At 34.5% G+C, this 57,671-nt stretch carries 47 protein-coding genes and 1 tRNA gene (2 of these 48 cut by a window edge); 23 read left to right on the top strand and 25 right to left on the bottom strand.

Annotated features, from left to right (window positions below):
* Positions 1-2,713: the 3' portion of a putative LPS assembly protein LptD gene (locus ACFOWM_RS00510; protein WP_379705513.1), read on the top strand. It extends 14 nt beyond the left edge of the window; the window shows 2,713 of its 2,727 coding nt (coding positions 15-2,727); the start codon falls outside the window, past its left edge; it ends in the stop codon at positions 2,711-2,713.
* 16 nt (positions 2,714-2,729) lie between these two features.
* On the opposite strand, the gene ACFOWM_RS00515 is transcribed toward ACFOWM_RS00510, so the two are convergent.
* From ACFOWM_RS00515 to ACFOWM_RS00525, 3 genes are all read right to left on the bottom strand, one after another.
* A complete protein-coding gene (locus tag ACFOWM_RS00515; RefSeq protein ID WP_379705516.1) occupies positions 2,730-3,458 on the bottom strand; it encodes a lysophospholipid acyltransferase family protein in 729 nt (242 codons plus the stop codon).
* 9 nt (positions 3,459-3,467) lie between these two features.
* Positions 3,468-4,157 (bottom strand): uracil-DNA glycosylase, encoded by a 690-nt coding sequence (gene ung, locus ACFOWM_RS00520; RefSeq protein ID WP_379705519.1) that lies wholly within the window; start codon positions 4,155-4,157, stop codon positions 3,468-3,470.
* Between the two features lie 80 nt (positions 4,158-4,237).
* A tRNA-Arg gene (locus ACFOWM_RS00525) sits at positions 4,238-4,311 on the bottom strand.
* 253 nt (positions 4,312-4,564) lie between these two features.
* Between ACFOWM_RS00525 and ACFOWM_RS00530 the strand changes: the two genes are divergently transcribed.
* The gene (locus ACFOWM_RS00530) at positions 4,565-5,911 is read left to right on the top strand and encodes an OmpA family protein (protein ID WP_379705522.1); all 1,347 of its coding nucleotides are present in this window, start codon (positions 4,565-4,567) and stop codon (positions 5,909-5,911) included.
* 125 nt (positions 5,912-6,036) lie between these two features.
* Here ACFOWM_RS00530 and mqnE read toward each other — a convergent pair whose 3' ends face one another.
* Positions 6,037-7,161, bottom strand: coding sequence for an aminofutalosine synthase MqnE (gene mqnE, locus ACFOWM_RS00535; RefSeq protein ID WP_379705525.1), 1,125 nt, complete (start codon positions 7,159-7,161; stop codon positions 6,037-6,039).
* A gap of 177 nt (positions 7,162-7,338) precedes the next feature.
* Here mqnE and ACFOWM_RS00540 point away from each other — a divergent pair, with 177 nt between their 5' ends.
* Positions 7,339-7,644 (top strand): hypothetical protein, encoded by a 306-nt coding sequence (locus tag ACFOWM_RS00540; RefSeq protein WP_379705528.1) that lies wholly within the window; start codon positions 7,339-7,341, stop codon positions 7,642-7,644.
* Positions 7,645-7,735: 91 nt separating this feature from the next.
* Positions 7,736-9,004, top strand: a complete 1,269-nt coding sequence (locus ACFOWM_RS00545; RefSeq protein WP_379705531.1) for a nucleoside permease — start codon at positions 7,736-7,738, stop codon at positions 9,002-9,004.
* A gap of 80 nt (positions 9,005-9,084) precedes the next feature.
* Here the strand turns inward: ACFOWM_RS00545 and trxA are convergent, their stop codons facing one another.
* Together trxA and dnaE are read right to left on the bottom strand one after the other, a co-directional pair.
* The gene (gene trxA / locus ACFOWM_RS00550; RefSeq protein WP_379705534.1) at positions 9,085-9,402 is read right to left on the bottom strand and encodes a thioredoxin; all 318 of its coding nucleotides are present in this window, start codon (positions 9,400-9,402) and stop codon (positions 9,085-9,087) included.
* A gap of 134 nt (positions 9,403-9,536) precedes the next feature.
* On the bottom strand, positions 9,537-13,160 hold the full coding sequence (dnaE, locus tag ACFOWM_RS00555) for a DNA polymerase III subunit alpha (protein WP_379705537.1): 3,624 nt from the start codon (positions 13,158-13,160) through the stop codon (positions 9,537-9,539).
* Positions 13,161-13,568: 408 nt separating this feature from the next.
* On the opposite strand from dnaE, the gene ACFOWM_RS00560 reads away from it, so the two are divergent.
* Positions 13,569-14,255, top strand: a complete 687-nt coding sequence (locus tag ACFOWM_RS00560; protein WP_379705540.1) for a C40 family peptidase — start codon at positions 13,569-13,571, stop codon at positions 14,253-14,255.
* 74 nt (positions 14,256-14,329) lie between these two features.
* On the opposite strand, the gene ACFOWM_RS00565 is transcribed toward ACFOWM_RS00560, so the two are convergent.
* Positions 14,330-16,003 carry a M1 family metallopeptidase gene (locus tag ACFOWM_RS00565; protein ID WP_379705543.1) on the bottom strand — a complete coding sequence of 558 codons (1,674 nt, stop codon included), beginning with the start codon at positions 16,001-16,003 and terminating at the stop codon, positions 14,330-14,332.
* 116 nt (positions 16,004-16,119) lie between these two features.
* Between ACFOWM_RS00565 and ACFOWM_RS00570 the strand changes: the two genes are divergently transcribed.
* The gene (locus ACFOWM_RS00570) at positions 16,120-17,754 is read left to right on the top strand and encodes an ABC transporter substrate-binding protein (protein ID WP_379705546.1); all 1,635 of its coding nucleotides are present in this window, start codon (positions 16,120-16,122) and stop codon (positions 17,752-17,754) included.
* A 46-nt stretch (positions 17,755-17,800) separates the two neighbouring features.
* Here ACFOWM_RS00570 and ACFOWM_RS00575 read toward each other — a convergent pair whose 3' ends face one another.
* From ACFOWM_RS00575 to ACFOWM_RS00630, 12 genes are all read right to left on the bottom strand, one after another.
* Entirely contained in the window at positions 17,801-20,443 is a 2,643-nt protein-coding gene (locus ACFOWM_RS00575) for a T9SS type A sorting domain-containing protein (protein WP_379705549.1), read from the bottom strand.
* Between the two features lie 369 nt (positions 20,444-20,812).
* Positions 20,813-21,346 carry a peptide-methionine (S)-S-oxide reductase MsrA gene (msrA, locus tag ACFOWM_RS00580; protein ID WP_379705552.1) on the bottom strand — a complete coding sequence of 178 codons (534 nt, stop codon included), beginning with the start codon at positions 21,344-21,346 and terminating at the stop codon, positions 20,813-20,815.
* Positions 21,347-21,384: 38 nt separating this feature from the next.
* Complete coding sequence (locus ACFOWM_RS00585) at positions 21,385-22,323, bottom strand: hypothetical protein (RefSeq protein WP_379705555.1); 939 nt, start codon at positions 22,321-22,323, stop codon at positions 21,385-21,387.
* Positions 22,324-22,394: 71 nt separating this feature from the next.
* On the bottom strand, positions 22,395-23,642 hold the full coding sequence (locus tag ACFOWM_RS00590) for an HAD-IIIA family hydrolase (protein ID WP_379705558.1): 1,248 nt from the start codon (positions 23,640-23,642) through the stop codon (positions 22,395-22,397).
* Positions 23,643-23,645: 3 nt separating this feature from the next.
* Positions 23,646-24,221 carry a D-sedoheptulose 7-phosphate isomerase gene (gmhA, locus tag ACFOWM_RS00595; RefSeq protein WP_379705561.1) on the bottom strand — a complete coding sequence of 192 codons (576 nt, stop codon included), beginning with the start codon at positions 24,219-24,221 and terminating at the stop codon, positions 23,646-23,648.
* A 152-nt stretch (positions 24,222-24,373) separates the two neighbouring features.
* Positions 24,374-25,405 carry a GHMP family kinase ATP-binding protein gene (locus ACFOWM_RS00600; protein WP_379705564.1) on the bottom strand — a complete coding sequence of 344 codons (1,032 nt, stop codon included), beginning with the start codon at positions 25,403-25,405 and terminating at the stop codon, positions 24,374-24,376.
* A 2-nt stretch (positions 25,406-25,407) separates the two neighbouring features.
* Entirely contained in the window at positions 25,408-26,559 is a 1,152-nt protein-coding gene (locus ACFOWM_RS00605) for a glycosyltransferase (protein WP_379705567.1), read from the bottom strand.
* A 1-nt stretch (position 26,560) separates the two neighbouring features.
* Positions 26,561-27,502, bottom strand: a complete 942-nt coding sequence (locus ACFOWM_RS00610) for a glycosyltransferase family 2 protein (RefSeq protein WP_379705569.1) — start codon at positions 27,500-27,502, stop codon at positions 26,561-26,563.
* A gap of 49 nt (positions 27,503-27,551) precedes the next feature.
* Entirely contained in the window at positions 27,552-28,040 is a 489-nt protein-coding gene (locus ACFOWM_RS00615; protein WP_379705572.1) for a DUF4199 domain-containing protein, read from the bottom strand.
* Positions 28,041-28,056: 16 nt separating this feature from the next.
* Positions 28,057-29,319: a dihydroorotase gene (locus tag ACFOWM_RS00620; protein ID WP_379705574.1), complete on the bottom strand. Its 1,263-nt coding sequence runs from the start codon at positions 29,317-29,319 to the stop codon at positions 28,057-28,059.
* Positions 29,320-29,452: 133 nt separating this feature from the next.
* Positions 29,453-31,240 carry an ATP-binding protein gene (locus tag ACFOWM_RS00625; protein ID WP_379705577.1) on the bottom strand — a complete coding sequence of 596 codons (1,788 nt, stop codon included), beginning with the start codon at positions 31,238-31,240 and terminating at the stop codon, positions 29,453-29,455.
* A gap of 22 nt (positions 31,241-31,262) precedes the next feature.
* On the bottom strand, positions 31,263-31,967 hold the full coding sequence (locus ACFOWM_RS00630; RefSeq protein WP_379705580.1) for a LytR/AlgR family response regulator transcription factor: 705 nt from the start codon (positions 31,965-31,967) through the stop codon (positions 31,263-31,265).
* Between the two features lie 207 nt (positions 31,968-32,174).
* On the opposite strand from ACFOWM_RS00630, the gene ACFOWM_RS00635 reads away from it, so the two are divergent.
* From ACFOWM_RS00635 to ACFOWM_RS00660, 6 genes are all read left to right on the top strand, one after another.
* The gene (locus ACFOWM_RS00635) at positions 32,175-33,362 is read left to right on the top strand and encodes a hypothetical protein (RefSeq protein WP_379705583.1); all 1,188 of its coding nucleotides are present in this window, start codon (positions 32,175-32,177) and stop codon (positions 33,360-33,362) included.
* A 4-nt stretch (positions 33,363-33,366) separates the two neighbouring features.
* A complete protein-coding gene (locus ACFOWM_RS00640; protein ID WP_379705586.1) occupies positions 33,367-34,803 on the top strand; it encodes a hypothetical protein in 1,437 nt (478 codons plus the stop codon).
* A gap of 464 nt (positions 34,804-35,267) precedes the next feature.
* Entirely contained in the window at positions 35,268-35,768 is a 501-nt protein-coding gene (locus ACFOWM_RS00645) for a hypothetical protein (RefSeq protein WP_379705589.1), read from the top strand.
* A 14-nt stretch (positions 35,769-35,782) separates the two neighbouring features.
* Entirely contained in the window at positions 35,783-36,442 is a 660-nt protein-coding gene (locus tag ACFOWM_RS00650; protein ID WP_379705592.1) for a hypothetical protein, read from the top strand.
* A gap of 98 nt (positions 36,443-36,540) precedes the next feature.
* The gene (locus ACFOWM_RS00655) at positions 36,541-37,191 is read left to right on the top strand and encodes a sensor histidine kinase (RefSeq protein WP_379705595.1); all 651 of its coding nucleotides are present in this window, start codon (positions 36,541-36,543) and stop codon (positions 37,189-37,191) included.
* The gene (locus ACFOWM_RS00660; protein WP_379705598.1) at positions 37,184-37,816 is read left to right on the top strand and encodes a response regulator; all 633 of its coding nucleotides are present in this window, start codon (positions 37,184-37,186) and stop codon (positions 37,814-37,816) included. The genes ACFOWM_RS00655 and ACFOWM_RS00660 overlap by 8 nt, the downstream gene beginning before the upstream one ends.
* A gap of 53 nt (positions 37,817-37,869) precedes the next feature.
* On the opposite strand, the gene ACFOWM_RS00665 is transcribed toward ACFOWM_RS00660, so the two are convergent.
* Both ACFOWM_RS00665 and ACFOWM_RS00670 read right to left on the bottom strand, forming a co-directional pair.
* The gene (locus ACFOWM_RS00665) at positions 37,870-39,501 is read right to left on the bottom strand and encodes a T9SS type A sorting domain-containing protein (RefSeq protein WP_379705601.1); all 1,632 of its coding nucleotides are present in this window, start codon (positions 39,499-39,501) and stop codon (positions 37,870-37,872) included.
* Between the two features lie 121 nt (positions 39,502-39,622).
* The gene (locus ACFOWM_RS00670) at positions 39,623-40,756 is read right to left on the bottom strand and encodes a hypothetical protein (protein WP_379705604.1); all 1,134 of its coding nucleotides are present in this window, start codon (positions 40,754-40,756) and stop codon (positions 39,623-39,625) included.
* Between the two features lie 123 nt (positions 40,757-40,879).
* On the opposite strand from ACFOWM_RS00670, the gene thrS reads away from it, so the two are divergent.
* The 7 genes from thrS to ACFOWM_RS00705 all read left to right on the top strand — a co-directional run bounded on the left by thrS (position 40,880) and on the right by ACFOWM_RS00705 (position 48,444).
* On the top strand, positions 40,880-42,817 hold the full coding sequence (thrS, locus tag ACFOWM_RS00675) for a threonine--tRNA ligase (RefSeq protein ID WP_379705606.1): 1,938 nt from the start codon (positions 40,880-40,882) through the stop codon (positions 42,815-42,817).
* 102 nt (positions 42,818-42,919) lie between these two features.
* Positions 42,920-43,576 carry a translation initiation factor IF-3 gene (infC, locus tag ACFOWM_RS00680; RefSeq protein ID WP_379705609.1) on the top strand — a complete coding sequence of 219 codons (657 nt, stop codon included), beginning with the start codon at positions 42,920-42,922 and terminating at the stop codon, positions 43,574-43,576.
* Positions 43,577-43,649: 73 nt separating this feature from the next.
* A complete protein-coding gene (gene rluF, locus ACFOWM_RS00685) occupies positions 43,650-44,384 on the top strand; it encodes a 23S rRNA pseudouridine(2604) synthase RluF (protein ID WP_379705612.1) in 735 nt (244 codons plus the stop codon).
* Positions 44,385-44,528: 144 nt separating this feature from the next.
* The gene (rpmI, locus tag ACFOWM_RS00690; RefSeq protein ID WP_379705615.1) at positions 44,529-44,726 is read left to right on the top strand and encodes a 50S ribosomal protein L35; all 198 of its coding nucleotides are present in this window, start codon (positions 44,529-44,531) and stop codon (positions 44,724-44,726) included.
* Between the two features lie 61 nt (positions 44,727-44,787).
* Positions 44,788-45,132, top strand: coding sequence for a 50S ribosomal protein L20 (rplT, locus tag ACFOWM_RS00695; RefSeq protein ID WP_379705618.1), 345 nt, complete (start codon positions 44,788-44,790; stop codon positions 45,130-45,132).
* 286 nt (positions 45,133-45,418) lie between these two features.
* Positions 45,419-46,849 carry an arginine decarboxylase gene (locus ACFOWM_RS00700; RefSeq protein ID WP_379705621.1) on the top strand — a complete coding sequence of 477 codons (1,431 nt, stop codon included), beginning with the start codon at positions 45,419-45,421 and terminating at the stop codon, positions 46,847-46,849.
* 44 nt (positions 46,850-46,893) lie between these two features.
* A complete protein-coding gene (locus tag ACFOWM_RS00705; protein ID WP_379705623.1) occupies positions 46,894-48,444 on the top strand; it encodes a cryptochrome/deoxyribodipyrimidine photo-lyase family protein in 1,551 nt (516 codons plus the stop codon).
* A 1-nt stretch (position 48,445) separates the two neighbouring features.
* Here ACFOWM_RS00705 and ACFOWM_RS00710 read toward each other — a convergent pair whose 3' ends face one another.
* Positions 48,446-50,107 (bottom strand): DUF6029 family protein, encoded by a 1,662-nt coding sequence (locus tag ACFOWM_RS00710; protein WP_379705626.1) that lies wholly within the window; start codon positions 50,105-50,107, stop codon positions 48,446-48,448.
* A 1-nt stretch (position 50,108) separates the two neighbouring features.
* Positions 50,109-50,594 carry a TlpA family protein disulfide reductase gene (locus tag ACFOWM_RS00715; protein WP_379705629.1) on the bottom strand — a complete coding sequence of 162 codons (486 nt, stop codon included), beginning with the start codon at positions 50,592-50,594 and terminating at the stop codon, positions 50,109-50,111.
* 159 nt (positions 50,595-50,753) lie between these two features.
* Between ACFOWM_RS00715 and ACFOWM_RS00720 the strand changes: the two genes are divergently transcribed.
* Positions 50,754-51,842, top strand: coding sequence for an Omp28-related outer membrane protein (locus tag ACFOWM_RS00720; RefSeq protein ID WP_379705632.1), 1,089 nt, complete (start codon positions 50,754-50,756; stop codon positions 51,840-51,842).
* A 76-nt stretch (positions 51,843-51,918) separates the two neighbouring features.
* On the opposite strand, the gene ychF is transcribed toward ACFOWM_RS00720, so the two are convergent.
* Complete coding sequence (gene ychF / locus ACFOWM_RS00725) at positions 51,919-53,016, bottom strand: redox-regulated ATPase YchF (protein ID WP_379705635.1); 1,098 nt, start codon at positions 53,014-53,016, stop codon at positions 51,919-51,921.
* A 235-nt stretch (positions 53,017-53,251) separates the two neighbouring features.
* Here ychF and ACFOWM_RS00730 point away from each other — a divergent pair, with 235 nt between their 5' ends.
* Positions 53,252-54,655 (top strand): nucleoside recognition domain-containing protein, encoded by a 1,404-nt coding sequence (locus ACFOWM_RS00730; RefSeq protein WP_379705638.1) that lies wholly within the window; start codon positions 53,252-53,254, stop codon positions 54,653-54,655.
* Here ACFOWM_RS00730 and ACFOWM_RS00735 read toward each other — a convergent pair.
* Entirely contained in the window at positions 54,637-55,896 is a 1,260-nt protein-coding gene (locus ACFOWM_RS00735; protein WP_379705640.1) for a serine hydrolase domain-containing protein, read from the bottom strand. The genes ACFOWM_RS00730 and ACFOWM_RS00735 overlap by 19 nt on opposite strands.
* Before the next feature lie 91 nt (positions 55,897-55,987).
* Between ACFOWM_RS00735 and serA the strand changes: the two genes are divergently transcribed.
* Together serA and ACFOWM_RS00745 are read left to right on the top strand one after the other, a co-directional pair.
* On the top strand, positions 55,988-57,229 hold the full coding sequence (serA, locus tag ACFOWM_RS00740) for a phosphoglycerate dehydrogenase (RefSeq protein ID WP_379705643.1): 1,242 nt from the start codon (positions 55,988-55,990) through the stop codon (positions 57,227-57,229).
* Between the two features lie 63 nt (positions 57,230-57,292).
* Positions 57,293-57,671, top strand: the 5' end (the start) of a protein-coding gene (locus ACFOWM_RS00745; RefSeq protein ID WP_379705646.1) for an NAD(P)/FAD-dependent oxidoreductase. Its footprint extends 899 nt past the window's final position; only the first 379 of its 1,278 coding nucleotides appear in the window; its start codon is at positions 57,293-57,295; the stop codon falls past the right edge of the window.

The raw sequence follows: 57,671 nt of genomic DNA on the forward strand, positions 1-57,671 counted from the left end.
CAAAGGTAAGGCAAAAAACATTTTGGCTTGGGGGTCTATAGTACTGTTGGTATTATTAACGTATCATTTACAAGCATTTACTGGGTTTAATAGCAATACTTATTTTTTTACGCATGCTATTGTTGACTCACCACCCATCAAAATCAACAAAGCTGATACAACCATATTACAAAAAGATGATACTTTACGTACGCCAAGGCTGAGTGAAGAAAAAAAACCGGTTGTTGATAGTAGTAAAATTCCGTTTGCTGATACATTTAATATACGATTATCGAAAGATTCATTATTAGCGCCTGTTGTGTACCATGCTGATGATTCGATGGTGATTGATGTGCCTAATGAAAAAATGTATTTGTATGGCAAGGTATCATCCGTTAAATATGATGAAAACGATTTATCGGCACCAGTAATTGAGTTTGATCAAAAAACGAGTACCGTAGGGGCGTACCTTAAAAAAGATAGCACTGGTAAAGTATTGGCCTATCCTTACTTTAAACAAAGTGATTTTGAATCAGTAAGTGATACCATTCGTTTTAATATGAAAACGGGCAAGGGCTTAACCAAAGGTACTTACACCAAACAAGGTGAAATGTTTGTGTATGGTGAAAAAATTAAAAAGGCTGATACATCTGTTTTTTATGCACTTAATGGCAGGTTCACTACTTGTAATTTAGATACGCCCCATTTTGCCTTTATTGCCAAAAAAATAAAATTCGTTAATAAAAAATGGGCCTATACAGGCCCGGTGCACCCAGAGTTTGAAGGGGTGCCATTACCTATTACTTTACCATTCGGTATTTTTCCACTTACACAAGGTAGGCATAGCGGTTTGTTAGCGCCTAGTTTCATTGCAGATGAACAACGTGGGTTGGCATTGCAAAACTTAGGGTATTATAAAATCATTACGCAAAATTTAGATGTTATTACTCGAGGCTCATTGTACTCTTATGGTAGTTATAATGTAACAGTGAATCCACGGTATTTTAAACGCTACCGTTACCAAGGCAATGTAAATGTTTCATATCAAAATTTTCAGCCATTAGATGCAGGTAAAACAAAATCTATCAATTTTCAATGGGTGCATAATGCTGATAATAAGGCAAGGCCAGGTGTAACTTTTATGGCCAATGTAAATGCAGGTAGTACCAAGTACAACAGCCAAGTACCTAACAATGCACAATTAAATTTTAATAACCAATTAGCATCTACCATTAGTTACTCAAAAGTTTGGAAAAATAAACCTTACAACATTTCAATTAATGCCAACCATAACCAAAACTCTACTACAGGTATCACCAATATATTTTTTCCTGATGCATCTTTTAATGTGAACACCTTGTATCCATTTAGACGAAAAGAACCAATAGGAGATTATAAATGGTATGAAAATATTGGCATTGCATATAATGGTAATACAAAGGCTCAAAGTAATTTTTATGATACTGCAGGCCGTATCATCAATCAAATTAATGATAATTTAAAGTATGGTGCAATCCATAGAGTACCTATTACATTAGCTTTACCATCACTAGGGGTATTGCAATTAGCACCATCAGTGTCGTACGAAGAAACTTGGTATCAAAGCAAAGTTACTAAGCAATACAACCCAGCAAGTAAAAAAATAGATACGGTTGATATTAAGAAAGGCTTATACACCGCAAGGCAAATGACGTTTGGGTTGACAGCCTCTACAAGGGTATTTGGTTTGTTTGGCTTTGGAGAAAAAAGTAGCATAAAGGCTATACGCCATGAAATTAGGCCTTCAATTACGGCTAACTATATCCCCAACTTCAACAATAAAAATTATTATAAAAGTGTAATTGATTCAGCAGGTAATTCCAGAAATGCCTCTTATTTTGAAGATAACAATTATGCAGCATACAATAATGTAGCTTTTGGTGGTATTAATTTTAGTATTGATAACAATATCACTGCAAAATTTCGAAACAAAAAAGATACATCAGCAAAAGCCGATAAGAAAGTGAGCTTGTTAGATGGTTTATCTATTTCTGGCTCTTATAATTTTTTAATTGATTCATTTCAATTCTCTTTTATTAGTGTAAGTGCAAGAACAAACCTCTATGATAAAATAAATGTTACAGCTACCGCATCATTTGATCCTTATCAAATAGATAAAACAACGGGTAGGCGCATCAATAAAACCGTTTGGGCTAAAAAGCCGTTAACCTTAGGAAATTTAACAAGTGCCACAGTTGCTTTGCAAACCAGTTTTAAAGGTGGTGATCAAAGTAAAAAAACGCCAACAGAAACTTTAAATTCAAATAGAAATAGTACTACTTTAAACAATGATGAATATGATAGGGATGCCGCTTATATACAAGCAAACCCTGGTGAATTTGCTGACTTTACTATTCCTTGGAGTATTGATTTATCATATTCATTAACCGTTTCGAAGTCATTTGATATAACAAAAGCAGGGTACACGTCAATACTAGCACAAGGTATTACCTTCAATGCTTCTACCAACCTTACGAGTAAATGGAAACTAGGTGCTCAAGGCACATTTGACGTAACATCGCAAAAGTTAGGTTACTTAAGTGGTTACTTATCGAGAGATTTACATTGTTGGCAAATGAACATAAGTGTGTCGCCAGTGGGTAGGTCACGTTATTTTAGCATCAGCATCAGCCCTAAATCAACCATACTTCGTGATTTAAAAGTAAATAGAACCAGATCGTTTACTGATTTTTAAATAAGTTGGTACACATTTAATTGTGTTGTAACCATTTGTTTTTCATAATGTCGTACACCTTATTATTCAACGATTTTGTATCAATATTTACAGGTGATACGGGTTCTAAATAATACATTTCTAATTTGTGTGGCAACAAGTAAAATGTTTTGTTAATAGGCATGGCTTTATTAGTACCAATCATAACACATGGTATAATTTCTTTTTGTGTATCTATCGCCAATTTAAACGCACCATCATAAAAAGGTTTCAAAGGTTGGTTGGTTCTGTTTCTAGTACCTTCTGGGTAAATGCACATGTGAATACCTTTTTTTAAAGTTTGTTTCATGGCTTCAAAACTTTTAACACGGCTACCTTCAGTTTTACGGTCAACCATAATACCGCCACGTTTGTAAAACCAACTAAAAATAGGCACTTTGGCAAATGAGGCTTTGGCTATAGTTTTATTAGGCCCGGGTACAAATGGTGCTGATAGGGGAACATCTAACAACGCATTGTGGTTGTACACTACAATATAATTTTCACCTTTTTTAAAATGATGGAGGCCATGCACCCTAACTGGGCAACCGATAATGGCTAACCAAAATCGCATCCAAATTTTTGATACTTTAATAAAATAGTATTGTCCTTTTGCATAATCTTTAAACAAATATGAAAACATAGAAGGAATAAAAATGATTAAGAAGGAAATTACAAAAGTTACCAATGCCCAAGCGGCCCAAATTCTTGCAAAAATATTTTTCATGTAAAGATGTTATACGTTGTTTGGTAGTAGGCTCCAATCAATAGGGTTGTAGCCGTTTTTAATTAAAAGTTGGTTGGTGGTTGAAAATGGTTTTGAGCCAAAAAAGCCTTTATCAGCCGAAAAAGGTGAAGGGTGTGCACTTTGTAAAATATAATGTTTGCCTTCATCTATCAATGATGCTTTTTCTTGAGCAAATTTACCCCATAAAATAAATATGAGGTGTTGCTTTTGGTCTGATAATGTTTCGATAACGGCATCGGTAAATGTTGTCCAACCAATTTTTGCATGACTATTTGGTTCACCATCTCTCACCGTTAAAGTAGCATTGAGTAACAACACACCTTGGTTAGCCCAATTGGTTAAATTGCCATAATTGTTAGGTAGGTTAATGCCTATATCGGCTTTTAATTCTTTAAAAATATTTACAAGTGAGGGTGGGGGCTTTACACCTTCTAATACAGAAAAACTTAAACCATGTGCTTGGTTGGGGCCATGGTAGGGATCTTGCCCTAAAATAACCACTTTCACATCATTAAACGGAGTGTGGTTAAAAGCATTAAAAATATGAGAACCTTTAGGGTAAATGGTTTTACCAGCCGCTTTCTCTGTTTTTAAAAAAGCCACAATATCAGCAAAATATGGTTGACTAAATTCTTTTTGTAAAGCTATTTTCCACGAAGGGTGTATTTGTACATCCATCAATTTTTTTTGTAAAAATAGCAATAGCACTACAATTGCTGTAAAAAAATAAAGCCTGTTGATAACAGGCTTTTAAAATGTGATCCGGATTGGATTCGAACCAATGACCCTCAGCTTAGAAGGCTGATGCTCTATCCAGCTGAGCTACCGGACCTCAGCATTTATTTGGGGTGCAAATATAGGAGATTAATTTTTAGAAAGAAAAAAATATCAATACAAAAGCAGCAATTTTATAATTTATTTTATCTTAAAACAAAATGTTCATATTTTATTAAAACAAAATTTATAGAATTGTTAAAAATTCTTGATTTGTAAATAATTAGACGTTACATTTGCTTATAAAGTCCAAATTCCAAAAAATTATGGGCTTAGTGAGATAACCTTTAAATTTAAAAAAAATAGCATTTATGAAACAAAAACTTACGCTGTTACTTTCATTGTTGGTAGTTGTTACCTGCGCAACTGCACAAATGGCGGATAGCAAATTTACCTCTGCAAAAAAAGGTAACTTGTTAGGAATACACTTAACTGCATTAGATGTGTATACACCTGCAACTTTTAAACAAACAAATACTCCTAGAACTTTTACTAACTTAAGGAAAATGGATATTGGTGTAGCCGTTTCTTACTGGAGAGGTTTAACCAAAACAATTGATTTCTCTACTAAAGTAGGTTTTTCAATGGATGATTTTAACTCAACTGCTTCTAACAGAGTAAATTTTAATAATGAAAACCAATATGCTGTTGAAGTAGAACCATCATTAAATTTCCGCCCATATGGTGATAACGCATTGGTTGCTCCATTTTTGTCAGTAGGTATTGGTGGTGGTCGTTATTCACACGACTATGGCGCTTATGTACCAGCTGGTGTTGGTGTTCAAGTTAATTTACAAAGTAATACCTATTTATTTGTGCAATCGCAATATCGTTTTGCGTTAACTAAAGATGTTTTGAAAGATGCAATTTCTTATTCTGTAGGTGTTGCTCAAAACTTTTCAAAACCAAAACCTATCAAAGTTGTAGAAGCTCCAATGGCTCCTGTAGTTTTAGATCGTGATGGTGATGGTGTTGTAGATGCTGATGATAAATGCCCAGATGTACCAGGTTTAGCTGCTTTAAATGGTTGTCCTGATGCTGATGGTGATGGTATTGCTGATGCTGATGATAAATGCCCTACAGTTGCAGGTTTAGCTAAATACCAAGGTTGCCCAATACCTGATACTGATGGTGATGGCATCAACGACGAACAAGACAAATGTCCTACTGTAAAAGGTTTAGCTCGTTACCAAGGTTGCCCAATACCTGATACTGATGGTGATGGTGTAAACGATGAAGAAGATAAATGCCCTACTCGTAAGGGTCCTGCTAGCAACCAAGGTTGTCCTGAAATTGCAAAAGAAGTAGTTGAAAAAATCAACTTTGCTGCAAAGAACGTATTCTTTTCAACTGGTAGCTTTAAATTATTACCAAAATCTTTCAAATCTTTAGATGAAGTAGTAACTTTATTAAAAGCTGATGAAAGTTTATTGATTGATGTTGATGGACATACTGATGCACAAGGTGCTGATGATAAAAACCAAACTTTATCTGAAAACCGTGCTGCTGCAGTTAAAAATTACTTAGTAAGTAAAGGTATTGCTGAAAGCCGTTTAAAAGCAACAGGTTATGGTGAAACAAAGCCTGTAGCTGATAACAAAACAGCTGCTGGTCGTGCAAAAAATAGAAGAACTGAAATGACTGTTAGAAATTTCTAATATTCATTCAATGATATAAAAAAGCCCTCGTTTATAACGAGGGCTTTTTATTTGGTATTAACACCACCCTATAAAAAAAGCATCATTTAAAAAAATGATGCTTTTGGTTTATAAAAATCTATTAATTAAAAATGGTTGATTTCGTTGTACAAGGTGTCTCTTTCTATCGGTGTTCTTTTCACTTGTTTTATCAATGTTACTAACTCTTCTGTTGACATAGTAGGTGTTTGCTCTTCGCTACCTGCCATGCTATAAATTTTTGTTGAATCATCAATAGTACCATCAATATCATTTACCCCAAACGATAATGATAATTGTGCATTTTGACGACCTAGCATTGGCCAATAAGCCTTCAAATGAGGGAAATTATCAAGGTAAATACGAGCAATGGCATACATACGCATATCTTCTGTAATGGTACTTTCTGGTACATGGCTCATATCATTATTGCTATTCCTAAATTTAAGAGGTATAAATGTATTAAAGCCTTTTGTTTTGTCTTGTAAATCCCTCAACTTTCGCATATGATCAATGCGGTGCTCATATTTTTCAATATGACCGTACAGCATGGTTGCATTACTATGCATACCTAAGTTATGAGCCGTTTCATGAATGTGTAACCAACCTTCGCCAGTTACTTTATCGGCAGCAATTTCCTTACGTATATCTTCATGAAAAATTTCAGCACCACCACCTGGCAATGATTGTAAGCCTGCATCTTTCAAGGCTTTCATACCTTCTTCAACCGATAGTTTTGCTTTTCTAAACATATAATCAAGCTCAACAGCAGTAAATCCTTTCACATGTAAATCGGGCCTGTGAGCATGTATTTTTTGAATTAATTCAATAAAATAAGCCATGTTCATTTTAGGATGTACACCACCCACTATATGAACTTCAGTAATAGGCTTACCATCGTAACTTTTTACAATATCCAACATCTGATCAATACTCAATTCCCAACCTTCTTCTTTGTGTGCATATAAACGTGAGTATGAACAAAATTTGCAACTGAAAACGCAAACATTGGTAGGTTCAATATGAAAGTTTCTATTGAAATATGTTTTGTTGCCGTGTAGTTTTTCTCTGACAAAATTGGCTAAAGCACCTGCAAAGGGTAAATCAGCTTTGTTGAAGAGTACCAAGCATTCCTCATCTGTAATGCGGATGCCATCCTTCACTTTTTGAGCAATATTTTTTAATTCAATATCAGTTGTAAAATCAATCAACGTATCAATAGCGGTGCTCATCGTATTTATTTTTTGCAAAATTACGAAAGTATATTGTTGCGTATACATATACACTACAATTGAGCTATCGACATCGGAAAACAATTACAAGTTTGTAAAAAACGCTATTAAAAATCTGTTTAACATCTTATAAACGCTCATCAGTACTGTATTGCACTAATTTGTACTTTAAAAAACATGGGTGCTCCATCACAACCTACATCGCAGCATATATTTAATGCATCGTCAAACTTACTAGGTATTTGCTTTTTGATATTAACGTCATTAAAAGTGTTGAACATAAACAGTAAAACGGTTATTGATGAAATCACGATGTTGGCTACTTTTTTGTTTTTATGTAGTTGTACACTTTCATTTTTATCAATAAGAAATAAAACCAATAACAGTATTGTATTAGAAAATATTGCAGATGTTATTTTTTTAGTTGGTTTACTGTTACTTTTTATAACTGCATTGTTGTTTTCATTTAACATGATACATTAATAAATAGCCATAAAAAAATAGCGCCGACACATAATAATTTAATAACTTACCACTTTGTTACTAACAATTATTAAAACCAAAATTATTTAAAATGCAAATTAGGTTTCGCCTTACTGTATTGAGTTTTCTTCAGTTTTTTGTTTGGGGTATATGGCTGATATCTTTAGGTGGATATATGTTTATTAACTTCAATAATCCGGTTGATCCTAATTTGGGGTTTAAAATTGGTAGCACTTACGGTACAATGGGTTGGGCATCATTATTTATGCCTGCTATTGTAGGTATTTTGGCTGATAAATATATTAGGGCTGAAATATTATTAGCTATTTGCCATTTTGCAGCTGCTATAAGTTTGTATTATGCTAGTACAGTAACCACTGCAACAGATATGATCACTGCCATTTTTATGGTAAGCTGTTTTTATATGCCCACCATATCGTTGAGCAATTCAATATCGTACAGTTTGCTCACCAAACATAATTACGATGTTCAAAAATCATTTGCGCCTATAAGGGTTTGGGGTACTGTAGGTTTTATAGTGGCAGAGTGGGCCGTTGATTTATTAGGTTGGACGCAGAACAATACCCAGTTTTACTTTGCGGCAGCAGCAGAAGTTTGTGTTGCCTTGTATTGTTTTAGTTTACCTAAAATTGAAACAATTAAAAGCACTGAAAAAAAATCATTTGTTACACGATTGGGGCTTGATGCTTTTTCATTGTTTAAAAACCCAACTATGTTGGTGTTCTTTTTATTTGCCATGTTGCTTGGGGCGGCCCTGCAAATTACCAACATGTTTGGCAACCCATTTTTAGGTGATTTTGGTAAAAACGCTTTGTATGCTGATAGTTTTGCGGTGAAACATAGTAATATTCTTATATCGCTATCGCAGATATCAGAAACACTCTTCATATTAGCGATTCCTTTTTTCTTAAAAAGATTTGGTATTAAACAAGTAATGCTCATTAGTATGGTGGCTTGGGTATTACGTTTTGGCTTATTCGGCATCGGTAATCCTGGTGCTGGGTTATCGTTTTTAGTATTATCAATGATTGTTTACGGTATGGCATTCGATTTCTTCAACATATCAGGTTCATTGTTTGTTGATAAAGAAGCTAAGCCAGAAATTAGGGCTAGTGCACAAGGTTTGTTCATGTTAATGACCAATGGTTTGGGTGCAATATTAGGAGGTGCTTTTGCTGGTAAAGTGGTGGATGTGTTTACGGATGCTACTGGTAATAAAGATTGGCCTTCAATATGGTACAGCTTTGCAGGGTACGCATTGTTGCTAGCTATATTGTTCCCTTTAGTATTTAAGTACAAGCATCGTAAAGATGCTATACCTGATACATTATCGCATTAAAATAATTAAACAATAATCTATAAAATTACAAGAGGCGTTTCATTTGAAACGCCTCTTGTAATTACATTATGCTGTAGTTATTAAATATGAGCTTCAATTTTCTTTACGAAATTTGATTTAGGTTGTGCACCTACTAATTTATCAACTACTTCACCGTTTTTAATAAACAAAATCGCTGGTATGCTGGTAATGCCATATTGCATTGATACTTGTGGATTTTGGTCAACGTTTAATTTACCTACGTTTACTTTACCTGCATATTCAGTTGCTAATTCTGAAATAACTGGACCAATAGCCCTGCATGGACCACACCATTCTGCCCAAAAATCTACTACGGTTAATTTATCTGAACTGATTACATCAGTTGAAAAGTTTGCATCTGTGAATTCTAGTGCCATAATATTCAATTTTTAATTTATTGTAAAAGGCTTTCGCCAATAAGTTTTGTACAAATCTATAACCACAAATTTTAATTGCAGTATTGACATATCCACAATGGTGGAATAAGTGCATCATAATGCAAAAAAGTCAGCTATGCTGTCATTACGCTTACGCCAATATCAATTCGGTTGTTTAAAAAGCTGATTAAATCATCATTGAGTGTAAAATTATTTTTCATGGTGTATAAGTTGGCTTTTACACCTTCAACAGCATCGGTAACTTGAAATTTCAATACAGCGGTGCCAGGGTTATTTTGTACATTATGTTCAATAAAATCAATAAAATGTTCTGTAACAGCTTCTGGCGCTACTTCTATTTTTACTTCTTTGGTTATGGTTGATTTGATGGTTTCAAGTAAATGTAATTTGCTTATTTTAAACTCATAGTTATCTGTATTGAAACGAGTTTTAAAAGCACCTTCTATCATGATGATGATGCCTTTGTCAAAATAATCATTGTATCGGTTATAATCTTCTGAAAACAAAGCAAATTCAGCTTTGCCACTATAATCTTCTATGCTCAAAATACCGAAATTTTTACCCGTTTTGGTTACACGATGTTGCCCATCTGTTACCAAACCTGCTAGTCTAAATGTTTTAGTAGTTGGTGGAACACCGTTCGATAAATTATTTTTTACCTCTAAAAAATCAGCAATGGAATCAATATTATAATAGGCTAATTCAAATTTAAAATTATCGAGTGGGTGGCCACTCATGTACATACCGGTAACTTCTTTTTCAAAATTTAATTTCTCAATTAATTGCCATTCATCGCAATTCGCCAATTTTGGCGGCATAATTTCTGGCATTTGCAAATCGCCAAACAGCGTATTGGCAGCACCTGCGGCTTGCGATTGGTAAACGGCACCAAATTTTGCAATTTTTTCAAGCGCCATTACATCACCCGGTGCTTGAAATAAATATTGGGCCCTGTGCATATCAGTAAAGCCATCAAAAGCGCCACTGTAAATTAAACTCTCCAATGTTTTTTTACTTACAGCTCTGAGGTTCACTCTTTTTACCAAATCAAAAATGTTGGTGAATTTGCCATTTTTATTACGTTCTTCAATAATACTTTCAATAGCATTTTCACCTACGCCTTTCATTCCACTAAATCCAAACCGAATTTGCCCTAGTTCATTTACGGCAAAACCATTTTGCGATTCATTAATATCAGGCCCTAACACTTTAATACCCATACGTTTACACTCCTCCATAAAGAAGGTGATTTTTTCAATGCTACCGGCATTGTTTAGTACTGCCGCCATATACTCAGCAGGGTAGTGGGCTTTTAAATAGGCCGTTTGATAGGCTACAAAAGCGTAACATACCGCATGCGATTTGTTAAATGCGTATTGTGCAAAGGCTTCCCAATCGGTCCAAATTTTTTCCAATACTTTTTCAGGGTGACCGTTCTTTTTAGCACCTTCCATGAAGTTGCCCTTCATTTTATCAAGCGTTTTACGGTCTTTTTTACCCATGGCTTTACGTAAAATATCAGCTTGACCCATACTAAAGCCGCCGAGTTTACGTGATAGCAACATTACCTGCTCTTGATACACGGTAATACCATAGGTTTCTTCTAAGTACTCTTGCATTTCAGGCAAATCATAACTAACTTCTTGCCTGCCATGTTTACGTGCTACAAAATCAGGTATATAAGCCATAGGGCCTGGACGGTACAAGGCGTTCATGGCAATAAGGTCACCAAATTTATCAGGCTTTAGTTCACGTAAATATTTTTGCATACCAGCACTTTCAAATTGAAAAGTAGCGTTGGTATCTCCTTGTCGGTATAAAGCATAGGTTTTTTCGTCATCTAAAGGAATTTCATCAATTTTAATATCAACACCGTGGTTGCGTTTGATGATTTGTAGGGCCGATTTTAAAATACTCAGGGTTTTTAACCCTAAAAAGTCCATTTTGATAACGCCGGCTTCTTCAATAGAATTTCCTTCAATTTGGGTAAGCCATAGTTCAGATTCTTTAGATGTTGCTACGGGTAAAAGCTCCGTTAAATCTTTTGGGGCGATGATGATGGCTGAGGCATGTATACCTGTGTTTCTCACCGAGCCTTCTAGTTTTTCGGCATCTTTTAATACACTAGCTAGTGCATCATTTCCATTATAAAATTCACGAAGTTTTTTAACTTTTTCAACATCATCTGGCGCTAATTGCTCTTTATCTTCCAACGATTTTTCACCATCAATGGCTTCTTTTTTGGTGAATGGTGCTCTTAACAATCGTTTCAAATTCATGCCAGGCCGTTCAGGTACTAAGCCAGAGAGTTGCCTACTTTGAATAAGCGGTAAATCCATTACCCTTGCCACATCGGCAATACTACTTTTCGCCGCCATGGTACCATAGGTAATAATTTGTGCCACCTGGTTTTTGCCATATTTATCAACTACATAATCAATCACTTTTTGCCTGCCTTCATCATCAAAATCCGTATCAATATCGGGCATTGATTTACGTTCGGGATTTAAGAAACGCTCAAAAAGTAAGCTGTATTTTATGGGGTCAATGTTGGTGATGCCAATACAATATGCCACCACACTACCTGCGGCTGAGCCACGGCCCGGACCAATAAAAACACCGATTTCTCTACCAGCTTTAATGAAGTCGCTCACAATTAAGAAGTAACCAGCAAAGCCCATATCTTTAATAACGCCTAATTCAAACTGTATACGTTCTTCTGCTGCTGGTGTTAATATTTGGTAGCGGTTTTTTGCACCTGCCCATGTAATGCTTTCCAAGTATTCATCTTGCGACTTAAAGTTGGATGGAACCGTAAAATGGGGTAATAAAATATCTCTCTTTAAATCAAGTAAATCAACTTTGCTAACAATTTCATTGGTATTATCAATAGCTTCTGGTAAATCTTTAAATACATCAATCATTTGTGCTTGTGTTTTAAAGAAAAACTGATCGTTAGGGAAGGCGAAGCGTTTGTTTTTCATGCCTGCATCATCATCTGCAAACTCTCTCATGGCAGGCGTACTTTGCTTTTCGCCGGTATTTATACAGAGTAAAATATCGTGTGCATTAAAATCTTCTTGCTCAACATAATGGCTATCATTACTAGCAATAACTTTTACATTGTACTTTTTAGCAAATTTTAGTAAGATGTTGTTTACTTTGTCTTGTTCGGCCATGCCATGGCGTTGTAACTCCACATAATAATCATCTTGAAAAATATTGAGCCACCATTTAAACTCGTTTTCTCCTTCTGCTTCGCCTTTTTTTAAAATAGTTTGAGGCACCAAAGCACCTAAACAACATGTAGTAGCAATAAGGCCTTCATGGTATTTGTGAATGAGTTGTTTATCAATACGAGGGTATTTACTGTACATACCTTCTATATAACCAAGCGAAGTAAGTTTTACTAAGTTTTTATAACCTTGTTCATTTTTTGCTAGTAAAATTTGGTGATGCCGAGGGTCACGTTCATCTTTACTGAAGGTTTTTCTGGTTCTATCGGTAGTGATGTAAAATTCGCAACCAACAATAGGTTTTACTTTTAAGGTGCCATCATCATTTTTATGTTTATAGGCTTCTTTTACAAATTCAAAGGCACCAAACATATTACCATGATCACTTATAGCTAAGGCAGGCATACCATCTTTAATGGCTTTTTTATATAAATTACTGATAGATGCTGCACCATCTAATAACGAAAACTGTGTATGAACGTGTAAGTGAGAAAAATTCATAAATACAAATAAGCTTATTTTAAAAACCTGCGTCTGCAAATATCGGCTTTATAAAGTGGTTTTTAAAACTAGGTTTTTCACAAAAACATGGTTATATCGTTTATAAAAGTTTTAGCAGAAAACGGTTTTGCTTTATAATTAAATAACATCAAACCATAACTTAATATATAATAACAAAATTTAATGTTATTTGGTTGTGATTAGGTATAAATGTTAAAACTGAATTATTTTAAAGTTCCAAACCTTATTTTTTGGTACTTTTGCAACTCTTAGGATAGAAATATTATTATTAATTGGTGTAAGACAAAGGGATAACAGACAGGAAAAAATCGATAGATAAGCAAGGAAATTAAAGAAGCACAAAAAACAAAAGAGGAGCGTCTTCTACGTAAAATCAACTTTTAACGTATGAAAAACTTACTATTTGTTGCTGTTGCGCTAAGCGTTTTTACAGTTACTTCATTAACAGCATCAGCCCAAAAAAATAAAAACTTTTTTGCTGATGCAAACAAAATGGTGGATGGCATGATGTTTTTGCCAACACAACAATTATCAAAGCAAGCTGCAGTTAGCTATAATGCAATAAAACAAAACATTGCTCCTGTAGTTACTATGGCCACTGAACTTTGTAATAAGTTACATTTTAAATATGCACAACTTTTAAATAGAGATGTTGAATATTTAACCAATACATCATTACTTAGTTTTATTGATGAATGGTGGGGCACTCGTTACAGGTATGGTGGTTCAACCAAGAGTGGTATTGATTGTAGCAGTTTTACAGGTTTATTGATGGGTACCGTTTTTGGTTTTGCTTTGCCAAGAACAGCACGAGAGCAATATGCTAGTTGTACTAAACTATCTTTTAACGAAATGGCTGAAGGCGATTTAGTATTTTTTAATACAAGAGGAGGTGTAAGTCATGTAGGTGTTTATTTAGGAGATGGTTATTTTGTTCACTCTAGCAGTCATGATGGAGTAACCATAAGCAATATCAGTGAAAACTACTATGCTAAAAGGTTTATCGCCGGTGGAAGGCCATTGGCCATTGCCGCACTTAAAAATACAAATGATGCTGATTGTGGAAGCAACTAACATCAATTTAAAATAGTACGAAAAACCCCAGTTACATTACTGGGGTTTTTTATTTATACTATTTCAAAAATGGTTTATAACTGTTGTTTTGCGTTGATATAAAAATTGTCGTTTACAATAAATGTTTTGCCATCGAACGTATTTGTTGTTTTCATTTTTTTCCAACTGGTGGTTGGTGTAATCCATGTAAATTGATTGGCGGCGGTATCAGTAGCTACCTTAATTGGTAATATAAAATTTGGTACTACATTATCCCATTTGTAGCTGATGGTTTTACCATCTATTTTATACAACAAGGTAGGTACGTTTATGGTACGTAAATATTGATTAAATACACCAGTTAAAGGAAGTTTTAATTTTTTACTAATGTAAGTTTCAACTAATTGTGTGGTAACTGTTTTATGGTAAAAATCTTTATTTAAGCCTAAGAGTAAATCTCTAAATTGAGCATCATTTTTACAAAGTTGGCGTATCATATGTATAAGGTTTGCACCTTTATAATACATATCGCCACTACCTTCTTTATTTACACCGTAAGGGCCAATAATGGGTTCATCGTTTGAAATATTATTGCGTAACCCTTTTAAATAAGTATCGCCAGCCTTAGTACCCCAATAATAATCAGTAAACAACACTTCACTGTAATTTGTAAAACCTTCATGCACCCACATATCAGCAATATCGTTGGTGCAAATACTATTGGCAAACCATTCATGGCCACTTTCATGAACAATAATAAAATCCCATTTAAGGCCTTCACCCGTGCCAGATAAATCTCTGCCAGCGTACCCCATTTTGTAACCATTACCATAAGCAATTGCACTTTGGTGTTCCATACCTAAGTGTGGTGCTTCTACCAACTGAAAACCATCTTCATAAAAGGGGTAAGGGCCAAACCAATATTCAAACGCTTTCATCATTTTTGGCGCATCAGTAAATTGTTTTTTTGCTTTTGTAAGGTTGTAAGGCATAACCCAATAATCCATATTTAAAGTGCCTTTTACACCTGCATATTTCTCTGAAAAAGATACATATTTACCGATGTAAGGAATAATACAATAGTTGTTAATAGGATTTTTAACCGTCCAAGTGTATTGTGTAAAACCATTGCCCAGTGCCAGTTTATTAATTAAACGCCCATTACCTATGCCCACTAAAGTATCTGGTACAATAATGTTTAATGTAGCACCACTATCAGGTTTATCGCTTTGAATATCTTTACAAGGGTACCATACACTAGCACCGAGGCCTTGGCAAGCAACGGTCATCCAAGGGTTGCCATTCAAATCTTTTTTAAATACCCAACCGCCATCCCAAGGGGCTCTTACGGCTTCTTTTGGTTTGCCATGAAAATAAAAGGTGAGTGTTTGTATGCCAGGTTTAATTTTATAACGAGCAGCAGTATCTCTAAACATTAACCAGTACACGTTACCCTCTCTATTAAAAGTGTATTTTTTTTCATTGCCTACTACACTATCTAAAATCATTGGTTGTTGTAAATCTATTTGCATTAAAGTAGCACCTTCATCAAAAAACTGTAACACATTTTTACCTTCTATGGTTTTTTGAGTGTAGTTGGGTTGTACAGTAATGTTGTAATGCAGTACATTCCATTTTTGACGAAATGGACCGTTACTACCACGTAACGTATCAGCCTTGGTGAACACTGCTTTTGCAGCACCTAACTGTGCGTTTGCGTAAATGCCAATAAATAAAACGATGCAAACGGTTATTATTTTTTTTATCATTTTTTGAAGTTGCTTATTTAAAAATGAAATTAATGATGTTTGCACAAAACGAAAGTATAAATTTGATTATCGGCAACAGTATTTGTTGATTTTAAATGATACATTAATTATGTTAGATGAAAAATAGCGGTATAATATTTTGTTGGTTGATGATAGCTACAACTTTGTTGCTTATTGGTTGTACGCAACACCAACATCCAGATAAAATGATTTTTCGGTATAACGAATCTAGTGGCATCGCTTCACTTGATCCTGCTTTTGCTAAAAACCAATCTATCATGTGGGCAGTGCACCAATTGTACAGTACACTAGTTGTGGTTGATGAGCAACTTCAAATAAAACCAAGTGTAGCCAAGCATTGGGTGTTTAGTGATGATGCAACTGTACTTACTTTTTATTTAAGGGATGATGTATTTTTTGTTGATGATGCCTGTTTTAAAAATGGAAAAGGAAGGAAGTTAGTAGCTGCTGATGTGGTGTATAGTTTTAATAGAATAATGGATTCACAAACGGCTAGCCCAGGTGCATGGATTTTTAATAATAGAGTAGCAGCGCAACAACCATTTACCGCCATAAACGATACAACTTTTCAAATAAGGTTGCAACAACCATTTCAACCTATATTGGGTATTATGAGTATGCAATATTGTAGCATTGTACCGCATGAAGCAGTGGCGTTTTATAAAAATGATTTTAGGCGACATGCTGTAGGCAGTGGACCATTTAAAATGGTGGCTTGGGATGAAGGCCAAGCATTGGTATTAACAAAAAACAATCAATATTTTGAAAAAGATGTTGATGGTAAACAACTACCTTATTTAGATGGGGTATATGTAAGTTTTTATGATAGTAAGGCAACAGAGTTTTTGGTATTTCAGCAAGGGAATATTGATTTTATTAATGATATTGATCCATCGTTTAAAGATGAAATACTGAGCAAAACCGGACAATTAAAAAAGGAGTGGCAGGGTAAAATCAACCTGCAAAAACATCCATATTTAAACATAGAGTATTTTGGTATTTTAATGGATACAGCCAATGCACTCGTAAAAACTTCGCCTTTAAAAATACAACAAATTAGGCAAGCCATAAATTATGGTATCGACAAAAATAAAATGATGTTATACCTACGTAACTCAGTAGGAACCGCTGCTTTGAGTGGTTTTGTGCCAAAGGGGTTACCTTCTTTTAATGATACTTTGGTGAAAGGCTACAACTATAATCCTGCAAAAGCAAAAGCCCTTATTAACGCAGCAGGTTTTAGTAGTGTAAACCCTATGCCAACGGTTACTTTACTTACCATACCCATTTATGCAAATTTGGCTAACTATATTGCCAGTGAGTTAAATTTAATAGGCATTTCTATAAAAGTGGAAGTTGTACAAAAGAGTTTGTTACTTGAACTTACCTCACAATCAAAAGCATTATTTTTTAGAGGAAGTTGGATTGCTGACTACCCTGATGCAGAAAATTATTTGAGTGTTTTTTATAGTAAAAATCCGGCTCCACCCAATTATACTCGTTTTAAAAATTTAGCGTTTGATTCATTGTATGAAAAAGCGCTACAAACTGTAAATGATAGTACTCGTTACAAATTGTACCAACAAATGGATGCGATTATTATTGAAAATGCACCTGTTGTTCCGCTTTGGTACGATGAGGCCATTCATTTGGTGCAACCTAATGTTGAGCAATTTGCGCCAAATAGTTTAAATATGTTAGAACTTAAACGGGTAAAAAAAAGGCAGTAACAAAAATGTTACCGCCTCTTTTGTTTTATGGATTGTATTAAGAAAATTATTTTTTAATAATCTTCTTAATTAGTTTTTCATCACCTGTGTTCAATTCTAACATGTATGAACCAGATGCTAAGTTGTTCAAGTCATTTAATACAACAATATTTTCGCCTCTTTGTAAAGTAACTTTTCTATTCAATACCTCTTTACCATCGAATGATAATATTCTGCATTGTGCAACGGTCACGATTGCTGAGTTATATGAAATTTTAATATTGTCTTCAAATGGATTAGGGAAAACACTCAACGAATTGTTTAAAGCACCTTTAACCCTTAAAGCAATGATTTTTGAATAAGTAGCCCTGCCCGATAAATCAACAATTTTTAAGCGATAGTACACAATAGATGCATTCATTGCTTTTTTATCATTGTAGCTATACAATTGTGTAGTTGTAGTTGTACCATTACCTGCAACCGTACCTAATTTCACAAAGTTTACACCATCGTCACTTCTTTCAACATCAAAATAATCATTGTTTAATTCATTTTCGGTTGACCATGTTAAGTAACCAAAGTTGTTAACCAAAGCTGCTTTAAAGTCAAGTAAGGTAACAGCTAAAGTGGTATTAGGGGCTATTAACGCTGTACCATCATCTGTAAATACATCTCCTGCTTGTGAGTTTGTGGTAATACGGGCTGTGTTAATAACTGCACCTGTAACACTATTTGCTGTTACTTTCAAAGTTACCGTGTATACACCACCAACAGGTAATTGTCCACCAGCTGTACTTGTAGCGCCAGTTCCAATATTGAATTTCAAAAAGGTTTTACCATTTTGCGTTCCTTTTGATGCAAAATCTCCATCAACATTATCCGTTTGTGGCGTTGGTACCAATATACCCGGAGCAGCAACAATAACCATTGAGTTGGCTTTGTAAGTTACATTGCTTGGTAAAGTATCAATAATAACAGCATTGTAAGCAGTACCAGGGCCGAGATTTGAACCTGTTAACGTATAAGTAAGCTCTTCACTAGGTTCTAATAAACCATTTAAATTTGCATCAACTACAGTCTTATTTAAAGTAATTACAGGGTCTTTCATTAAAATTTGAAAAGCAAAAACACTAGGGAAATATTGATCAGCTTCAGTACCAAACTCAATTTTTACGGTAGTAGCATTTGGTAAAATGCCATACCCGCTTCCAACTTGTACTTCATCAATATCAATACCCATTTGGTTAGAATAGTTTGGATTTTTTGAAGTTACAAAAGCACCATTTTTTGATATAGTACCGTTCCAAAAGTTGGTAACTGGGTTAACAGCATTGCTTACTGCAATATCATTTACTTTAATATAATCACCAGCAGGGCTGTTAGTACTAGCTCCTAAATTAGCATCACCTTCCCAAACCATAGTACTCATTATAGCATCGCCTAATGCAAGTGTATTACTTGGTACATTTAACCCAGTTAAGTTAACTACTTGAGTTACTTGTGAACCTGAGTTAAATACTTGAGAAAAACCATCATATATTCTTACACTATTGTATGGTCGAGCTAAATTTTCATAAGCGATCATAATACACCATCCACCATAATTACCACCACCTGAAGTAGAACCTGCATTTACAGGTATATTCGCAACAGTGTATGTACCTACTCCATTACCTTGTATAAAACTCGTAATATCAACATATGATTGATAAGCAATATCGCCAGATGCTAATACTTGCTGATCAGTACTTGTGCTAGCTGCAATTAAACTGGTATAAATACCTGAGTTGCCTTTTCTTATTTTAACTTTTTTCAAGGTATCTGCAACCGCTGCTATTGTAGATGAAATTCTTCCTCCCCAATACAAACGAGCAAACTTAATAGTGTTAGTACCAGAAGGTAAAACCAAATCAGCCGATGATGCATTTGATGGGTTAAAAGGTGTGGCTCTAAGGCTCATATCAAAAAAGCAATCAGAACTATTAGCGTTATTTTGATGTATTTCAACCGCAATAACATTGTTACCATTTACGAATGAGGTAATGGGTAAACTTAAAGTTTCGTTATTGGTGGCTGAATTGTTTGACGCTAATGTGTTGTAGGTGATAGTGCCAGATGGCATATTTGACCTTTTTACTTCTACGCCATTAACATAAATAACAATACCATCATCGTAACTATACGTAAAGTTTAAATTTGTGTACGCAGCTGTGTTAGCAATGTTAATATTTTTTAAGAAATAATGTGTTCGTGCACTTGGTATGGTAACCGTTTGTGATGCGCCATAACCAAATGTTCCGGTTGCACTTACCCAATTTGTTGTAGGGTTAGCAAGTGTACGCCATGCAGTACCTTGGTCGCTATTAGGATTGTTGTAAAACCAATTAGATGCACTGTTGAAAATATTTACAACAGGTAAGGTAGCATCGATTAATACGGGCTGTATATTTTCACCATCATTACCGTACTGACTGAACCCTAAGCCACCAACCCCATTTGAGGCAACCGATGATTCATTCATTTTTGTGGTGTTAGCAACATTGTTATCAACAATGTGTGTAATGGTATTTCCAAAAATAGCGGTACCGCCTTTTAAGTTTTGTGAAAATACTTGGGTGTAAGGTCGAATGTTTTGAGCATACATTTGTGCACAAACCATTGTTGAAATAACACAAATAAGTGTAATTTTTTTGAAAGTAGAAGTAAGCATTTTTAAATTTTTAAAAGTTTAAAAAAGGCTCACAGGAAATAAAAATGTTTTTTAAAGATGATCTTTAGATAGATATTAGATTTCAACATTCAAAAAATGTTGCACTTTGGATTGCCTAAGATTGTATATACTCATTAGTAAAATTACTAATAGTTGGGGGCTAAAAAGAGTATTTATACTTAGGGTGCAAACATACTATATTTTTTAAGACAAAAACAAATTAAATACACGAAACCTTAAAATAAGTATATGAAATTACTATTCTGGTATATAAAATGACAAAAATCTGATACTTAATTAAAATATATTTAAGTAATATTTAATGTATGTTGTTTCGGGATTTACTTATTTTTTGAGAAAATATATTTTTTAGGATTTTTTTTGTGCTAAATATTTTTCAACTTTTGGCCTAATTACAAATTGACAATAACCGGCCGTTTTATTATTGTTATAATAATTTTGATGATAATCTTCTGCCTTATAAAAAACGGTAAACGGTTCAATAATTGTAACTACTTCGTTTTTAAATATTTTTTGTTCGTTTAGTTGTTGCTTAAAAGCAGTAGCAATTTCTTTTTGAATATCGTTATGATAAAAAATGATGCTTCTGTATTGTGTACCCACATCATTACCTTGTCGGTTTAGGGTAGTGGGGTCGTGTGATTCCCAAAAAACTTTTAATAAAGCATCGTATGGTAAAATGGTATTATCAAAAGTAATTTGCAAACACTCAGCATGGTTGGTGGTACCTGTACAAATATCTTTATAAGTAGGGTTAATAGTATCTCCGCCACTGTAGCCACTTTCTACTTTAATTACACCAGGCACTAATTGAAAAACGGCTTCCGTACACCAAAAGCAACCGTTCCCTAACGTTGCTATTTCTATATTGTTTGAATTCATTTGTTACAAAGTTTAGTTGTTACCAATATATACGATGATTATTGGTTTTCCCTTTCACCACCTTTTAATTGGCTATCGTCAATATTACCTTTTGTATCTCTTATAGGTTTAGGTATGATGTATTTTTGAGGAGGAGCCCCACCAAATATATTTTTTGAATGTATCCATTTTCCGTTGGTCCATTTAAAGCCTTCATATTCACCATCGGGTACCAATGTATATTTCTTTTTAATATCGCCTGTTTCCGAAAATAATTCGTCAAAAATTACCGCATCGTAATCTGGGTCAAATGTTAAACGGGGAGAAGCTTCTTTTTTGAACTCCATAATAAATCTCGATGCATTTTTGGGATAATTACTTCCATTTTCCATCACAAATAATTTATTACCAAAAATGGGTTCGCCGTTTACAAATTCTAACACATCCATAATTTTTTTATCGCTTCTGATATTGTTTTCATCAAAACCAAATAAAGTGTAAATATTACGACCATTTAGTTGCTTTTGAATGATTTTGTAATATACGGCACCCATCCAACCTTCATTGTTACCAATGGTATCAGCCATGTTGGTGGTTACGTCAGATTTGTCAATGAGTGCAAAACGCTTAAATGAACCATCTTTTGTACGCATTTGAATGGCACCGTGTTGCCGTACTGTATTTTCGTTGATCACTAATTGCCATGTGTAAATTCTAAAGCTACTATCGGGTGCATATAATTTTGAAACGTTGATGATGGAGTCAAACGGAAAGTAAAAGGAATAAGGTGTTTTTAATGCCCTAACCAATACTCTAGTAAATAAACTATCCGCTGTAAACCTATCTGCAGCACTACGGCCTTGTACTATTTTTAAACCAATGGTTTTTAGTGAATCTTCTTTTTTCTGCAAAAATTTATAATCTGTTTTGTTGATGTACTGGGCAGTTGATTGAAAGCCAATACAAGCAATCATAAAACAAGTAAAAATATATTTCATAAAGTAAATATATAAAATGAAGCCGCTATTTTGGTGGCAAGCAATATTAAGAAGCTATTTTTAACGAAAGCTTATCGTAATTGTTGGGCAAAGTCAATTAGGGTATTAAAAACGGCATCTATCCGACTGTCAGTTGTATCAACCTCTGGTCGGGTGGTAGTTAAAAAAACTGTTTTTATACCTAGGTTTCTGCCAAACTGCATATCACTTAATGTATTACCCACCATTACCGCTTTTTGTAAATCAATATCTTTAAAATGTTCAATAGCTTGTAAACCCATGCCAGGGTTAGGTTTACGGTTATTACTCTCAATATCTTTACAATAGTAAATAGCATCAATTCGTCCGCCATGCGCTTCAATAGCAGCCTGCATGTTTTGATGAATGTTAATAACATCCTCTTCTTTAGTAACCCCTTTACCAATACCTTTTTGGTTGGTAACTACAATGATGTATTTAAAGGTAGATGCAAATATTTTAAAGGCATCAAATATACCATCATAAAACTGAAATTCATCCCATGTATGAATATAATCATCTAACTTTTCATGGTTAATTACACCATCTCTGTCAATGAAAAGTGTCCAATCTTCGTCAATGCCTAAGGTTTCAATCATAAATTGTTGTTTAAAATCAACTTGTGCTTTAAAGTAATCAGCTGGCACACCAATATCAATAAAATAACCATTATCAACATATGCGCCTAATGTATGCTGTGGTGCTTGTAACTTTAAATAGTCATTTTCAAATGAAAATTGCGCTGGTAAAACTGCATTTAAAAATGCATTTTTGTAGATGATGTATACACCTCCGTTTATAAAGCCGTTTGCTATAATTACTTTTTCGTTGAAGGCGGTAATAATATATTGCTCATTAAAATTAACTGTACCATACCTTTCAACTAGTTTCATAGGCTTTAACGCCAAAGTACATTGGGTTTGTAATGCCAAGTGTTGAGCGTATAAATTTTTATAATCAACCTTAAACAAAGTATCGCCATTAGTTACAAACACATGTTCGGTTTCACAAAAACTTAAGGCTTTTTTAATAGCACCGCCTGTGCCTAACGGTTCCTGCTCTATTGAAAAACTATGTTTTAATGTAGGAAATTGTTGCTGAATATAGTGTTGAACGCTATCGCTTTTATAACCCAATGCCCAAATAAAATGTGTAACACCTTGTTTAATTTGATATTGCACCAACCAATATAGAAAAGGTTTTGCTGATACTTGTGCCAAACATTTTGGTACAACAGGCACCGTATGTTGTAAACGAGTGCCAAGGCCGCCTGCTAATATGATACAAGTGTGGGGCAACATTAATTAAGCAAAATAGGCGGCTTCTACAAATTCACAAATAATATGACCCACTAAAATATGGCTCTCTTGAATACGTGGTGTGGTAGTGGAGGGTACGTTAATTAAATAATCGCAACTGTTTTTCATTTGTCCACCAGTTGCACCAGTAAAGCCAATGGTGATCATTCCTTTTTGTTGTGCAGCCTCAATAGCATTGATGATGTTAGCACTATTACCTGATGTACTAATGCCTATTAACACATCGCCTGGTTTACCAAAGCCTTTTACCATACGGGCATACACTACATCAAAACTATAATCGTTTGCAACGGCTGTTATGTAAGAGCTGTTTACATGTAAAGCCTCAGCTGGTAAAGCTTCTCTATCTTTATAAAAACGACCACTAAATTCAGCAGCTAAATGTTGTGCATCAGCAGCGCTGCCACCATTGCCACAAAACAATACTTTGTTGCCATTTTTAAAAGCAGTTGTTATTACAGTAACTACTTTTTCTATAGTTGCTAACAAGGTATCATCTTGTAAAATTTGTTGTTTTACTTTAATTGAAGCCGCTATAATATCTTTAATGGGTTGTTTCATTTTTATACTTTTTTAAAGTTGTAATGGTTGCAATTGGTTGAATATATGGTTAATATTTTTGCTGTTGCATTGTGCAAATTTAAATATTTACAGGGGTAATTTTAGATTTACTTGCGTAGGCAAAAATGAAGGTTTGTAAACAAGCTAAAAAGTTATAGGCAGTAATGGGCTAAACCATTTTTAGTAAATTCAAATGGTTGAATGCTACCACCAAAACGTAAAATTGTTTCTGCAACGTTATGTTTACAATTGTTGGGGCAATAAAAAATCATGAAACCTCCGCCACCTGCACCGCTAATTTTTCCACCTGTTGCACCGGCAGCTATAGCAGCATTATAAATTTGCTCAATAAAATCATTACTAATGTTATGAGCCATTTGTCTTTTTTGAGCAAAACCTGTATGTAATAATTCGCCCATTTGATCAATGTTATTTTCACTCAAAATAATTTGCATTTGTTGTGCTTGCTTTTTGAGTTGGTGCATGGCTTCAATACTGGGCAAGTTATTTTGCAATACATTGTTTACTTGCTCTGTTATAATGGTTGCACTGTCTCTAGTAGTATCAGTATAGTACAACAATAAATTATTTTGTAGTTGTTGTAGGGCAGTTTCATTCATAATAATGTTGTGTACATTAACAACATCATTTGGGTTAAAAACCATCATGTTAATACCACCGAAAGTTGCGGCATATTGATCTTGCCTACCACCAGCTAATTGCAATTCACATCTTTCAATATAATATGCCAAATGTGCAATATCATACTTAGAAAATGATAATTGATACAATTCTATAAATGCTCCAACCACCGCCACTACTAAGGTAGATGATGTTCCTAAACCAGAACCCAAAGGCGCATCAACTGATACTGTAATGTGTAAACCCTCTGGTACAACATCATCATTTTTTTGAAAATAATTATAAACGGCAATCACCAAATTAAATGAATGATTGTAGGGTAATATCTTTTGTAAAGGATAATGAACCCTTTCACCTGTTGATGTATTTTCAATGATGATGTTGGGCTCTTCAATAATAGTAATGCTACAGTGTGCATATAAAGAAATAGTGGCATTTACCACCACACCACCAAACATATCTGCATACGGACTCACATCTGTTCCACCACCAGCCAAACCAATACGTAGTGGCGCTTTACTATAAAATTTGCGGTAATTCATTGTTAAGCCAGGTCGTTTTTTTGGTTTGGATGAACGATGGCGTTTACTAAATTTTGCCAGCTAAGTGCTGGTTTGGCTTGTTTAATATTGTCGATAAAATATTGCGCATCATACTTAAAAAAAGCCAGTAGGCTTTCAGCAATAGCAGTAGGGTTGGGCGCTGTAACTAAGCCAATTTTTTCATGTGGTACCAATGATGGCAAGCCACCTACATTGGTTACAATCATAGGTATTTCAAAATGATAAGCTAGTGGTGTAACCCCACTTTGAGTGGCATTGCGATAAGGTTGTATCACTACATCTGCAGCGCAAAAATAATTGCGTACTTGATAATCGGGTATAAAATCAGTTTTTAAAATCAAATAATCTGCCAAGAGTAGCTCAGCAATTTGGGTATCAAATGGTTGTCTATCTTCATAAAATTCACCAGCAATTAACACTTTAAATGGAACTTTATTTTGTTGTTTTTTGATGATATTAATCGCATCTAACAACATATCAACGCCTTTGTATTTTCTGATAAACCCAAAAAATAATACAATTTTATCATTGTTTGTAATCCCTAAAGCGGCTCTAGCAGCCTCTTTGGTGATTTTTTCTCCAAAATTATCATACAACGGATGTGTAATAAACTGTGTAGGTTGCTGCTGTGTAAAGGTTTTTAAATCTGCTAATACTTGTTCACTCATTACAATAAAACGATCAACGGGTTTTATAAAATATTTTGTAAACAAGGTATCGCCTATGCGTTTTTCATGCGGAATAATATTATCAGCAATACAAACAATTTGAGTGTGTTTATTTTTTTTGATAATGCGTAAAATCGTTCCTAGGCATGGGCCCATAAACGGAATCCAATAACGTACCACTACAATATCGGGTCGTAATTTTTTTATTTGTCTACCAACTTTAAGCCAATTCAATGGGTTAACGGTATTTATAGCAACTGATATTTTTAAATCAGTAGGTGCAGGCTCATCAGAATATTGTGTAGTACCTGGAAATAAAAAATTGGGATACTGCAATGAAAAAGTAACAATGCTGGTTTGGTAACCTTGATGCATACACTCACGAGCCAGTCGCTCATTAAAAGTAGATAAACCGCCTCCACGTAAGGGATGAGCTGAACCTATGATGACTACTGAGGTTGGCATATTATAACCCCATTTTTTGTTCAATAAGGTAACTATTTTTATCAGGAGCATTACGTGCAATTAACTCACCTAAAAAGCCTGCTAAAAATAATTGCGTACCCATAATCATGGCTAAAATGGCAAAGAAAAATAAAGGTCGTTGCGTCATGCCTGTGCCATCAAAAAAGAATTTTGAAATGACGAGATAGGTGAAAATAGTGAAGCCTGTAAAAAATGCCAATGTGCCCCATAAGCCAAAAAAGTGCATGGGGCGTTTTCCGAATTTACCAACAAAGGTGATGGAACCTAAATCTAAAAAGCCGTTTACAAAACGTTCCCACCCAAATTTGGTTACACCATATTTACGGGGCCTATGTTCAACAACTTTTTCACCAATTTTTTTAAAGCCGCTCCACTTGGCCAATACAGGAATATAACGGTGCATTTCACCATATACTTCAATACTTTTTACAACTTTATTTTTATAGGCTTTTAAACCACAATTAAAATCATGTAACTTAATACCACTGCTAGCTCTAGCTGCAGCGTTGAAAAATTTTGAAGGTATATTTTTGGTAAATGTGTTATCATAACGTATTTTTTTCCAGCCGCTAACAATATCAAAGTTTTCATTTAAAACCATATTGCGAAGCGCTGGTATTTCATCAGGAGAGTCTTGCATATCAGCATCCATAGTAATTACTACTTCGCCTTTGGCTGCACGAAATGCTTCATTTAATGCCGCTGATTTGCCATAGTTGCGTTGAAATTTAATGCCTTTGAACGCATCATTTTTTGCACGAATACCTTCAATAACGGCCCATGAATTATCGGTACTACCATCATCTACCATAATAACTTCATAACTAAAATTATTGGCAAGCATCACCCTTTCAATCCATGCGGCTAATTCGGGTAACGATTCATCTTCATTGTATAATGGTATTACTATTGAAAGATCCATGTGTATGTAAATTTGATATGTAAATAAATGACTTTTTACAAGTCAATACTTATTTTTTTTGCGATAAAAATCCAGCACCCACCACACTCACCAATGCACCAATTATTAAAAATTTAATAGTAGTTACTGTAATCATCATGGGCATAAAAATACTTCTTAATTTTTGTGCGTTGGCCTCAATTTCAGCAGGGGTTTTATCGCCTTGTTTTATGATGAGCTCATTACTTTCCTTAATAGCAGTTTCTAAAATTTGTGTATTGAATTTATAAAAAACAAATGTGTAAATAGCCATAATAAGCACTACTACAATAAATGTTTTAAAACCTTCAGTAAAATAATCTTTAAAAGTAGGTGTATTTTCATGCGGTTGTTTACTATACAGCACTAATGAAACCAATACACCCATTGTTAGTAATGATAAAATGATGTATTGATTACTACCTGTAACTGGTAAATGTAAAGGGTAAAATAATATTAACGAGGCAGCCACCATTAATATACCTGTTATTAAGCCTATGTATTTTGAAGCAATTTTCATGAACTATTTTAAATTATTAATTGGTATTGATGATTACTTTATTTTTATTGATGATGCCTACTACTTTTCCTGTTAATGTTTGGTTGATGTAAGCACTGTTTTTTGATGCTGAAACGATATCTTTTTCAGTAAATACGTACGATGTATTGGGTTCAAAAATGGTAATACATGCTTTTTCACCAATAGCAAATGTTGGTATAGGTAGGTTAAATATCAATCTATTTTTTACTGTAAGTATTTGCACTAAAGCTTCTACATTTTGCCATACTTTATGGATGCTACCAAAAACTGTTTGTAAGGTAAGCATACCATTTTTTGCATATTCAAATTCACAAACTTTATCGTCCCAAGTTTGAGGGGAGTGGTGGCTAGCAATGCCATCAATAACACCCTCTTGCAAAGCATTTTGCAAAGCCATAACATCAGCCTTTGTTCGTAAAGGCGGGTGTACTTTAAGGTTGGTGTTGTACGAAACAACATCTTCATCGCTAAAAGTAAGATGGTAAGGTGTAACACTACAAGTTACTTGCAAACCTTGGGCTTTGGCAGCTTTTATAATTTGTACGCTCTGTTGTGTAGAAATACCTGTAAAATGCAAACGAGATTGGGTATATTTTAATAATTCAATATCTCTATTTATCATAACCACTTCGGCAATTGCAGGTATGCCCGGCAAGCCTAATTGAGTGCTCATAATACCTTCATTTATTAGCCCACCATCACTAATACTTTTGTCGTTGGGTATTTGAATAATTGTTGCATTTTTTGCTTGCACATACTGTAATGCTTTCAGTAAAATGCCAGCTTGTTGAATTGATTTTTTACCATCGCTAAATGCAACTGCACCATGTTGGTGCATGTCATACATTTCTGATAACTCCGTACCTGCACTATTTTTTGTTACAGCACCAATTGGTACAATATTTACGGGTAAATGTGCTGTACTTTGTTGTATAAATGATACCATACTTTGGTTATCAATTACTGGGTTGGTATCAGGTAGCAACATCACGTCAGTAAAACCGCCAGCAGCTGCTGCCGCAGCACCTGTTTCAAATGTTTCTCTATGTTCAAAACCAGGCGTACCAAAATCTGCAAAAATATCGCACCAACCAATACTTACATGTAATTGATTGCCCTCAATTACGCTGGCATTATTCGTTTCAATGTGCGTACCAATTTGAGCGATGATACCATCAGTAATTAAAATATCGTTTACCTGCTTATGATAAGCTGTATGTGGGGCTATTATGGTGGCTTGCTTTAGTAAAACATTCATGTTGTATGCAGTTGCGCAAATATCTATAAAAAAATTGAGAGCATAAACTAAAAGAAGCTAAAACAATACTTTAAAAGATTATGGGTTGTTATTGACATTTGTAAAATAAATTATTTAATAGGCACTGTACTCATTACTCAAAAATAATGTGTACAGTAGTTTGATCTGTTGCAGGATTGCTGAATTGTACCCTTGCATTAATTTTTTGTGATAGTTCATGTACAAGCCTTAAACCCAAACCTGCAAGGGTTTTACCAGCCTCTGTATTTTGTATAGCTGCTTCATATTGTTGCTGGGTAAAAATAGTTCCAAAATTATTGATACTAATGATTTTACCTTGTTCGTTGATGTGGTAATTTATTGAAACTGTGCTCTTATCTGGTGCAGCTTTTATGGCATTTTGTAAAAGGTTTCTGATAATGGTTTGTAGATAATAACTGTCGGTTGTAATACTGGCATCGGGTGCAATATCATTTTTTATTTGCAATTGTTTTGCTTCAATATTTAATGAAAGCAGTTGGCAACATTGATTGGTGATGTGTGCAATGGCAGTAGCTTGCATATCTACCTTAAATGCATTCATTTGGGTTTTACTCCAAATCAATAAATCTTCCATTGATTCTAATAATGAACCTGTAGCTGATTGTATTTTGGTGCTCAATTCATTTTTTTGTTCGGCAGAAAGTGCATTGGTATTAAGTTGCTGTAATTTTAAAAACTGGTATACTTGGCTAATGGGCGAACGTAAATCATGACCAATAATACTGAACAACGTAGCTTTTGTTTGGTTAGCATCTTCTAAAGCAGCATTAAGTGTAGCTAGTTGTTGGTTGTTGGTATTTAAAATATCGGCCGTACGTTTTTTATTGCGGTAAATAATTATGAGCAATAAGGCCACCAATGATAGGAGGGCAATACCTCCCCATAACCAATAGCGTTGTTTTTTATTTTCAGCCAATTGTAAATTTTTGAGTTCTATTTGCTGTTGTTTTTCTTTGTTTTGAAATTTGGCTTCTGTTTCACTGTAATTTTTTTCTGCAGCTTTGGTGTAAATAGAATCACGTAACGGTGCAAATTTTTCATAATATTCAAAAGCCATTTTATAATTGCCCATGGCGCCATAACATTGAGCAATATTGCGTTGTAGCTCCACATATAAATCGGGGCTCCAAGCATTGGCTGTTTTTTCAGCCTCTTTTAAATAAATTAAAGCTTTTTCATAATTTTTTGCGGTGAAATAGGTACTTCCATATACATACGTTACTTGCGATGCTAAAATTGGGTCAGCAAATTGTGGGGCTAATGAATCGGCACGTTTAATATACACAAGTGCTTTATCAACATCATTTAATGAAAGGTAGTACACACAAAAAGCAAGGTCGAGTGCAATCTTTTTATTCCAAGCTTCTGGGTATTTTTTTTGTCCGCATTGCACAAGGCTATCATAATATACTTCAGCTTCATTAATTTTTTTTGCACCTGCTTGTGCATACATACGCAAGGCATCAGCAGCGGTTTTATAAAATACAACTAAATAATCAACATCAGTAGGTTGCATAAAAGCCCTGCTCTGTAATGCATAATCAAGGGCTTGTTCGCATTGTCCTGTTTTTAAGAAAGATTCAGCAACGATTAATAAATTTTTTACTACACTTCTTCTTAAAGTTGTATCACCTTTGTTGAGTAGGGTAGTGGCTACTTTTACAGCTTCTAATTTGTATTGTACGGCGGTATCATAAATAACGTTGGTTTGATAATAATCAGCAATAGCAAGGAGTAACGGTACTTTTTCTTTTTCTGATTTAGTTGATGCTAGTAAATTTTTTAGAGAGTCAATATTAAGAGTTGCTGCTGACTTTTGGGCAAAAGTAGGTACCATTGTTACGATAATGAACCATAATGCAAAAGATAATTTTAGCATAAGTATATTTTTGTAAACTTGGTTATTTTAATTGTGCCACATTGTTTTTATAAGTTTTACCAACGGGCAATACATGGTTACCACAAATAATTTCGCTGTTATTGAATTGGGTTATTTTTTTAGTGGCAACAGCGTAACTTCTGTGTATGCGTAACATTTCATTGTTATTAAACTGGTCAATAAAATGAGTAAGGGTAGAGAGGGTTAAATAATTTTTTTCGGCTGTAACTACCTTCGTATAATCTTGCATGGCTTCCACATAAATAATATCATTTTTTTTGATGTTGATGCGGTTGTGCCCATCTTTAATAGTGATGGTACTAGCCTCAAAAGCTATTTCAAAAAGAGCCGCTTTTTGTTTCATATCCCAATACTCAACTACTCTTTTTATGCACTGTTGAAAGCGTTGTTCAGTAAAAGGCTTTACAATAAAATCAATGGCAGAAAGTTCAAAACCTTCAATGGCAAATTCAGGGTGACTTGTAATAAAAACCGCTATTTCAACCGATGCTTTTGCCTTACGTAACAGCTCAAGCCCTGTTATATTGGGCATTTCAATATCTAAAAAAACTAAAGTGGGTTGAATGGTTTCTATGGCAATAAGGCCTTCTGTAGCGTTAGTATAGGTACCTCTGTGGTTTAAAACTGCTTGGGTTTGTGCATATTGTTGTACCGTTATGGCATTTAATAAATCATCATCTACAATAATGTAATCAATAGTTGCCATTGGTTTATACAATTGAGAATAAACTAAGCTACGTAAATATTTTTAAAATGAAAGTATACCAGTATGTATAAGTATGTTATTGAATAATTAATTGGTGATAGTATTCATGATGTTCTTGAAGCGTTTTAAATAAATATAATCACAGGTTTTATTTTTTAGATGATACACATAATCACCTAATATTGTACAACAAAACATAATGCAACTATGAGAAATTTTTTATTTTCAGTTTTATTAGCTGTAAGTTTTACAAACAGCTGGTCACAATCTATCAATACTGAAAAAATTGATTTTGAAAATATTATTAGTCCAAAAATACCTACACCTGAGGGCAGTAGGTTTTATGCTGTAAAAGTACAATCGCCGTATAATGTAACCACCGAAAGTATTATTGCAAAAGCCAAAGCTGAGCATCAGCAAGCGTTAAAAGACTACGATAATACCGTTTTGGAAAGCGAAAAAGCTTATGCAAAAAAACTCAAAGATTATGATGGTGAAGTGTTAAAAGCAAAAGAAAAGTACGCTTTAGAAAACGAAGCATTTAAAAAAATGACACTGATCGAACGCCTTGCAATGACCGACCAAGGTAAAACACCTAAACTTGTAATACCATCTAAACCAGAGTATTACAAACCTAGTGAACCTGTTTATAAAGAACCTAATTTAAAAGATTTTGTAATCATCAATAATGATGTATTGGCAGGTCAAATTAACTTGAATGGTTTTGAAAGAGGTAATGCTGTGGTTGATATCAACATCAATTTAGCCGCAGTAAAGTTTCAAGATAATGCAGGACAAACATTTGCCAACCAGCCCACAAAACTTGTTGTAAAAGTAAATGGTGTAGAAAAAACAAATGTTACATTATTTGAGAAATTTGAATTCATATCATCATCACCCACTAATAACATCAACCAAGCAGCGGAGGAAAGAAATTACCTTAATAAAGTGATGACGTATTTGAATAAATACCTCAATGAACAATATGGTTATCAAGCTGTTAAAGATGTATTAGCAATAGAATATGTAAAAAATAAAGGCGATTACGATGACTTAGAAAAAGCACATATTTATGTTACCACTAACCTCAAAAAATTAGCAGCAACAACTGATAATGATATGAAACAAGTGGCACTTACCAACATGCAGAAAGGTATTGATATATGGACACAAACATTGGCAAAAATTGAATACAAAAACCCTAAGGCCATTTACAATGCAAAAATTGCAAGGTTTATATTTTTTAACCTTATTAAAATTAATATAGCCCTAAATAAAAAAACTGAGGCAGAAAAATACTTAAATAGTTTGCAAGAAAACTTAGTAGATATAAAACTCAGCTCTGATGAAAAAACAACTTTAGCACAACTTGAAAAACAAATTTATAAAAAGTAAAAAAATGAAAAATTTAACCCTGCTCGTAGCTGCACTTTGCATAAGCATAATAAGTTTTGCACAGGTAAAAGCTGATTATAGTAATGCTTTTGAGTATAACCCTGCTGTAGAGAATGATGCAAAATTGGTATTGGTAGATAGTTACAACAGTTACCTCTTAAGTTATATTAATATTGATGGACAACTAAGTAACCACAAAATTATATTAAGAAAGTTTGATCAAAAAAATCAATTAATTGAAACGTTTAAACTTGATTTCCCTAAAATTGATGCCAGTACGTTGTATAATTATGTGGGGGCCATAGAACAGCCAGGTGGCAAAAAGTTAATTGTTTTTACAGAAAGTTATTCGGGCAAATCAGATAAGCAAGAGTTGTATATGCATGTGTTTGATAAAGAAAAAGCCGCATTTACAACTACAATGATTCGTTCATTTGTAATGGAATCTATCAACAAAAAAGGAGTATTTGACTTTAAAGCAGCTGAAAATAAGCGATTTGCTGCCATGGTAAACGTAAAAAACTCCACCAAAAAAGAAGCGGTTGATAACACAGTGCTTATGTTTGATGCTACAACGCTATCATTAGCATGGAGTAAAGATGTTACACTCGATTCAAAAAACTATGAAAAAGCATTAGCCGTTACCAATAGTGGAAAAGCCATATTAATAAGGGATTCAAAAGGAGGTGGTTCAGGTAATTTTTTAAACGTTGTTACAAGTAGTAATGTTGATGAAAAGCAATTAGGTGAAGCATTACAACTACAAAACCCAACCGCTGTTACAATAGGAAATGAAGAATATATTGTAGCTATTAATTATGAAGCAAAGGGTTTTAGAAGAGGCGATTTTGGTAAATTGATGTTGTATGATATTAATAACGGAAAAATATTGACCAACAATAACATCGATATTTTTAATACTATAAAAGATATTTCACAAGTACAGTTTAGAGGTATTTATATTCAAAATAATGAAATACAAATTTTTGCAGAAGCTAAATACAAAGCAGGAACAAGACCTGTAAAAACCAATGCATTTAGTACCATGACGTTTGATGAACCTTTTTATAAATACGGCCCTGGCTATTTACTAACAATGGATTTTGAAGGTAAATTAAAATCAACCATCAAATTAAGAACGGATTACGATGCTTTGGCTGAATTATACCAATCATTTGGCGTAACCAATGTAAGAGGCGATTATTATTTGATTGGTGGAGGCTCAAGTATTTATAAACTAACCAGCGATGATAATTATAAATTAAAAGATGCGGTTAAAGACATCACCGTTCAAATTTACGACCCAACTATCGACTCAAAAGATTGGGGTAGTTGGAGAGCTGTATCACAGTTATTTACTTATTTACCCGATAGCAAGAAGTTTATTTTTGGAAGGTTTTATAACAATCAACTTTCATTTATCACTGTTTCTAATTTTTAAGCTAAAAAAGTCAAAGCACTTTATTATTACATGTAAACTATGTTCATTATAAAAGAAACACCCACAATATAAAACTGTGGGTGCGTTTGTAGGATGTACGAACATGATACATTAAAAGTCTTTTAAAAGCTACTCATTAACTATATTTACTATTGTACCCCCATACATTAGTAAGCATATGTTAGAAGTAGCTTTTTTTTGCAGCAGTAGCTGGTTGTTAAAAGGCGTTCTAATTTTTTTAAAACGTTCATTTTATAACTTAAACCACAAAGTAATAAAATGGTTGTTTGCTTTACTTTTACAAACTTACAATCAAGTTTCGCAGTTAAACGTGGGAGTTTTCATCACAAAAGGGGGGAAATTCCCCACCCCACATTTCAGAAAAAAAGGATGTTTTTATTTTAGTAAATACTACAATATTGTATTTCAAAATAATATCTTTAAACCTTAAAATCACAATGCTTATGTCAATTACAAACAATGCAGCAAATGGTACATTTCCACATAATAGTACCAAAAAACCTAAGGGCGGTTATGAGTTCAAAAAAAAATTTCCTGATAGAATTGCCTTTCCACAAGAAGCTACTTTTAAATTTAAAGGGTACGATTTAAATGGAGGGTTAGGTGTTTGGTATGACCCTCAAGACATCATCAACTATATGAAAGACTTTCCAGCTTTGGTAGAAAAAATTGAAAGTAATGCAGCAAATAAATTACCTAAAAATTGCAGTTGGAAAGTGGGTTTCAATTATGTAATAATGCCAGATGCAATGGGTGTTGAAAAAATAGGTTTTTATGTTGTGCCTACAATTGTAAACGATATTACGATGGAAGTGTACAATTATTTTGACCTCAAAAATGTACCCTATTACCATGCAGCAGGTTATTCACCTATACCAGAAAGAGCAAATTCAGAAGATGGCAATGATACTTTCGTTTCTGATGATGGTAATATGTTCCCTTAATTAATTATACATGTATGTACTATATCATAAACCCTTTAATTGAGTTTATTGCTGCTGTAATTGCTGTCTTTTTTTTAAGTAATAAAAGAGTTGGCTGGTTTGCAATTTTCCCTGTTTTTTTAATGTTGGTTGTATTTTTTGAAATAATGGGAAATGTAATTTTCTTTTATTGGCATCAAACAAATAATTATTGGTGGTATAATGCATATTTGCCCATACAGTTTTCATTTATAAGTTGGGTTATATACAAAATTTGTAAACCTTATTTCAATAGCAAGCCCTTTGTTTTACTAGGGCTTGCTACTTTTATTAGCTTCTATTTATTTGAAAGTATTCAATCGCATTTTGTTGGCTATAGTAACACCACTAAAACAATTTTTTCTATTTGGGTAATTTTAATGTGTTTCATATTTTATTATAAATTTTTACAGAAAGAAGAAAATCTTTCCTTGTCATCACATCCTGAATTTTGGATTATGACAGGTATTTTTTTCTTTTACTTTGTATCAACAGCGGCCAATTTATTTTTTGAATATTTAGCATCTTACAATAAAAATCAAATACGCCCTGTTAGATATACCATATTTTTGATACTCAACATTATTTTGTACGGCTCATTTAGTTATGCTTTTATATGCAAACACAAACAAACGATATTACAACCTACATCATAATCATAACCTGCATTTTTTTTGTTACAGCCTTGTTCATGATTTTTTATGTATTGCTTTTTTTGGAGAGAAAAAAGCGGTTTGTTGATGAAAAAAAAATAATGCAACAACAGTTTCAACAACAATTGTTGAAATCGCAGATTGAAACGCAAGAAGAAACAATTACTGCACTAGGTAGAGAGTTGCATGATAATGTAGGACAGTTACTCAACAGTACAAAAATGTTAATTGGTGTAACCCAACGTACAATAACCAATACGCCTGAAACCCTTACCATTGCTGATGAAACCTTAGGTAAAGCCATACATGAATTAAGGGGATTATCAAAATCATTGAGTAAAGAATGGTTGCAGCAGTTTAACTTAATTGATAATCTAAAAAATGAAGTAAACAGAATAAATGCCGCTAACCAAATTCATGTTAACCTCCAAGTATTACATGTAATTACAATTGCAAGTAATAAACAAATAATATTGTTCAGAATTATACAAGAGGCATTGCAAAACGCCATTAAACATGCCCAAGCAAAAGTTATTGATATTAAATTTCATCAAGCAAACCATGTTTTTTTTATTAATATTGTTGATGATGGTATTGGTATGCCCATTTCAAATGCACCATCAAATGGTATAGGTTTAATAAATATGCAACAACGTACCAATTTACTAGGAGGAACCATACAATGGCATGCTGATCAAAATGGTACTGCGGTTAACATTCAGTTGCCAATTAAAAGTTTAGAAAATGATTAGAGTTGGTATTGTTGATGATCATCAATTGTTCGTAAAATCGTTGAGTTTAATGTTAGCAACATTTAAAGATGTTGAAGTTTCTATTGAAGCAAATAGTGGTGCCGATTTACAACAACAATTACACCCTAACACATTGCCCGATATTATATTGTTAGATGTTAACATGCCTATAATGAATGGTGTAGAAACAGCTAAATGGGTTACTGCAAATTTTCCTACAATTAAATTAGTGGCACTTTCCATGAATAACGATGATAATGATATCATTAACATGATAAAAGCTGGCTGCTGTGCTTATTTGTTGAAAGATACGCACCCTAACGAACTAGAAAAAGCTTTGATAGATATTCATCAAAAAGGATTTTACCATAGCGATATGAGTAACATCAACTTCCGTAGAATATTGCAAATACAACAACAAGCCTCCATTCAACTAACTGAACGTGAGCTACAATTTTTACAATATGCATGTAGCGATTTAACCTACAAAAATATTGCATCACTTATGAATGTAAGTGAAAGCAGGGTAGATGCTTATAGAGAACGCCTATTTGAAAAATTACAAGTACAAAGTAGGGTAGGCCTTTGTTTAGAGGCCGTTAGAAAAAAACTTATTTCATTGTAAATAAACAGCCATAACAATTGTTATGGCTGTTTATTTTGAAGATGTAATTAATGTTATTGTTTTATCATTTTCAAAACTGTACCATCCTCAAACCTTATTAAGTACATACCTGTTGTTAAATTACTTGTTTCAATTACCGTATTGTTATGTTGAAGTATCAGTGTTGAAACTACGGTTCCAGTGGTATTTAAAATTGTTGCTTTTGTACCAACCAAAGGCTGATTAACTGAAATGGTACTTTTTGTTTTGGTTGGATTAGGGTAAACACTGGCACCAATATTACCATTACCCAATTTTATAATGTTACTATACCTATATTCTGTACTTTGATCTGCTATCATTTTTAAACGATAATATACTTGGCCATTTATTTTATAATAGTCGTTGTATTGAAAATTTTCTTGTCCGTTTGTTGCAATATTTGCGATACTTTCAAATTGATACCCATCGCTACTTCTTTCAATTTCAAACCTAGTGGTGTTTATTGTTGCAGCAGCTTTCCATTGTATTAATTGATAGCCCTCTTTTTTTATGGCATTAAAACTTATAAGTTGAATTGGTAAAATACTGTTGGTGGTTTTTACAAAAAAACCACTAAAACCAGTAACAGGTACGGTAACTTCCCACCTAGAAAAAGTTGCATTCCATATAATGGCAGCATCTGATGGGTTAATGGTAATGGGGGTGCCTGTGTAACTATTGGGTAAACCTGTTTCATCGCTACTAGTTCCTGGTCTTTTTTCAATTCTTAAATTGGCTATACCAGCTGCATCAGCAGCATTAACCGGCAATTTTAAAGCATTTACTGCGTTAAAATCATTAAACTCTTGTTGTGTAAAATATAGTATTACATTACCAGTGGCTGTGCTAGCATTGTTTTCTGGTGTTATTTCATAATGTCTTTTTACATATTGTGCTGGCTGTGTAGTCTCTAACCAAACTCTTGCGGCTGTTGTGCCATTTACAGGGTTAGCACCGGTGCCTGTTACCCTACAAACCAATTGATCGCATTTGGCAGCATAGGTATTGGTGGCATTATTACTTTGGTTTACAAAAACTTTATTAGTATTTACAGTACTCAATGTTTGTGCTTGGTTTAAATTGCCTGTATAGTAGTGCACTATACAGTTAACTAAACGATAATTATAATCGGCTCCAAATGGGTAAGATTTACCGATGCCGCTACTTAAAGTTATATTAGCGTCAGCTACAGCAACTGAAGGTGCTGCAATATTGGTATACCTAATACCTGCAGGAATTCCACCATCATTATTAGTCACATAAAAAGATACCATACCATTTGCAGGTATAGTTACACTTAATTCAATTGGGAGAGGCGTTACATTATTGGTACCTAAAGCAGTTACTGAAAAAGGACAGCCTGGTGCTAACGTCCATGCTGCTGCATTGGTTGTAAACCCAACATAATCTCCTGTTTTATAATAAATTTCAAATTCACCAGCACTAAAACCAATGCAGTTAAAATCAAAACCAGTAATGGTTACAGGTGAACTATTGGCCGTAATACTAAACATAACTCCTTTGTTGGAGTTGTTAGATACGAAAGATGTGCTAGCTGTATAGTCTGTACATTGTGCATTTATTGTATTACTAAAAAATAATGCTGCAATCATTATTGCAATAGCATTAAAAATGCTGGTTGGCTTTTGTAAAATTAGGTTCATTTGAAAGGTTATTTCATAAAATTACAGCGAACCTTTTTCAACAAAAAGTACCATAGTTCAATAAGTCGTAAACGACAAAATTTTGTACATCAACAACAAATTTGCAACTGTGTAACCAATATTATTTATGCACAAATCTTATAGTGCCACTTTTTTGTAAGTCAGATGTTATCCTTACTTCATAACGTTTTTTACCATCGGTTACAATCATTAATGCTGTGTTTGGTGGTAGTGTGCCAAGGTTATCAGCATACATTACCAATTCATTTACTTCATCGTTATTTACCGGTAAATCAATCATAATGGCATTTTGCGTTAAACGTTTGTGTGCTAATAATACTTTGCCATTATAAAATAATGATACGCTATCGCCATCTACTTCGCCATTATCATATAACTCAATTTTTACTGTTGGGTTTTCAACTATAACCGTTTGTAACACATTGGTATTTCTTTTTTCAAACCCAGGAGGAATAACCGTTGTAGGGGTTGTTGGTTTAGGTGTATTAACTGCAATTGGAGTTGTTGGTTCCGTGTTATTAGTAGGTTGGGTAACAGCAGCTTTTGTTGTTATGGTGTTTTTTGCTGTTGTGGTAGGTTTATTAACCACCATATTTTTTTGCTTAGTCACTACAGGTGTAGTTGGCTTAACTTTATTAGCTGGTGTTGCTGCCACTACAGGCGCTTTAGTAGCAGGCTTTTTGGCAACCGTTGGGTTAGTAAAAGCAGGTTTTGTGGTAACCGATTCTGGATCTTTTTTATTATTTATTTTTTTTGCTAAAGGTGATATTTCAGTTAGTTGCCTTTTGGTTAATACAGTAGTACCATAACCAGTGTTGCTAATATCCTGCCCTGGCGCAGGCTTCCAAGTACCTTCTAATATTTCATTATCACCTTCTTTACGCCAAACCAATTTATGTAACTGAAAACTATTGCTGATGTTAACTGGTACATTTGTTTTTGTACGAGCAATTTCTGAAATTTCAATAGTTTTATTTTTTTTATCGGCAGTGCCTTTTAAAGTACAGATGGTGTAATACTTAATACCATCGCTTGAAAAATAAGTATACGAATAACCCGTTACCTCTTTGCCATTAATGTCAATATCTAACACATAATCGCATTTATCGCCGCCCCACGAAAAACGTGACGTACTGTTGTCAATAAAATATCCTTTCCATTGACCTTTAAAATTTTGTGTAAAACCAATAAAACAACTACCTACAAAAATTAAGGTTAATAAAAATTTATTCATTCTTTCCAAATTTTAATCACAAAAGTAAATTTTAATCTACGAAACAAATTGAATTAAACAGTACTATTCGCAAAGAGTTCGTTAAATTTGTACTTCTTATAAATGTTTTGAAGTTTACAAACAATGATGATTAAAATTACATTGCCTGATGGTTCTGTTAGAGAATTTGAAAAAGGCGTAACTGCTATGGGTGTTGCAAAATCCATTAGCGAAGGACTGGCCAAAAAAGTATTGGCAGCTAGCGTAAATGACCAAGTTTGGGATGCTACCCGTGCTATCGAAACGGATGCTACTTTAAAATTATTAACCTGGGACGATGCCGATGCTAAATCAACCTTTCGCCACTCTACAGCGCATTTAATGGCCGAGGCAGTGCAAAGTATGTTTCCTAAAGTAAAATTTTGGGTGGGGCCTGCTGTTGAAAATGGTTTTTATTATGATATGGATTTAGGCGATGCAACCCTTACTGAAGAGCACTTGGTTCAACTTGAAAAGAAGATGGCCGAGTTAGCTAAAAAGAACAGCAGCTTCGACAGAAAACCTATAAGCAAACAAGATGCTATTAACTATTTCACTGAAAAAGGTGATGAGTATAAATTAGACCTTTTAAGCAACCTTGCTGATGGTGAAATTACATTTTATACCCAAGGCGATTTTACTGATTTGTGCCGTGGGCCACATATCCCTAATACTTCATTTATAAAAGCAGTGAAGTTAATGAGTGTGGCTGGTGCTTATTGGAAAGGCGATGAAAAAAACAAACAACTTACCAGAGTATACGGTACATCTTTCCCTAACCAAAAAGAGTTAGATGAGTATTTGTTGATGTTAGAAGAAGCTAAAAAACGTGACCACCGCAAGTTGGGTAAAGAGTTGGGCATTTTTACTATGGATGATGATGTTGGGCAAGGTTTGCCATTATGGTTACCAAACGGTACCATCATTATTGAAGAGTTAGAAAAGTTAGCGAAAGAAACAGAAAATGCAGCAGGTTACAAAAGGGTAGTTACACCTCATATTGCTAAAGAAAGCATGTATTTAACCAGTGGGCATTTACCTTATTATGCAGATAGTATGTTTCCGCCAATGGAGTTAGATGGTACCAAGTACTATCTAAAGGCAATGAACTGTCCGCATCACCACAAAATTTTTGATGCTGAACCAAAAAGTTATAAAGATTTACCTTTCCGTATTGCTGAATATGGTACTTGTTACCGTTATGAGCAAAGTGGTGAATTGTTTGGTTTAATGAGGGTGCGTTGTTTGCACATGAACGATGCTCATATTTATTGTAACAAAGAGCAGTTTGCACAAGAGTTTCGTGCAGTTAACGAAATGTACATCAAGTATTTCAACATATTTGGGGTAGATAAATACGTAATGCGCCTTAGTTTACACGATCCTGAAAAGTTAGGTCAAAAATATGTAAACGAACCAACGCTATGGGCAGAAACCGAAACAATGGTTCGCAACGCTTTAATTGAACTCAACATACCATACGTTGAAGTAAAAGATGAAGCGGCATTTTACGGCCCAAAAATTGACGTACAAATTTGGAGTGCCATTGGTAGAGAGTTTACATTGGCTACGAATCAGGTAGATTTTAATAGTGGAAATAAATTCAAATTATCGTTTACTAATAAAGACAATTCACCTGAAGTACCTTTAATTATTCACAGAGCGCCTTTGGGTACACATGAGCGTTTTATTGGTTTCTTATTAGAGCACTATGCTGGTAAATTCCCAACTTGGTTGGCACCATTACAAGTGAAAATTTTGCCTATCAGCGATAAGTTTATGGATTATGCCCATGAAGTGTTGGCAAAACTTAAAAAAGCAGATATTCGTGCAGAAATTGACGATAGAAACGAAAAAATTGGTAAAAAAATTAGAGATACTGAATTGTCGAGAGTACCGTATATGCTGGTGTTTGGTGAAAAAGAAATTGCTTCAAATGCAGTAGCAGTACGTAGGCAAGGTAAAGGTGATATTGGTGTGCAAGATATTGATACCTTTGTGGAAGCCCTCGTTGCAGAAATAAAAGAACGTAGAGGCGAATAATTTTTGTAATTTTAATATGTTTTTAAGGCAGATCATTCATTTAAAAATAAAATAGTTGCAATACGCTACGAACTGCCGGTGGCAAATTGCAATACAAAACAAATGGCATTTCCTCCAAGACCGCCCCGTGGAGCGTTTAATCCGCGGTTTAAAAAAGAGCAACAGCAAGAGCATCGTACCAACCATATGATCAAATCGCCAGAAGTGCGTTTGGTTGGTGAAAACATTGAGCCTGGTATTTTTTCTTTATCAGCAGCCAATGCCATCGCTCAAGAGTTAGGGTTAGATTTGGTTGAAATTTCTCCAGGCGCTAATCCTCCAGTTTGTAGGGTTATCGACTACAACAAGTTTTTGTACGAAGAAAAGAAGAAGAAAAAGGAAATGAAAGCGAAAGCCAAAACCAGTGAGGTGAAGGAAATTCGTTTTACGCCCAATACCGACGATCATGACTTCGACTTTAAAGTAAAACATGCCGAAAAGTTCTTAGAAGATGGTAACAAAGTAAAAGCACACGTTCAATTTAAAGGTCGTGCTATCATGTTTAAAGAAAGAGGTGAATTGCTTTTATTGAAATTTGCTGATGCATTAAAAGATGTAAGTGCTTTAGAAGGATTACCAAAATTAGAAGGTAAACGTATGCAGGTGATGTTAGCACCACGTATTGTGAAAAAGAAATCAGGTAACGAGCTAGGTAAATTACATAAAGAAAAACCAGCTGATGCTACACCAGCCCCCCAAGCTGATGCCAGCGCTGAATAAATAATTTCTTAAAAAAATTATCATAGAGTTGCCTCTTTTATTTGAGGCAACTTTTTTTATAAATACCCTTTTTATGGATGTTAGTTTAAATAAATATATAAGCGATACCGGCTTTTGTAGCAGAAGAGCTGCTGATAAATATATTGAAGAATGTAGGGTAACCATAAATGGTAAAGATGCTGATAAGGGCAACAGAGTAAAACCCGGCGATGTAGTAAAAATTGATGGTGAACCATTGAAAAAGAAAACAGCCCCGGTGTACCTTATGCTCAACAAACCCAAAGGCGTTACCTGCACTACTGATGTAAAAGATAAAACCAACATTGTTGACTTTGTTAATCATAAAACAAGGATATTTCCTATTGGTAGGCTTGATAAATTGTCTGAAGGCTTAATTTTTTTAACCAACGATGGTGACATCGTCAATAAAATATTGAGAGCAGGTAATGGTCATGAAAAAGAATACATAGTTACCACTGATAAAAAAATTGATTTCGAATTTGTAAACGCCATGCGTAATGGTGTTAAAATTTTAGGCACTATCACTAAACCTTGTTTTGTAAAACAAGAAGGAGAAAACCGTTTCAAAATAATTTTAACCCAAGGTTTAAACAGGCAAATACGACGCATGTGTGAGGTATTAGGCTTTAAGGTAACATCGCTCAAACGAGTAAGAATTATGAGTTTTACTACCAAAGGTATTGAGCCCGGTAAGTGGCGGTATTTTACGCCAAATGAAATTGATACTCTTAATGAGCTACTTAAAAACAGTAAAAAAACAGCAGGTGAAGAGGGTATGGGTGAATAAATTTGAAATGTATGCGTACTTTTTAAATAATTTCCTTACTTTTGCACTCCGAAAAGAGCAATCTTTTTAGACATTTCCCACAAGGCTCCATAAGTGTTCGTCTGTTCGAACCGCCAGCAGGGAGTAACATTAATAAGTTATATAATGCCAAAGGTAAAAACAAACAGCAGCGCAAAAAAGCGCTTTAAAGTTACCGGTACAGGTAAAATTACTTTCCAAAAGGCTTTCAAACGCCACATTCTTACCAAAAAATCTACCAAACGCAAACGTGCAATGCGTAAAGATGGTGTAGTTGATTCAACCAACTTACACTTTGTAAGAAGATTGCTTGGAATGAAATAAACCAGTTGCCCAAGCAATTAAAGCAGGGTAAATCAACCATTAACTTTAAAAAAAATTAAATATGCCACGTTCAGTAAATGCAGTAGCCAGCAGGGCACGCAGAAAAAGAATTTTAAAAGCCGCTAAAGGATATTACGGCAAACGTAAAAATGTATATACCGTTGCGAAAAACGTAATGGAAAAAGGCCTTACTTACAGCTATGTAGGCCGTAAATTAAAGAAAAGAGAATACCGTACTTTATGGATTGCTCGTATTAACGCAGCCGTAAGAGCAGAAGGTATTACTTACAGCGAATTCATACACAAATTAACTGAAAAGAAAATCGACTTAAACCGTAAGGTATTAGCTGATTTAGCTATGAACGAGCCAGAAGCTTTTAAGCGTTTGGTAGAATCAGTAAAATAGTGTTACAAAATCATATACAAAAAGCCATCTTACTTAAGATGGCTTTTTTATTTTTCACCAACTTGATATAGTACCTTTACAATGCAAATTTTTGAATTGTTATGTGGCCACTCATCATCTTCTTGTTACTGTTTTCAACAGCCTTGGCAGTAGTATTAATTAAAATCATTATTTACTACAACAAAAAATAACCTCAGCTACAGTTATTTTTTATTGAATACACGTAAAACCATCACTATAAATTATATTTGCGCAGCAAAAAATAAAAACTGCAGCCTCAAAGCCGATGAATAATTCTTATGACAGTCTTGTACAGCAAACCTTTAATTTTCCACAAGAAGGGTTTAAGCTTCACAACGATCATCTGCAATACAATGATTTAGACATTAAAGCATTGATTGATAAATATGGTACGCCTTTAAAATTAACCTATTTACCTAAAATAGGTATGCAAATAAACAGGGCGAAAGATATGTTTGCCAATGCCTTTAAAAAGCATAAGTATGAAGGACAATACAATTATTGTTACTGTACCAAAAGTTCACACTTTAGTTTTATTGTTGAGGAAGCATTAAAACATAATATTCATTTAGAAACTTCGTATGCGTACGATATTGATATCATTAACGCATTGTACAAAAAGAAGAAAATTACGAAGGATACTCATATTGTTTGCAACGGTTTTAAGCAAAAAAATTATACTAGCAGAATTGCAAAATTGATTAATGATGGGTTTAAAAATGTAATTCCTGTTTTAGATAATAAAGAAGAGCTCAATATGTATAAGCGTAACATACGCACTGGTGAGCCTTTTAAATTAGGTATTCGTATCGCCGCTGAGGAAGAGCCTAGTTTTCCATTTTATACTTCACGTTTGGGTATGAAAGCTAAGGATGTATTAGGTTTTTATGTTGATGAAATTGAAGGGTACGAAGATAAATTTCAACTAAAAATGCTGCACATCTTCCTTAATAAAGGTATTAAAGATGATGTGTATTATTGGAGTGAATTACAAAAGAGTATCACACTTTATTGCCAGTTAAAAAAGATTTGTCCTGAGTTAGATTCTATTAATATTGGTGGTGGTTTCCCTATTAAACACTCATTGGGTTTTGAATATGATTACCAATTCATGATCAATGAAATTGTAGGCAACATTAAAAATGCTTGTAAAAAAGCCAAAGTTCAAATGCCAAATATTTATACTGAATTTGGCAGCTTTACAGTAGGTGAAAGCATGGCACATATTTACAGCGTTATTGGCGAAAAAGTACAGAATGATAGAGAAACTTGGTACATGATTGACTCATCATTCATCACCACTTTGCCCGATACTTGGGGTATTGGTGAAAAGTTTTTGATGCTGCCTATCAACAAATGGAAAAACGAATACCAACGAGTAGTATTGGGTGGTATTACCTGCGATGGGCATGATTATTACGATTCAGAAGAACACATCAACGAAGTGTTTTTGCCAAAAGTAAAAACTACCAATGAAGATGATTTAGAAAGTAATAAAGAACCTTTGTATGTAGGCTTTTTTCATACAGGTGCATATCAAGATCAAATTAGTGGTTACGGTGGTATAAAACATTGCTTAATACCTTCTCCTAAACATATTATTGTTGAGAAAGATAAAAATGGTAAACTCATTGATTGGGTATATGCCAAAGAACAATCATCGCAAAGTATGTTGAAAATATTGGGGTATCAATAACAGCCTTTCGGTGAAAACCAATGGCTTCAAAATAGTAGGTGTACATGATGGAGGAAATTGCTACTACAAAGCCAACAATTAATGTGGTTTGGTTTAAACGTGATCTACGTTTTACCGACCATGCACCTTTATTGGCGGCGCAACAACAAGGTTTACCTGTTTTATTATTGTATTGTTTTGAGCCATCAATAATGGCCTATTGCGACAGTGATGTTAGGCATTGGCGCTTTGTATACGAAGCTGTTTTGGTATTACAGCAAAAGTTGCAATACAAGCAAACATCATTATATGTGGCACACCAAGAAGTGCACAGTATGTTCGATATTGTTTTAGCACACTTTAACATAACAACTGTTTTTTCACATCAAGAAATTGGGAATAAAGCTACCTATGATAGAGATATTGCCATGCAGCAATATTTTAAACAACACAACATCGTTTGGAAAGAATATGCAACCAATGGTATTGTTCGTCGCTTAAAAAGTAGGAAAAATTGGCAAGCAAAATGGCACCAAACCATGGAAGCGCCACCAGCCATGATTGATGAAAATGCTTTGCAATTAGTTACTTTACCCATTGCAATTGAGCAACAGCTTTTACCAATACCGCTACCACCAACTATTACAACCCCCGATAATAATTTTCAACAAGGTGGTGAAACCCTTGCATGGCGCTATTTAGATAGTTTTTTAAAAAGTCGTTATATAAATTACAGTAAGCACATTTCAAAACCGGCATTGAGTAGAAAGAGTTGTAGCAGGCTTTCACCCTACCTTACATATGGCAATATTAGTATGCGTATGGTTTACCAATATACCATGCAACATTACCAAAAGGCTGATAATAAAAGGGCTTTGTCAAACTTTATATCGAGGCTACATTGGCATTGCCACTTTATACAAAAGTTTGAAGATGAATGTGGTATTGAATTTGAAAGTGTAAATACTGCTTACAAAAATTTAGAACAGCCCATTAATGAAGCTTTTATTGCGGCATGGGAAGCCGGACAAACAGGCTACCCGTTGGTAGATGCTTGTATGCGTTGTTTAGTGGCTACAGGTTACATTAATTTTAGAATGAGGGCCATGGTAGTATCGTTCTTTACCTTCAACTTATGGCAGCCTTGGCAGCGATGTAGCAGGTTTTTAGCAAAGCAGTTTTTAGATTATGAACCTGGTATTCATTACCCACAATTGCAAATGCAAGCAGGTGTTACCGGTATTAATACCATCAGAATTTATAACCCTATTAAAAATAGCGAAACCCATGATGCAGATGCTGTGTTTATAAAACAATGGGTGCCTGAATTAGCTTTAGTGCCTTCAAATGTAATACACATGCCTTGGCAACTTACTTTACTTGAACAACAGCAATACCAATGCGTTATAGGTAAAGATTATCCTGCACCAATTGTTGATGAAGGCATTAGCAGAAAAAAAGCCAGTGATATTATTTGGGGCCTAAAAAATAGTGCCGCTTCAAAAGCAGCAGGAGAGCAGGTTTTAGCCAAACATACCCAACCCAAAGCACCTAAGCCTATCAAAAAACAACAATCTACAAAGCCTAAAGTACAGCAAGGTAGTTTACCCTTATAAGTTAAAAGCTGTAGTTAATACTGAGGTTTAACCCTGCACTCTCTGGTACAAACCTACATACACCACCCACACAAATTAACCCACCTCTTTGTCTGCCATAACTCGTTTGTGCCCTAATGGCATTCTTTTTAAAAACAACACCTGCATTATAAAAATGTATTTGTTTGTTTACATCATCATTACCGTAATTATATAAATCAACACCAAAAATGCTCCACTGCGAATTAAAATTATATTCTAACACCATTGCAGCCCAGTTTTTGAAACTTGCGTTCGCCCATTGGTGTTGCACTTCCCAACGAATGGAGCGTCCTTTTTTGAATTTAAATGTATTGTCGAGCACCACTGTTTGAGCATTTACATCACCCACGGTTTCTTCAACATAACGATTGTTATAGTATTGATTTAAATATGTGAAAACGGTTGTCCAATTTTTTGTAAGTTGTTTTCTTATTTCAATACTTGCTTCATGATAATATTTTTGTCCAACCCCTGCTAAATCAGCTTTGTACTTACGATTTAAAGCATCGTACCGTCCTTTTAATCCATGCCATTGTGCAACATTAATGGCTAGGTTGGTGCCATATTTTCCTCCTAAATCACTGTCTTTTTTAAACTTATAAAATATATCAAATTGGCCACCAATTTCACCGGCTTTGTTTCTGTTAGGTTCAAAGCTGATGTTGGGTTGGGCTGCATAAACATAAATATTGGTTAAGCTATAATCATATTGCTTGGTAAGTGAAGGGGTAAAGTTTACAAAGCCTTCATTAAAGGCATTGCCTTGTAAATTTCGTTGCGAATAAAGACCAAAATTTTCTAATCGGCGAAAAGTGGCATTAATACCGAGTCCTTTTTTGGAGTAGCCAATGTTTAATAAATACGCATCACCATCAAATTGTAAATCGTTGCGAATGTTACCAAATTCCACTAACGCATCAGCCGATTTAAATGCGTATTCAGCATCTATTGTAAAACCTTTAATGGCATAGCTTCCCCTTATAGATGTTAAGTAGGTACTGTTGTTTACAGCGGTATTGGTTGGTAGTTTTTCATATCTGTTTACGTAACTACCTCCAATATTGTAGGTTGCTTTTTTACTTCTAAATAAATTACTCAACAAAAGTTCACCATTAAAGCCAGCAATAGTGCCATTGGTATAATCAAATGCCAAACCGTTGCGCTGCTTGCCATACAAGGCTGTAACATTGATATATGGCGTTGGTTGGTATTTTATTTTGCCACCCACAATGGAGTTGGCAATACCGAGTTGTCTGTCTTCCCAAGTACGAAGTACCAAGCCACTACCAAATTGTTCATAAAAATGCCCTACAGTAATATCTACGCCAATGCTATCATTTTTATAATTGAGGTAATAGTTGCCTAAGCCAGCATCTTTAAAATTGGGACTATAATTCAACAATGCTTTAGGCACATACGATTCTACTTGTACGCCAGCGGTAAAATTTTTTAAAGTGTAATCGAGTCGTAAATAAGCGTTGGCTCTTACCCTGTTGGCAGTTTCAAACGATTCAAGCTTTACTTTATCATCATCAATATACCAAGCACTGTTATTTTCAAAGCCGCCTGAAAGTTGTGCCAGTAATGTGTTTGAGAAAGTAATACTGCATAAAAATGTGAGTAGTGTATATTTTGATAGCATATTATTGGTTGTTACGAATAATGGTAAAAAGTTCATCTTCATCGCCAGGAACATAGCCAGAATGTTTGTAAATGATGGTGCCATTTTTTACAACAATGGTGTACGGAATGTTCATGATGTTGAGTTGGCGTTTAAGGGCTTGATTTTTATCGTGTAAAATTTCAAACGACCAATTTTTACCATTTACCAAGGGTTGTATACGCTTCGCTGTTCTACTATCATCTTCAGCAATGGCGTAAAGTTCAAACTGTAATGCTTTTTTTAAATCTGCATACTGATCATTAATAGTGGTTAATTCATTGATACATGGTACACACCAAGTGGCCCAAAATGATATAATAATCGGTTTGTTACGGATGCTTTCAAATTGACTGCTATTAAAAGTGTCACCGTTTAAATTTACCAAATCAACCTTTGGTAAGGTTTGGCTCTTTGCTGCAGCAAAAAAACTTATTACTATTAAGGCGGTTATAAAAAATTGCTTCATATTAAAATATTATTGATACGTAAACCCTTTCTGGTATTGTTTATACGGACATGTTACCATTGCCTTACAATTAATATTATTTTTTGTAAGGTTGTTAAAAAGCTTGCGTAGTTATCGATTGTTGAAAGTGTAAACATTCAAAAAAATAACATCAAGCATATGAGAAAATTACTTTACCTAACGGCTGTTGTATTATTAGGGGCACTTTTTTCGTGCACAAAAATCGAATCTGATTTTTCAGAGCCAGTGCAAGATTATATTACTGTTAAACCAAGTGCTTTTAATGTACTTAAAGACACAGAATTAAGTTTTTTGGTAGTAAATGCAAAAAATGAAAATGTTACCAGTCAGGCAAAATTGTTCGTTAACGGTACCCTTGTAAATGGTACTACTTATAATTTTGACCAAGTTGGCACGTTTGCCGTATATGCAACTTTAGGAAGTTTAAATGCACCTGTTGTTACCATTACGGTAAGTGCAGCACCGCCAACCGGTGGTGGAGGAACCGGCGGTGGTGGCACTGGTGGTGGCGGCACAGGTAGCGGTAATAATTTTGTGCACAAAGTATTGGTAGAAGAGTACTCTGGAACATGGTGTGGTAATTGCCCAAGAATATTGTATGGGGTAGATTTATTGAAACAACAAACCAATAAAGCCATTGTAGTTGGCACACATTTGTTTGGTAATGATCCGTTCATTAATAATTATGGAAATAGTTTGGCCGCTAGTCAAAATGTAGGGGGCGTACCTACGGGTATTATTAACAGAACAAGTGGCTGGAACGGCCCACAATATGAAAATGTAAATCAGGTAATTGGTGCCATACAACCATTTTCATTTGCTGGCATCGCCATTAATTCTACTGCTAATGGTGGGGTAATTACCGCTAATATAAAAGTAAATTATTCGCAATCAATAGGTGCTAGTGCTAAGCTAACCGTGTATGTTGTAGAAGATGATTTATATTTTTCTCAAAGAAATTATTCTTCGAATTTATATGGTGGACAAGCAGTGATACCCAACTTTAGGTACGATGGTGTGTTACGAGCCATTTTAACAGCCACCACTGGCGATGCTATTGCAGCATCAGGTATTGATAATGATAAAACGTATTCCATTACAATCGCTAATAATATCGGTAACATAAACAATGCTCGTATTGTTGCTTTTGTTACCAATGCTAATGGAAATGTGGTAAATGTACAATCAGCCAAAGTGGGTGAAGTAAAAGCATTTGAACCGGTGTAGTTTTATAGTCGCTATTTTTAAAAACAAAAAAGTCGATTACTAATAATCGACTTTTTGTTTTTAATGTAACTATGTGTTAAACGTTAAACCTAAAGTGCATTACATCACCATCATTCACAACGTACTCTTTACCTTCAATTCTTAATTTGCCTTGCTCTCTACAAGCAGCTTCTGAACCTAAGGTAATAAAATCATTGTAGCCAATAACCTCCGCTTTAATAAAACCTTTTTCAAAATCAGTATGTATAACACTAGCAGCTTGGGGTGCCTTCCAACCTTTGTGAATGGTCCATGCTCTTACCTCTTGTACGCCTGCAGTAAAGTAGGTACTTAAGTTGAGTAATTTATAAGTACTGTGAATCAAACGATCAAGCGCAGGTTCGGTCATTTTATATTCTTCCATAAACATGGCTTTATCATCTGCATCTTCAAACTCCGCAATTTGAGCTTCTACGGCATTGGTCATAACAATAACCTCATTGCCTTCATTTTTTACCGCTTCAATTAAAGCAGCAGAATATTTATTGCCGGTGTGCATAGAAGCCTCATCAACATTCGCTACATACAATACAGGTTTATCTGTCAATAAAAATAAATCAGCAATAGCAACTTTTTCTTCTTTAGATAATCCTAAGGTTACAATATTTTTGCCTTGCTCAAGGTGTGCTTTACATTTCAATAAAACGTCTAACTCAGCTTTAGCTTTTGTATCTGTTTTAGCTAATTTTTCGGTACGTTGTAATTTTTTGTCAACGCTTTCTAAATCTTTTAACTGAAGTTCTGTTTCAATAATTTCTTTATCACCTACAGGGTTTATAGCGCCTTCTTCTCTTAAAATATTATCATCTTCAAAACAACGAATCACTTGTATAATGGCATCAACCTCTCTAATATTGGCTAAAAATTTATTTCCTAAGCCTTCACCTTTACTTGCTCCACGTACCAAGCCTGCAATATCTACAATTTCTATTTGGGTGGGTACCACTCGTTCAGGATTTACCAATGATGCCAATTTATCTAAACGAGCATCTGGCACATTTACCAAACCTGTGTTTGGTTCAATTGTACAAAAACGGTAGTTACTTGCTTGTGCTTTAGCACTGTTACTAACCGCATTAAATAAAGTTGATTTGCCCACATTTGGTAAACCTACAATTCCTGCTTTTAAAGCCATTTTATTATTTTTTCGATTGTGATGGTTTAAAAATTACTTTTTTTAAACGGCTGCAAAGGTAAGGTTTACAGCGTACTTTTAAAGCGGTTGTTTAAGCAATTTTTGCTTGTAATAGCAACTAAATTATGGTATCATAAAATGGAAATGCAGCACAATCATTTTATTAATGAGATTAAAATACTAATTTTCCAACCGAGTATTACATTGGTTTACAACATCTTTAAATAGTTACAATATGGCTTTGAGTAGAATTTGGTCTGCTTTTATCATTATAGCGATTTCAGTTGCATTGGTAAAAATGGTATGCTTTACAGAAAACAACAAAGCCATATTTACCCAAATGGTTACAGGTAAAGCCAATGATACTATCAAACTAAGAACAACTGATTCTATTCAAGTAAATGCTTTGTTGGTACAAAAGCTGAACACCCAAAAGGTTGATACAACTGATGGTATTCTTACTACCAAAATTGCTAATGCACAATATTTACAGTTTAAAATTCAAACGGCAGATGGTGTTGTAACAACTTGTACCAATGCAGTGAATATTTGTTTGGGGTTGATTGGGTTGTTGGTGCTTTTTATGGGCTTTTTGGCCATTGCTGAAAAAGCAGGCGGTATTAATTTGTTGAGCCGATTAATTGGCCCATTTTTTACAAAAATTTTTCCCGATGTGCCGAAAGGGCATCCTGCTATTGGACATATGATGATGAACTTTTCGGCCAATTTATTGGGGTTAGATAATGCCGCAACACCCTTTGGGTTAAAAGCGATGGAAAGTTTACAAACATTAAACGCTGATAAAGAAAGGGCTAGCAATGCACAAATTATGTTTTTGTGTTTGCATGCTAGTGGCTTAACCCTTATACCCATAAGCATTATTGCATTAAGGGCTTCAGCAAAAGCTGCCAATCCGTTAGACATATTTATACCTTGTATGATCGCAACATTTGTAGCCACCATGGCAGCTATGTTGATCGTGTCATTTAAACAAAAAATTAATGTGTTGCAACCTGTTATTATTTTGTGGGTTGGAGGTATTACAGCAGTGATTGCCCTGTTGTTGGTCTATTTAAAATCACTTAGTGGCGAAGGTTTACAAAGTTTTTCCGGATTGCTCAGTAATGGCTTGATATTGTTTGTTTTTATAGCCATTGTATTAGGCGGCTTGTATAAAAAAATTGATGTGTTCGATGCGTTTATTGATGGTGCCAAGGGTGGTTTTGAAACTGCTGTTCGTATTATACCTTACTTAGTGGGTATGTTGGTGGCTATTGCATTGTTACGCACCAGCGGTACTTTTGATGCCATTATCAATGGTTTTAAATATTGTTTTGCAGCCATAGGTGCAGATACCCGATTTGTAGATGGCTTACCCACCGCATTAGTAAAACCCTTTAGTGGTGGTGCGGCAAGAGGTATGATGGTAGATACCATGAAAACTTACGGTGCTGATTCTTTCGCAGGCAGGTTAGCTTGCATATTGCAAGGCTCATCTGACACTACTTTTTATGTGATTGCGGTATACTTCGGTTCCATCATGGTAAAAAATACCCGTTACGCCATTGGTGCCATGTTGTTGGCAGATTTGGTGGGTATTATTACCGCTATCGCCTTGTGTTACTTCTTTTTTGGATAAACTTTTTTGCTTGATTTTGAAGCGACTGTATCTACCATATTTGTAGTGGCGGCACTTTCGTTTTCTTCTACATCTGTATCAAAAAAATGATTAAAAATATTCGCCAATAATTTGGCTTTATACACATTACGGGTAAAACGATTGCTAATGACAATGATGGTAGCATTTTCCTTAATTAATCGTATAAAAGAGGCGTTATTACCATGCCACCAACCATTATGAAAAATTATTTTTTTACCATCATCATAATTATTCATGCGCCAACCTAAGCCGTAGTTTTTAATACCTGCTTTTTCATTACTGTAAGGTTCATAAGCCATTTGAATGTACGTTGCTGGTAAAAACTGTGTGTCTCTTAAAACCTTATCCCACATTAATAAATCTTTTGGCGTACTATAAATATTTTTATCGCCGTACACTTCATCTAAATTATTATCGGGTATTTCACGGCCTTTCCAATCAAATGTTTTTGATCGTATTTTGCCATCATTGGTAAAGTGTACAAAACTGTGTTGCATACCTATTGCATCAAATATTTGTTGCTGTATAAATTGAGGGTAGGTTTGGCCACTTACTTTTTCAATTAACAAAGCAAGCAGGGCATAATTGGTGTTACAATAGGTAAAATGTTTATTAGCCGGAGCAATATTTTTAATACTATCTTTTTTCTGTATGAGCCAATTGAGAACATCATTGTTATGTATCAATGAATCTTTGGGCCAACCCAAATCTTCCATAAAATAAAGATAATTAGGTAAGCCGCTGCGGTGGTTTAATAAACTTTTGATGGTAACACCTTCATAATTAAATGCCGGAAAGTATTTGCTAAAAAGATCGTTGATGTTTAATTGTTGTTGTTGCTGCAACTTCAGCACAGCCATAGCGGTAAATGTTTTTGATACCGATGCTATGTGTAATGGGGTGCTATCAGTAATAGGTACTTTATCGTCTAAATTAATACTGCCTTTATATTTTTCAAAAATGATGTTACCATCTTTAGCTACAATCATGCCCCCATTAAAACCGCTTTTATTAAGCATGCTATCATAAAATAAGTTGCACTTGTATTGTAAAGCTTGCTTTTCTGCCGTACTAATGGGCAGTGGCGCTTGTAAAGTATAATGTGGGGTTGTGGTTGATGCAGTTTTTGAATCGGCATTATTGTGGTGTTGATTGCAACCCACTGCAACCAATGCTGCAACCGTGTAGCCTATTGTTATTTTTTTTAAGGTAGAAAGCATTTTTTAAATAAAATCTAATAATTTGATTGATACGAAATGCTTATGTAAAAAACGCTTCGTAAAAAGATATATTTGTGCAAAATAAGGTTTTATGGCAGTAGTTAAAAAAACAACGAGTTATCCGAAAGAAAAAATCAATATACTTTTTTTAGAAAATATTAGTGATGCAGCCGTGCAACAGTTTTCAAATGCAGGTTATACTTCTATAAAAAAGTTGAACGGTGCTATTAGCGAAGCCGAATTAATTAAAGAAATTAAGAACGTTCATATTTTAGGTATACGTAGTAAAACAAATATTACAGCAGCTGTATTGCAAGCTGCTACTAAGTTACAAGCCATTGGTTGTTTTTGTATTGGGGTTAACCAAGTTGATGTGGAAGCTGCTGCCCAACATGGTGTTGCCGTGTTTAATGCACCATATAGTAATACACGTAGTGTGGCTGAGTTGGTATTGGGTGCATCCATTATGCTCATCAGAAAAATTGTTGATAAAAATAAAGCTGCACATGAAGGAAAATGGATGAAAGATGCCACCGGTAGCCATGAGTTACGAGGTAAAACCATTGGTATTATAGGTTATGGTAATATTGGGAGCCAAGTGAGTGTATTGGCCGAAGCCTTAGGCATGAAAGTATTGTTTTATGATAGCGAAACAAAATTGCCACTTGGTAACGCAGCGGATAGTAAATCGTTGAAAGAGTTATTGCAGAAGGCTGATATCGTTACGTTGCATGTACCCGAAATTGCCTCCACACAACACCTTATTAATAAAACTACCTTAGCGCATTGTAAACAAGGTGCCATCATCATCAACTATGCAAGGGGTACGGTGGTCGATTTAAAAGCATTAGCGAAAGCCATTGAAAGCGGAAAAATAGGTGGGGCAGCAGTGGATGTTTTTCCGATAGAACCCGAAAAAAATGGTGATAGTTTTACCACACCGTTACAACATTTACCCAATGTTATTTTAACGCCACATATTGGCGGTAGTACACAAGAAGCCCAAAGTAATATTGGGATTGATGTCAGTACCAAACTTTTTAATTTTCTTGAAAAAGGCATCAGCACAGGCTCTCACAGTATTCCTGCACTGGCATTGCCTCCGCAAGAAGGTGCTCACCGAATACTTCATATTCACAACAATGTACCGGGTGTGTTAAGTAGCATCAATACATTATTAAGTAAAAATAACATCAATATTCTTGGTCAATACCTCAAAACCAACGATGGCACAGGTTATGTTGTGTTAGATGTTGATAAAAACATCAGCAAAAATGCAATCGAACTTTTAAGAAGTGTAAAAGGAACCCGAAAAGTCCGTATGCTTTATTAGTATTCTGAATTTTCAAAAATAATTGAAAGTTTTGTATCTTTGCTGAAATAAAAAGCTTCTTAAATGAAATTAGTAATAATAGGAGGTGGATTTGGGGGCTTGCGTTTAGCCCGTTCACTCAGCAATAAAGCAGGTTTCGATATTACATTAATTGATCGTTTTAATTACCATCAATTTCAACCACTATTTTACCAAGTAGCTACGGCTGGTTTAGATGCCAGCAATATTTCTTTTCCGCTACGTAAAGTTTTTCATAATAGTAAAAATGTTCATTTTAGAATGGCAGAAGTTACCGCCATTCACCACAATCAAAATAAAGTAGCTACCGATATTGGTGATTTTGAATATGATCAATTGGTTATTGCCACAGGTGCCGATACCAACTTTTTTGGAAACGAACAAATGGCTGCGAATGCCATGCCTATGAAAAGTACGGTTGAAG

It is taken from the genome of Ferruginibacter yonginensis, from assembly GCF_042651465.1.
Taxonomy (GTDB): domain Bacteria; phylum Bacteroidota; class Bacteroidia; order Chitinophagales; family Chitinophagaceae; genus Ferruginibacter; species Ferruginibacter yonginensis.

Coding starts and splice junctions, on each gene's coding strand:
- ACFOWM_RS00660 (WP_379705598.1), top strand. CDS start 37,184: ATGATTAGAGTTGGTATTGTTGATGATCATCAATTGTTCGTAAAATCG.
- ACFOWM_RS00700 (WP_379705621.1), top strand. CDS start 45,419: ATGAATAATTCTTATGACAGTCTTGTACAGCAAACCTTTAATTTTCCA.
- ACFOWM_RS00705 (WP_379705623.1), top strand. CDS start 46,894: ATGATGGAGGAAATTGCTACTACAAAGCCAACAATTAATGTGGTTTGG.
- ACFOWM_RS00615 (WP_379705572.1), bottom strand. CDS start 28,040: ATGAAAATTGCTTCAAAATACATAGGCTTAATAACAGGTATATTAATG.
- ACFOWM_RS00605 (WP_379705567.1), bottom strand. CDS start 26,559: ATGCCAACCTCAGTAGTCATCATAGGTTCAGCTCATCCCTTACGTGGA.
- rpmI (WP_379705615.1), top strand. CDS start 44,529: ATGCCAAAGGTAAAAACAAACAGCAGCGCAAAAAAGCGCTTTAAAGTT.
- gmhA (WP_379705561.1), bottom strand. CDS start 24,221: ATGAAACAACCCATTAAAGATATTATAGCGGCTTCAATTAAAGTAAAA.
- dnaE (WP_379705537.1), bottom strand. CDS start 13,160: ATGAATTTTTCTCACTTACACGTTCATACACAGTTTTCGTTATTAGAT.
- trxA (WP_379705534.1), bottom strand. CDS start 9,402: ATGGCACTAGAATTCACAGATGCAAACTTTTCAACTGATGTAATCAGT.
- mqnE (WP_379705525.1), bottom strand. CDS start 7,161: ATGAGCACCGCTATTGATACGTTGATTGATTTTACAACTGATATTGAA.
- ACFOWM_RS00720 (WP_379705632.1), top strand. CDS start 50,754: ATGAGAAAATTACTTTACCTAACGGCTGTTGTATTATTAGGGGCACTT.
- ACFOWM_RS00650 (WP_379705592.1), top strand. CDS start 35,783: ATGTACTATATCATAAACCCTTTAATTGAGTTTATTGCTGCTGTAATT.
- msrA (WP_379705552.1), bottom strand. CDS start 21,346: ATGAATTCAAACAATATAGAAATAGCAACGTTAGGGAACGGTTGCTTT.
- ACFOWM_RS00590 (WP_379705558.1), bottom strand. CDS start 23,642: ATGTTGCCCCACACTTGTATCATATTAGCAGGCGGCCTTGGCACTCGT.
- ACFOWM_RS00625 (WP_379705577.1), bottom strand. CDS start 31,240: ATGCTAAAATTATCTTTTGCATTATGGTTCATTATCGTAACAATGGTA.
- ACFOWM_RS00560 (WP_379705540.1), top strand. CDS start 13,569: ATGAAAAACTTACTATTTGTTGCTGTTGCGCTAAGCGTTTTTACAGTT.
- ACFOWM_RS00540 (WP_379705528.1), top strand. CDS start 7,339: ATGGGTGCTCCATCACAACCTACATCGCAGCATATATTTAATGCATCG.
- ACFOWM_RS00715 (WP_379705629.1), bottom strand. CDS start 50,594: ATGAAGCAATTTTTTATAACCGCCTTAATAGTAATAAGTTTTTTTGCT.
- ACFOWM_RS00655 (WP_379705595.1), top strand. CDS start 36,541: ATGCAACAACAGTTTCAACAACAATTGTTGAAATCGCAGATTGAAACG.
- infC (WP_379705609.1), top strand. CDS start 42,920: ATGGCATTTCCTCCAAGACCGCCCCGTGGAGCGTTTAATCCGCGGTTT.
- ACFOWM_RS00515 (WP_379705516.1), bottom strand. CDS start 3,458: ATGAAAAATATTTTTGCAAGAATTTGGGCCGCTTGGGCATTGGTAACT.
- ACFOWM_RS00730 (WP_379705638.1), top strand. CDS start 53,252: ATGGCTTTGAGTAGAATTTGGTCTGCTTTTATCATTATAGCGATTTCA.
- ACFOWM_RS00565 (WP_379705543.1), bottom strand. CDS start 16,003: ATGATAAAAAAAATAATAACCGTTTGCATCGTTTTATTTATTGGCATT.
- ACFOWM_RS00620 (WP_379705574.1), bottom strand. CDS start 29,319: ATGAATGTTTTACTAAAGCAAGCCACCATAATAGCCCCACATACAGCT.
- ACFOWM_RS00600 (WP_379705564.1), bottom strand. CDS start 25,405: ATGAATTACCGCAAATTTTATAGTAAAGCGCCACTACGTATTGGTTTG.
- ACFOWM_RS00635 (WP_379705583.1), top strand. CDS start 32,175: ATGAGAAATTTTTTATTTTCAGTTTTATTAGCTGTAAGTTTTACAAAC.
- ACFOWM_RS00570 (WP_379705546.1), top strand. CDS start 16,120: ATGAAAAATAGCGGTATAATATTTTGTTGGTTGATGATAGCTACAACT.
- ychF (WP_379705635.1), bottom strand. CDS start 53,016: ATGGCTTTAAAAGCAGGAATTGTAGGTTTACCAAATGTGGGCAAATCA.
- ACFOWM_RS00585 (WP_379705555.1), bottom strand. CDS start 22,323: ATGAAATATATTTTTACTTGTTTTATGATTGCTTGTATTGGCTTTCAA.
- ung (WP_379705519.1), bottom strand. CDS start 4,157: ATGGATGTACAAATACACCCTTCGTGGAAAATAGCTTTACAAAAAGAA.
- ACFOWM_RS00575 (WP_379705549.1), bottom strand. CDS start 20,443: ATGCTTACTTCTACTTTCAAAAAAATTACACTTATTTGTGTTATTTCA.
- rluF (WP_379705612.1), top strand. CDS start 43,650: ATGGATGTTAGTTTAAATAAATATATAAGCGATACCGGCTTTTGTAGC.
- ACFOWM_RS00640 (WP_379705586.1), top strand. CDS start 33,367: ATGAAAAATTTAACCCTGCTCGTAGCTGCACTTTGCATAAGCATAATA.
- ACFOWM_RS00645 (WP_379705589.1), top strand. CDS start 35,268: ATGTCAATTACAAACAATGCAGCAAATGGTACATTTCCACATAATAGT.
- ACFOWM_RS00610 (WP_379705569.1), bottom strand. CDS start 27,502: ATGGATCTTTCAATAGTAATACCATTATACAATGAAGATGAATCGTTA.
- ACFOWM_RS00710 (WP_379705626.1), bottom strand. CDS start 50,107: ATGCTATCAAAATATACACTACTCACATTTTTATGCAGTATTACTTTC.
- rplT (WP_379705618.1), top strand. CDS start 44,788: ATGCCACGTTCAGTAAATGCAGTAGCCAGCAGGGCACGCAGAAAAAGA.
- thrS (WP_379705606.1), top strand. CDS start 40,880: ATGATGATTAAAATTACATTGCCTGATGGTTCTGTTAGAGAATTTGAA.
- ACFOWM_RS00670 (WP_379705604.1), bottom strand. CDS start 40,756: ATGAATAAATTTTTATTAACCTTAATTTTTGTAGGTAGTTGTTTTATT.
- ACFOWM_RS00630 (WP_379705580.1), bottom strand. CDS start 31,967: ATGGCAACTATTGATTACATTATTGTAGATGATGATTTATTAAATGCC.
- ACFOWM_RS00665 (WP_379705601.1), bottom strand. CDS start 39,501: ATGAACCTAATTTTACAAAAGCCAACCAGCATTTTTAATGCTATTGCA.
- serA (WP_379705643.1), top strand. CDS start 55,988: ATGGCAGTAGTTAAAAAAACAACGAGTTATCCGAAAGAAAAAATCAAT.
- ACFOWM_RS00735 (WP_379705640.1), bottom strand. CDS start 55,896: ATGCTTTCTACCTTAAAAAAAATAACAATAGGCTACACGGTTGCAGCA.
- ACFOWM_RS00530 (WP_379705522.1), top strand. CDS start 4,565: ATGAAACAAAAACTTACGCTGTTACTTTCATTGTTGGTAGTTGTTACC.
- ACFOWM_RS00545 (WP_379705531.1), top strand. CDS start 7,736: ATGCAAATTAGGTTTCGCCTTACTGTATTGAGTTTTCTTCAGTTTTTT.